Origin of the sequence: Ohtaekwangia kribbensis (genome assembly GCF_042676245.1) — a bacterium.
GTDB lineage: Bacteria > Bacteroidota > Bacteroidia > Cytophagales > Cyclobacteriaceae > Ohtaekwangia > Ohtaekwangia kribbensis.
Map to the genome: position 1 here is coordinate 230686 of NZ_JBHTKA010000015.1, position 57671 is coordinate 288356.

Here is a 57671-nt window from a genome sequence, read left to right on the forward strand (position 1 = left end):
CAAGATCGGTAGGAGCTGATGGCGCTATATTATCAGCCTGTGTTGTGATCAATCTTTCATTTGAAAAACGACCATCGTTGTTACCAATCGCTCTCACGCGATAGAAGTATTGTGCATTGGGTCTCAAACCAGCATCAACATAAGCCAATGTATTTTGTCCTACAATGCCTACCACTTTATAAGGTTCAGATGAGTATCCGTTGGCGGCACGTCTGTTTCTCCAGATTTCATAGTACTCTTCTGTAGGAGAATCTGTCCATGACAAACTTGTTTGTGTAGAAGACAATACTGTAGGAACAGCTTGCGTAGGAGGTGTAGGGCCTACGTGCGGTGAAGTATATACCATTGCTATTGCGTTAGACTGCAAGCTTGCGCAGCCTGAAGGTTCTTTCACTCGTACTGTATAGGAACCTGCCGTGCCAGATACACCAGCACCTGTAGAGATATTACGAACGTTGGAAGTTGACGTGGCAACCTGTGATCCGTTTTTAAACCAGTAGTATTCGCTATAGCCAGTAGGAGCAACCAGGTCAACTACGTTGTTCGAGCTGATATCGATCGGAAGTACTTTGGAGCCTGTGTTGGTTAAAGCAGGTGAGAAAGTTGAAGCTGGTTTTGATGTTACGTTAATCGCGAAGGATTCGTACCATTGATTATTGCTTCTCCTGAATTTCACAGTATAGGTACCAACCTGTCCGGCATCAAAATACCGAGTAGTGGCACCGGGTATATCAGCACCGTTTAGGGTCCACTGATATTGCAGGAAGCCTGCGGAAAATCCAAGTCTTACGGTTTCACCAAGACAGAATACGGGTTCGTCACCAAACACATATATCTTTCTTTTATCCTGCGCGAGCAACCAAGAGAAGAAGTCCGGTTCAGCATATGCAGCATACCAGGTTCCGTGGCCGGTATTAGGATATAGCGTATAGCGAGGCTTGCCTCCTTTAGAGATCAGCAGGTTTATAATACTTTGCGCAGATGTTGGGTTCGGGTTGGTGTCGTTACCTCCCTGGAACAACCACAGCGGTGTTGTTACCAAGGTTGTAGTCATTGCATCCGGGTTGCTACCAACACCTGACATAGGGGCCATGGCAGCAAAGAGGTCAGGACGCTTCGATACGAAGTCCCAGGTACCTTTTGCACCGTTGGAAAGACCGTGAACATAAATGCGGTTTATATCGGCATTGTATTGACTTACCATGTATTCGATCACGCGGATCGCCATGTTTTCATTCTGAGTGAGTGCCCCGCTGTTCCAGCCGTTTTCCCATGCACCACTGTGATGCACCTGCGGGAAAATTACGATACCTGGAAAAGCTCTCGGGTTTGAGGCTGTTCTGTTAACAGCATCGCGGTGTTCTTGTCCACCGTGAAGAAGGTTGTGACCATTGTTGTCGAAGCGTACGTCACTAACAGCGTAAGTGTAGTGTCCTTGCCATGATCTTCCGGATTCTCCTGCTCCGTGAAGCATCACAATCATCGGATATTTGGTAGGACCGTTCTTTTGATATCCAGGAGGAAATATAGCACGCCAGTTCATGAATTCAGTCACAGCGTTCGAACTATTCACAGCACGATAGTTGAATTCTTTGAACTGACTATCGTCCCAACTCACCATTTTATAGTAGTGAGACAGTTGATTGTTTCGCAGAGAGTAACCGCTATCATATAATAGGGTTTGGGCGAGGAGCGTGGTTACACAGCACATGCTGAGCACACCACAGAGAAGCCATTTAGACATAGACATTGGAGGATTTGTTTTTTGGTTTTAGAAATGTTTCAAATAATGGTATTTAAGGTTTGAAATAGTCTCGGGATTGTGTGATGTGCTTACTGATGCCACGAATGTGCGGCAAATGGATAACTCAATATTGAAATTAAAGAAGCCTGTGAGTACAGGTTCACGAATAGGCAGACATAATGGAAAATCCATAAATATGGATCCAGATAAAAGCCCAACCATAGATGTAATATTTTGTTACCTTTTATAGACAGTTGAAAACGCGGTGACGTTTTCGTATATAAATGTATACCGAAAAAAACTAATTAGTAAGTGTTTTTACCGGATTTTTTAATAAATCTTTTCGGATGTCCAAAAACATATCGTATGTGCCTTTTTATGACAAAATCGAATAATTATAAAAAAAATGGGTTCCGTGTGCCTTAACGAAACCCATTTTAGTGGTATGAAATGTGGAATTACTTACTCATTATTTACTTATGGCTGTGTAGATCCAGGCCCCGAAATACTGGTTTTGCTGCCGGATCCTTCTCCATTCGTCAATCACTTCCTGGCGGTTCAGCGAATAATAGATATATACATAGTAGTAATTTTTCTCGGCCTGGTAAAGTATAGATGGTGTCAGCCCTTTTGTACGAAGTGTACTTAACTGCTTGCGTGCATTTTCCGGATGTTGGTATACACCAAGCACAAGGTAGTGGCCGGGGGCGTGTTCTTCCGCGATCTTTTCTTCTTCCTGGTTAACGTGTTGTTCTGGTTGTTTCTCAACCGGGGTTACTTCGGTTCGCGCAGGCGTTGTCTTCTCTGTAGGAGTGGTAGTAGTATTCGTCTTCTCCGGAGTTGTATTTGTAGTATTGGCCGGAGGCGCGTTTTGCACCGCTGGTGGTGTCTGCTGCTCTTGCTTGGCTACTAGCGGCTCTTGTTTGTTTTCCTGAGCTTCGGTATATATCTTTTTATTGGTGGTAGTATCGGCCTTCAGTTTGTTTGCTTTTGCTACTGCTTTCAACGAGTCATCGTGTTCCTTCTGCGCGAATATCTCGTCTTCGCGGTTACGGTGGCCTAGTCGCGCACCCAGGTATATCTCATGCGTGTTGCCGGCTACGCTGGATATATCTCCTGTAGGTCTCTCATACGCATAGCCGATACGCAGCAGACTCTTTATGTTCAGTCCAATAAATCCGGTAACACCATAGCCATCGCGGTAGGAACCACCCACCCAGATAACATCTTTGATCGATATGTGCAGTAAACCTTCCCACTGATCCTGGGAGCGATCCAGTGATCTATAGATCACATACGGAGAAACTTTTACACTGCCGAGATCAAAAGTATAAGACACTGATCCGAAGCGGTTGTCAAATTTACTGAACTTCACATCTTCGAATTCTTTTGTGCTGTTGGGTCTGGAGTCGAAGAGTTTGGGTAAAGCAAAACCGATGTTGAAATTTTTGAATTGGTAGTTGAACCCGAACTGCCCGTTGATAAAGGTATTGTTCTGCGTTATACCCGCGAGGGCAGGATCACTTGTATCCTCAAGCGCAGAGAAGTCAAACGAGTTAAAGCCGGCACCTGCCGATATACCAAAATTAAGGTTGTGATTCTGCGTAAAGCGTATGCGATATCCAAAGGTAGCCAGCACCGATGTGGAGTTGAGTAATATAGTCTTGTCGGAATATGCTGTGAGCCCAAGTGAAACATTCTTTCCAACCGGAGCCTGTATATTCAGTGCGCCAACGGTAGGGGTATTGTTTATATCAAGCCATTGCCTGCGGTAAAATAAATTAGCTTCTGCATACCCGCGGTGCGCAGCATACGAAGGATTGAACTGATATGGGTTGGCAAAAAACTGACTGAACACCGGTGGGTTCTGTCCAAAAGCAGTTTGACTTATCAGCAGCAGTAGAAGGAACAGGGTAGTAAGTATAGGTAAAGGTCTTTTCATGCTAGAGAGGGGTCAACGGATTAATCGGATCGCTCCAGAGTACTTTTTGCTACTGCCGCATTGAATCACGTAGTAGTAATCACCTTCTTCCAAAGGTCTTCCATTCAACACTGCGTCCCAGTTATTTTCATAGGCATCAGCTTCAAAAACTTTCTTCCCGAGACGGTTGAATATTTTTATCGGGCAGCTTTCGATCATGGTTATATTCTTTACCACCCACGTGTCATTGGTCAGGTCTCCGTTAGGTGAAAAGAGTTTTGCTGCTCCGATCGGATCCGTAGGATCTTCAAGTACGGTGATGGTCACTTCATCCGAAGCGGCAGCACCGGCATTGTCGATTACGGTGAGCTTCAGGGTATATACTCCTTCAATCAGGTCTGTAATGGAAATGATCGGGTTGTTATCCAGGTATACATTGGCAGGCGGGCCGCTGAGCTGTTCCCAGGTAAATGACATAATGGTACCATCTGTATCGGTTCCTATTCCATCCAAGGCCAGGAAGTTATCGGGTAAGTATAGTGTGGTATCATTACCGGCAAATGCTGTGGGCGGCAAGTTCTCGGCACGTACATCAATTACAATCTCTGCAAATGCCGAAGCGTTTTCATTATCAATCGCAGTGAGGCGGAATGTATAGGAGCCTAATTCCAGACCGGCCACATTTAGTGTCGTACTACCGGCACCGGTTAGCGTTGCTGTTGAAGGACCATCTTGCTGTGTCCACGCGAGCGATGCTATAGCACCATCCAGATCAAATGCAGATCCATTTACGGTTGTGGTGGTCGAGGGTTGGAATACAATGATCGCGTTACCCGTAGTTACAACCGGTGGCTGGTTCACGCCTGCAGGAGCAATCACTACGGTTACTTCATCAGAAGCAGTAGCCCCTCCGTTGTCGGTTACTGTAATGCGAAATACATAGGTGCCTTCCGGAGGATTTGATACGGTAAGAACCGGAAGTGATACCGACCCCAATGAAACAGCAGGCCCACTGATCTTGGTCCAGTTGTAAGAGGCTATAGAACCGTCTGCATCAGAAGCAGTGGCTGTAATTACAACCGAGGTAACGGGAACACGTCTGAAGATATCATTGCCCGCACTCACGATCGGGTTCTTGTTAATAGAGCCTGGCAATACAGATACATTTACTTCGTCCGTATTGGTAAGTCCGCCATTGTCTTTAACGGTCAGCGTAAACTGGTATGATCCAACGGCCAATGCTGAAAGCGAAAGTTTGGAGGTAGCCTGACCACTGAGGGTAACAGTTCCTCCGGACTTCTTCTCCCATAAGTAAGTTTGAATTGTGCCGTCTGTATCGAGACCATTGCCTTGCAACTCGGTTGTTGACTGCGGTAGGTAAATCACTTGGTCGAAACCTGCATTTGCTATAGGCGGTACGTTGGTTCCTTCCGGAACTACGGTAATATCTACGAAGTCAGAGCCGCTGGCTCCGTCATCATCCTCTACCGTTAGTTGATAGCGATATACGCCTTCCAGCAAGTTATTCACAATAAGTGTAGGCGAGTTAATATTTTCAAGCACGGACGAAGCGCCTAAAACCTGTGTCCAGGTATAGGATACGATCGATCCATCGGGGTCAAAACCGGAACCGCTGATGGTAACAGTGGAGTTCGGCAATACGATGGATTGGTTGCTTCCGGCATTGGCGATCGGAGGTTGGTTGATCGTGCCCGGGAAGACTGTAACGTTCACTTCGTCAAATGCTGTTGCACCATCATCGTCCGTAGCCGTAAGTCTGAAAGTATATTGTCCGGCAATCAGGTTGGTTAATGTAATGGTAGCCGCAGTGGTGTTGCCCATCGTTACAGTCGGTCCCTGAATTTTGGTCCATTGATAGGAGGTTATGGATCCGTCATTATCGCTAGCTGTTCCGGTAAGGTTAATCGCGTTGTTGGGTAAGAACAAGGTTCGGTCTACGCCTGCATTCACCAGGGGAGGCTGGTTCGAACCGGCTGGCAGTACGATGATATTGACTTCATCAAAAGCAGTAGCCCCTGCGTTGTCTGCTACCGTAACGCGGAATGTATAGGTACCTTCCTCGAGACTTGTTACCAGCAGGCTGGCCGTTGTTTCTCCACTTACAGTAGCGGTAGGTCCTACCTGCTTGGCCCAGCTATAGGAGGCAATGCTTCCGTCTGCATCACTGGCAAAAGCGGTAATGGTTACGGAGTTGGTGGGCAGTGTAACGGTTATGTTATTACCTGCCGATACTGTTGGCGTTTGGTTCACGCTGGAAGGAAGCACAATCACCTGGCAGTTGTCGGTTGCAGTAGCGCCATCATCATCGGTTACGGTTAACCGGAATATATATACACCTTCTACCAGGTCGGTCAATGAAAGCACCGGAGAATTGGCATTGATCATAAAGGCTGAGGGGCCGCTTACTTTTATCCAGGCGTAGTTGGTGATGGTTCCATCCGGATCAGTACCCGCGCCAATCAGGTTGGTACTGTTTACCGGGAGCGAAAGGGTAATGTTCGGACCAGCATCGGCTATAGGCAACTGGTTGGTGGTTGCCGGATTTACCGTTACAGTAACATCATCTATACCGGTAGCACCGTCATCATCGGTCACGGTTAAGCGGAACACATAGGTTCCAGCAGCGAGACCGGACGCAGTAAGTATAGCTGTATTTTGATTGGTGAGTGTTGCTGCACCCCCGGATATTCTTGTCCAGGCATAAGATTGAATCGTTCCATCAGCGTCTGTTCCCGAACCCGGTAACACAACGGTGTTGGTAGGCAAGAATATAGTTACGTTACTTCCTGCATTCGCTACCGGGTTAACATTGGTAGCGGCTTGTACAATGACACGGGCTTCATCAAAAGATTGTCCGCCATCATTATCGGTAACGGTGATACGAAATATATAGGTACCAATGATCAGGCCCGATATATCTACAGTAGCAGAAGCTGTACCGGTCATGGTTGCTACCGATGGACCTGACTGCTGCGTCCAAGCATAGGTTGATATCGTACCATCGGTATCGGAGGCTGAAGCAGTGAATGACGTAAAGTTTGTCGGGAGTACGAGTGTTTTATCAGTACCGGCATTTACAATCGGGTTCTGATTTACAGATGTTACTGTTACACGCACCTCATCACTCGCAGTAGCTGATTTGTTATCCGTTACCGTAAGCCTGAATATGTATACACCTTCCAACAGGTTGCTGGCGGAAAGGGTAGCCGTTGATGTTCCGCTAAGCGTAGCAGTAGGTCCGCTGATGCGTTCCCATAAATACGAAGTTATACTGCCGTCAGGATCGGACGCTGTTCCGGTAAGGGTTGTTGAGTTCGTTGGCAATGTCAGGGTAACATCGGTTCCGGCATTTACCACAGGCGGTTGGTTAACCGTAGGTGGTAAAACAACAACAGCAACAAGATCTGTTGCTGAAGCTCCTTCATTGTCGGTAACACGAAGTCGAAAAGAATATGTACCCTGCACGAGGTTCGAAAGGTTTAGCGCTGCCTGCCCGGTCGGTCCCAGGGTGGCGGCCGGCCCGCTTACTTTTTCCCAGGCATAGCTCGCTATCGTTCCATCGGTATCTGTTCCGGAGCCTGTGAGCGTAGCACTATTGGCCGGAAGTGTTAGTGTTACATCCGTACCTGCATTTGCAACGGGAGGTATATTGGCCGCCTGCACAATGACAACGGCATCGTTACTGGCGCTGGCTCCATTATTATCAGTTGCTGTAAGCCGAAAGGTATACGTGCCCTGCACCATGCCTGTTACCGTAAGTGTAGCGGATGTAGCATTGGTAAGCGTTGGCGTGTTCGGGCCGGTTACAATGGTCCAGCTATAGCTCGCTATCGTACCGTCCGCATCAGAAGCAGAACCGGATAATGTAACAGTACTTGTAGGAAGCTTGATGGTTTTATCCGGACCAGCGTTTACTACCGGTAATTGATTGGCAGCACTCACTACAACGGTAGCCTGATCGAATGCACTCGCCCCAAGATTATCAGTAACTGTTAATCGGAATACATACGATCCAACCGTCAGGTTGGTTAATGATAATGTAGGTGTGGTTGCCCCGGTCATAATAGCCGCAGGGCCACTAACTTTCGTCCAGGTATAGGTTGCGATCGATCCATCCGGGTCACTGGCTGAACCGGCCAGGTTCACTGAATTGGTAGGCAGGGTAAGATTTCTATCAGGGCCTGCATTGGCTGTCGGCAATTGGTTGGTGGCAGCTGGTTGGACGGTTACAGTAACCTCATCGTAGCCGGTAGCACCATCATCATCGGTAGCAGTTAATCGAAATGTATAGGTGCCGGCAGTAGTCAGTCCGTTGACAGTTAATGTAGCAGTGTTGGCATTTACCAATGTTGCTGCAGCACCGCCTACTTGTGTCCAGGCATACGTTGTTACCGTTCCGTCTGCATCACTCGCAGAACCATTGATGGTAGTAGTTGTTACTGGAAGCGTTATGGTTTTATTGGTACCGGCATTGGCAACAGGTGGTTGATTGACAATGGCTGCCTGTACCGTAATGGTTACCTCGGCATAGCCTGTTTCACTCGCGTTGTCTGTAGCGGTAAGTCTGAACACATACGTTCCTTCTACCAAGTTCGTAAGTAAAAGTATAGGTGTATTCTCATTGGTAAGGGTAGCAGACGGACCACTGGTTTGTGTCCATTGATACGATGTTATGGTACCATCCGCATCGGTAGCAGAGCCGATAATGGTAGTCGTATTGATGGGAAGTATAATTGTTTGATTGGATCCCACGTTCACAACCGGTTTTTGATTTCCGGATAGCTCGAATGCACCGGCATCCCAGTTGGCACCGGTAGGACGAAGAAGTTTATCAAAGTCGAACGTTACACCAAAGAGCGCAACATTACGACCTGCGTTGATCGCGGGTGATCCTGACTGCAAACGGTAATCATCGTTAGTAGGGTTAACAAACTTGGCGTTGGCGAGTACCGGAATTACCACGTTGTTCCCCTGCGACCAATCGGTATAGGTCTTCAACTGATTCCAGTTGGTGGTGGAAGCAACAATCAGGTTGTTGTATAGAACGTTACCCGGAGCATTGTTAATGTTCTCCTTTACGGCAGCTGTCTGCGCATTTACAATGGTGTTGTTTATTATATATACTCCTCCGAGGAAACCGGTGGGCACTATATCGGTAGCGAGTGGAGTAGGGCGGGTGTTAACGTTAATCGCCTCAGCTCCCGGGTTGACAATTACGTTATTGAAAACATAGTTCAGTCCTATACCCTGCACAACCAGGCAAGGACCAAAGCCACCTTTGACAAAGTTGTTATAAAGTTTACCGGTGGTACCAACTCCCATTTGTATACCTCCGTTTTGCGAAGGGTTATTGGCTGATCCGTAATTATATACTTTGTTGTTATAGATCTCCACATCAGCAACGGCAGATCCTACCTGGATGGATTCCCAACCGGAGTTCATCACCAGGTTGTCGTGTATCCGTACACCACGCACTTCATGTGGATATTGCGTACTTCCGCAGTAGATCGTGGTACCGTTGTAAAAGCTGTTACCGATGTAAAATCCCTCACCACCAATATCATGTATATAGTTATGGTGCAGGTGAATGTTGCTCATTCTGAAATTAGGACGCTCCGGGGTTTTATCTGCGCAGTTGTTGCTGGGGTCCGTCTTGGCCATGATACCGGCAAAACCAGTCTTGGTGATTTCGATGTGATCGATCTCGATGTCTGAACTGAGTGATGTGGCAACGATACCCTGTGTTCCGCTCTTGGTCTCTACGATCTTGATACCATACTCCACACTCGCATCGCCTGTACCGGTAATGCGGAAATAGCGTGAGCTGTTAATCAATATACCGTTACCTGCATTGGGGCCACCGATCAGCGCCTGGCCATTACAGTTCTTGATAGTAACATAGTTGGTGGCAGAGCCAGTTATATTTTGAAAAATAATACGTTCGCGCGCACCGCCTTGTATACAGATAACATCACCGGGCTTAACACCCTGAGCAGTTCCGTTAAACGTAACACTGCCCGAACCCGCCGGTATCGTAAAGGTACACCCGCATTGAGCGATGGCATGAAAATTTAATGTCGTGATAAAGAGAAACAGGAAGAGCACTCTTGCATACATAAGGGGCTCTGAAGGAACGGGTATTCTCTTCATAGATTAGGAGGGTTTATAAAAAAAAGTAACTACTTGATAATATACCAGTTAATCGTCAATTACGCCAGATTATTCTTTTATTCCGCGACTTGTTCCACAAGTTGCGGTTTAAGTCTTTTGATTACTTTAGCCGGTACACCAGCGGCTACGCAATAAGGTGGAACATCTTTCGTAACTACCGATCCCGCTGCTATAACTGACCCTTCTCCAATCGTTACTCCTTTTAAAATGGTTGCCCTCGAAGCTATCCAGACGTTATCACCGATAACAATATTTCCCTTTTTACCTTCCGCAGTATGATCGTTAAGATCATGAAAGTCGCTGTCCAATATCAATGTATAGGGAGCGATGCGTACAAATTTACCGATTGTTACATTGCCGGCAACTGCTATATGCGTTCCGTTTACACGCGTGCCTTGTCCAATAGTTAAGGTGCCTGTTCCCTTTACCAGCAGTTTGGTACGTTCAAATATAGACCAGATGGCTACTTTATCTTCGATGATGATGGTGCCGCTCGCATTGATCAACGGTTTACCATGTACGGTTACATATTTGCCAACTTTTACACAGTTGCGCAGATAGATCTTTGCTGATAGCAAACGCAGGAAGATAGATAGTATTCTGCCAACGGTTAATATCCATACTCCGAAACCAGATGACCGCGGATTTTCATTTCTGATTTCTTGATATTTCTTTTTGATCTCGTCAATCATAACCGATTATGGTTCAAATGCCAGGAAATCCCCTGAAGATAGCTTTTAAGATTCGGAAAATCCAGTTGCAGTAAAAACTTTGCAATGTCTTTTGGAACAGACAGTATGAAAAAGAAAAGCATAGACGACAATTGTGTTACGCCTTTTGTATTTCGCTTCAGGTATAAAATACGGTTCCGCGTGAGGTAATAGGTCTTGAGCGGATTGTTTTTTCCTACAGATATAGATTCTTTGTGATATACTTTGGATGTACCCACATAATATACTTTGTAACCGGCACGCTTCACCTGCTCGGTCCAGTCGTGCTCTTCGTAGTAAAGGAAATATACTTCCGGAAGAAGTCCCACTTTCTCCAGTACATCGCGTGAGGTGAGCAGACATGCTCCATGGCCTAGTTCTGTCTCCTGTATTGTGTTATACTGGTTGGTGTCGGTCTCCAGGTATCCTAACTTTTTACCACGACCGGTATACGGATTTATTTTGATCGCACCGGCATACTGTATAAGCTCCTGCCGGTTATGATATACGATGCGCGGAGATGCAACACCGGCCTTGGGTTGTTGCTGTAAAGTTTCCACCAGCGGTTCAAGGAAGCCGGGTGTAACTTCCACATCGTTATTCACCAGAAGTATATATTCACCTTTGGAATCTTTTATACCCACGTTGTTACCACCGGCAAAGCCGAGGTTCTTGCCGGTAACGATGAGATTGATTTCAGGAAACTCCTGTTTTAAGGATTGAACCGATGTATCGCGTGAACCGTTGTCTACCACAATAACTTCAATAGCCGGATACGTGATGTTCCGGAGTGATACCAGTAGATCGCGGGTTACAGCCGTCTGATTGAAATTAATAGTAACTACGGAGACAAGCGGATAAGAAACTGTCTTCATAAAAATATTTACTCAGAAGTTACTCCGTGTGGTGTATGTATAAATTTCTTATTGGCATTTTTCAGTTTGAAGAGCAATAAGAACATGCGTACAAATATACCCGGAAGATCGAGTATAGCTTTGAGCATTTTTTTAGAGTAATATTCACCGGGTATAGATACCAGGATAGCGAGTGTATTGATGCTGAATAAAGCTACCCATATCGTAGCACCATACGCGAGGTAATTACGCAGCAACACCGCTACAACTGTAAGTACAGTTAGTAAACCGAGGTTGATAAGTCGTGGTAATTGTATGTTGCGTAGCACGGCACTGTTAAAGAAGGTAAAATTACCTTTGAAGAGTGCAGCCATACCCGGCTTGAAGTACTTGGCGAGGTATACATATTGACTGGAGATCCAGCGCTTCCGCTGATTCTGGAATGCACCGGCCTGCGAGATCTTTTCATCGAGCACACCGGCATCACGGAAATAATATACCTTGATACCTTCCTGCAACAACTGAAGTTCAAGCTCACGATCGAATCCACCGATGGATTCCATCTTGCTGAGTTTAGTCTTTAATAACGTGAAGTCAAATACAACACCGGAGCCGCTGATGGATGAAGACAAGCCCGCAGCTGTATGTCCCTGGCGGTATACATGGTTGTTGATGGCTTCGCTCACACCATCCAGAAACGCGAGGTTGTTATTCTGGTTCTTCGGCTTGCGTTGTCCCTGAACAGCTTTGAATTTATAGGCTGTGAGTAACGCATTCTGACGCTTGAGGAAGTCAGGTTCCATTACGTTATCAGCATCGAGTATCACAGCATAGTCATAGTCTTCAGCATTAAGTTGAGACAATGCCATGTTCAGTGATTTTACTTTTGTACTGCTTTCGAATTTTACTTCCACTACTTTCAACGGAAGTTTTCGCAGGAACTCGAGTGTAGCAGGTTGCAGCGAGTCAGCAATCACCACTACATCATAGTTATCTGCAGGGTATTTTTGTTTCAGTGCCTGCTGTGCTACATCCATAATTACAGCATCTTCTTTATAGGAAGGAATGAGCACACAGAAATTGAGTTTGCCACTGGGTTCGGGCGTTGGCAATGTTCTGTAGAATAAACCTGCAAAGGCAAAGAAAGCTGTATACGCAACTACGTAAACAAAATACAATAAGATAATGAGTTCAAGGATGAACATGTAGTACTCGCTATGATTATATAGTAAGGATTAAACTTGTTCTTTCTGTAACAAAGCCGGCACGGTGCTGAATAGTATTTTCATATCCAGCCAGAAAGAGTTCTTCATGGCATATTCCATATCCAGGGCGATGCGTTCTTCAGGAGACATCTCGCCTTTACCACGCTTGGTCACCTGCCACAGACCGGTGATACCTGCAGGAGCGAGGAAGCGCCATGCGATCTGGTCTTTTGTAAGTTTCTCAGCTTCGTATAGGGGAAGAGGTCTGTTACCTACCAGTGACATATCACCTTTCAACACGTTGAAGAGCTGGGGGATTTCGTCAAGACTGGTGTTGCGTATAAAGTTACCGACACGGGTTACGCGTGGATCGTTTTTGATTTTGAAGAATACGTTATCGCTTGTAGTAGAATTCTCTGCATATTGATTGAGGTGTTGAAGTTTTGCCAGATCTTTATCTGCACCGGTGCGCATAGATCTGAATTTATAGAAGTCGAAGATTTTATATCCTGCACCGGCACGCTTCGATATATAGAAGATCGGTCCTTTCGACTCGAGCTTGATCACAACAGCGATGATCAGCAGGAGGGGAGAGAGGCATAGCAGCGCCGTTAGTGAAACCATGATATCAAATGCACGCTTCAATGTCCACAATTTGATAGTAGGCACTTCTTCATGTGCACGTACGATCGTGTAGGGCTTATTGCCGCGCTCGATCTTATATAGTTTCAGTTTCTTGATAAACTCTACACGCTTGTAGAATGCAGGTGTGATCGCTCCGTAGTGATATTCATCCGCACCTGTGCGATGCGCCAGATCTTTGGCAGCCTGATCGAACTTGGGAGTATAGAATATATAGGGTATAGCTTTCTGAGCAGCGAGTGCTTTCAGTTGCTCTGCTTCAGCTGTAAGGCCGGTAGGGTTGAGCAGAAGAGCATCGTACTCGACAGAGCCCGTTTTTATTTCTGCAATTGTCTTTGTCAAGGTTGAATTGATAAAGTGCACGGTACCTTGCGCATAATCATTTTCAATCAGCGAATCCGAAAAGCCGATCTTTACAATGTTCTGTGTAAAGGTTGAAGTATGAGTGTTCGCCTCATATACTACAGACATAGGGGATTCATTTACGTTTAAATTCACTGCAACATCCATAATTAGTTAACTGTTACATTTTGTCTTTGAAATAATAATGCACGGTCTACTTCAGCCAGAAATGACTGAGGTTCAAAGGGCTTTACCATGTACGTAAAAGCTCCCAGATCAAGGCACTGTTTGCGTTTGCTTGCGTCTTCATATCCTGAAAGGATAATGACCGGAATGTTTTTAAAGAGACCGCTATTACTTAAGTTCTCCAATAACTCGATACCATCCAACGATGGCATCTTGAGATCTGAAATAATAAGGTCTGGCAAATTACCATCGGTGAGCCAAGACCAAGCCTCCATTCCATTGTTCATAATGACTACTTCGTGTTTCTTCTGAAGTATCTTTTCTAAAAGCCAGCATAGTGGGACATCGTCCTCAATAACTAATACCCGTTTCATGGTATATAAAATTTTAAACCAACAAAAAGCAGTGCTGCTCTAAAGATCTGATTGTAGTTAGGCGGGATCTTTAAAGACAACTATTAGACAAACCAAAGCTAAATAAAATAATTGATACAGATGTAACCTTTACTTCTAAAATAAATTAAAACTTTATATGAATACCGTATAAATAAGGTGCCAGCTTGAAAAAAACGATAATATTCTGATAATACGATTTAATGGGGTATATTATATGTGATGTAACGTTTAGGACCGTTTTGTAATCATTTCAATCGTTTTTCTTCGATCAATTTTGTCTGTATTTGTGTAGAGAAATTTGGGAAGTGTGATGATATCTTTGGGAGTTTCGTAGCTCGAAAACGTTTGCTTAATTTTTTGATGAATTATATATTTTTTTTCTTCATCAAGCGCTTCGCCCTCCAGTAACAAGGTAATTTTCTCTCCCAATTTTTTATCGGGAACTGATGCTATAAAAAATGGCCGTAAAATTCCACATTCATATAGTGTGTTCATCATGCGTGACTCAAGATGTTCCGGTATGATCTTTATTCCGCCGCTGTTAATAACATTGTCCCATCGGCCAAGCCATAGAAAGGCATGGTTATCTTTTAGCTCTACAAGATCATTGGTAACAATCTTCTCCGGCAGGTGATGCGCGTCAATGGTAAGGCAGCCGCGTTCATCTATAGCCAATGCTATACCCGGCAACGCACGAAACACAGATGACGCATTTATACCGTTAAGGGTCTGTAATGCTATATGTGATATTGTTTCCGTCATGCCGTAAGTAGCGTAAAAAATACACGAATACGCCTGCAACTCATGGATAATCTCCTGGTTCAGCGGCGCACCCCCGATGATAACACATCCTATACTATTCAGACGTGCGGCTTCGGGTGAAGACAGTATCGCATATAGTTGGTAGGGGACCCAGGCTGTGAAATCTATCGCGATGGAGTCGGGTATGTTCGCCAACGGATTAGCTGCTGGCTCTGTTACAACGATACGCATACCGGTCGCGAAGCATCGCACCAGCATCATTCTGCCCGCGATGTATTGTGTATGAAGACAAACCAGCGCGGTATAGCCAGGCTTCAATGCAAGCGCCTGTTCCGTCATGTGGGCACTGGCGAGCATTTGCTCACGTGTCAGTATGATCTTTTTGGGTGTGCCCGTAGAACCACTGGTCTGGATTTCAAATATAGTCTGGTCGCTCAGCCATTCGCGTATAAAAGTGAAAGTAGCCCGCTCGAAGTCACTGGCAGGCAAAGCTGTTTCATTTCGTATAGCTTCTATTGATATATCTCTGCCGTTTATCCAAATTGTGGAAAAAGGATAGGTCATGGTTTTTTCGTTCTTCGCCTGATCGCGAGTTCTTTATACCCATAGGTAGCATCGGTGTCGCGATCGAATATAACATCGGTTAACTCGGCCACTGCGACCTCTGCTGTGGTATAAATTAGATTGTCATCCAGTAGATGTCCTCCTATAGTCTGTCCCGTGCTGTCGGATACTGACAGGTGTATATGTACAGACTCATCCGAGATTGTTCCGGTAAGTGAGATAATCTCAAAGTGACCTTTCTTTACTGTGCCATGTTCCTGGTTGGCAAAGCGAAGGGAGTATTGTTCAAGACTACCCACGCACGTTACAATAACAGCTGCCTTGATCTTGTTTTGTTTAGCCCATAAAACGAGCGCCTTCTTCAGATCTTCGTGCGGCTTGAGCCGGAACACATGTATCGTAGAAGCAGATTCCATGGTGCTTTGCGCTGATACCAGACTATATATACCGGTGCAGATCAATCCGAACAGCAATGCTGTATATCGTTTCATGCACATTAAAGATGCTGAAGATCTTTCTTGAAGCGATCAATAATAAACGCCTCAATCTCGTGTGTACCACTGCATGCCTGGGCTACGCGTTCAACAACTCGTATGGCTGTTGAACGCAAGTTATCCGTAAGATGCTCTTTATACTTTCGCAGATCGTGAATGGCCTGGTTATAGGCTGTCTCAATAGAAGGCTGGATCACTTCATCCAGCAGGTCAAAACGACTTTGTGCTGCCCATGAATCATATTGCAGTTCTTCTCCAATAATCTTATTGAAAGCAATACGCTCTTCTGCGCTCAACCCTTTATCTGCTTTGGCAATAACATAGGCCATCTCGGCTATGCTCCGGAGTATTTCAAGCTTCTCTATCTGCATGCTGTACTATATTTACAGGTATATATTTTGATTAAGGGAATTTAGGATACTTGGACCAGTCTGGTTCGCGTTTCTCCAGGAAGGCATTCTTTCCTTCTTTCGCCTCTTCGCTAAGATAATACAGAAGCGTGGCATTTCCTGCGAGTTCCTGTATACCGGCCTGTCCGTCAAGTTCGGCATTGAATGAACTCTTCAGCATGCGTATCGCCAGCGGGCTCTTCGCTATAATTTTCCTGGCCCATGCTACATACGTCTCTTCAAGTAATTCGAGTGGAACAACTTTGTTTACCAATCCCATATCAAGTGCATCTTTCGCATCGTACTGATCACACAGGTACCAGATCTCGCGTGCTTTCTTTTGTCCTACAATGCGTGCGAGGTATGAAGCGCCAAAGCCGCCATCAAAGCTACCAACCTTAGGACCGGTCTGTCCGAAGCGGGCATTCTCTGCAGCAATCGTCAGGTCGCATACTACATGCAACACGTGTCCGCCACCAATGGCCCATCCGGCAACGGCCGCTATAACAGGCTTGGGTATAGATCGGATCATCTTTTGTAAATCCAGAACGTTTAGCCTGGGCGTTGTGTCTTCACCAACATAACCGCCATGGCCGCGTACGCTTTGATCGCCACCGCTGCAAAATGCTTTACCACCTTCGCCTGTCAGAATCACAGCACGAACATCAGCATCTTCGCGGCAGATGTGCATCGCATCAATCATCTCTTGCACCGTAAGCGGTGTAAAGGCATTGTGTACATGCGGACGATTTATACTGATGCGGGCAATGCCTTCAAACTTATGGAAAAGAATTTCCTTATACTCTTTAACCGGTTTCCAGGAATATTTAAAGCTCATAACTCTTTTTGGTTTTCTCTTTCAGAATATCAAATATGATTTTGTTGATCAGTGTATCCGTCTCAATCTCAAGTATCTTGGTTTTACCATCAAACTCGAAGAAGTCTTTTACCAGGTTCTTTACCTTGCGCTTGTTATCAAGCCTGAGATGATCGAAGCCAAACTCTTCACACAATTTCTTCGCAGTAAGTCGCTGTCGTGTAACAAAGTATTCATCCGCTTCCGGTAATGATCCCGGGCCATCGATCATTTTGAAAATAACACCACCGTGGTTGTTCAGCAACACGATGCGCAAGTTTGATAACGAGTAGTTGTGCCAGAAAGCATTACGATCGTAGAAGAAAGCAACATCACCGGTAATTAAAATGTTGGGTCTTTCATTCGAAAGGCTGTGTCCTATAGCTGTGCTCGTGCAACCATCTATACCGCTGGTGCCGCGGTTGGCATATACCTGTATATTTTTCTGCTTCGCTATCAATCCGATAACATTGCTGTAGCGCACGCTCATGCTGTTGGCCAGGTGCAGGTTGCAGTTATCTGGCAGACTTTGCATAATGGTATGCACCAGTTCAAGCTCTGCAAATTCATCCTGCGGAAAGAACTCTTCAAGCGTGCGTATCGCTCTGCGTTCTTCTACTTCCCACAGTTTATTGAAGTTGTTCTGCTTCTGATTTTCGAACGACTCGCTGTTGGGTATAGAGCCCAGGAAACGGAAAAAGTTAGCAGGTGTAGTATTGAATACATTAGTTATACTTTGAAATGTATCGGCTACTATACCTGCAGGTTGTATATGCCAGTGTACCTTCGGCGAATATTTACGAAGGAACTGTTTCAGATTTTTCGAGATGATGGACTTACCGAACGTAATCAGCAAATCAGGGCGCAGGGTCTTCTTTACATCGGCAGAAGCCTGTCCTAAAAATGTATCGGCATGGCGGACTACTTTCTCAATGCCATGCAGGTTGGAAATGATATCGCCTGCTACGGGAATGTTGTGTCGTAAAAAGAAATGAGACAGTGCTTCGGTCAGTTCCTGGTCAGCTTCGTGCTGGCCGGCTACGATGAGTATATTATGATACGAGCGCCACTCGGTGTTAAGTTTTTTCTTTTGTTCTTCCGACAAAGCGAATGGAGATGTATACTCATCCATAACACGCACGGAATCGCTATAGGATATCGCTTCTCCTTTCGGAGGATATAGCGGTTCGCGAAACGGAGCGTTGATATGTACCGGACCTTTCGGTTCCTGAAACGACAGGTTGATCGCTTCATTTACCATGCGATTGATCGCCCATTGGCTATCCGCATGTTCATACTCCTGTGGGAGCTGAAACGACTTCTTTACATGCTTGCCGAAGATCTCCGGTTGATGGATCGTCTGTCCGTCATGTTGCGCGATCCACTCAGCGGGCCTGTCGGCTGTAAAGATGATCAGCGGAGTTTCACTGAACCAGGCTTCGGCTACAGCAGGAGCAAGGTTATACGCGGCTGATCCCGAAGTACATACAACAATGGCAGGTGCTTTCTTTTGTTGTGCTATACCCAGCGCTACAAAGCCGGCACTGCGCTCGTCACTGAACGTGCGTGTTGTGATTTCAGGGTGTCGGGCAAACGCTAATGTTAAAGGAGCACATCGCGAACCCGGGCAAAGTATAGCCTGTGTCAAACCTTTTCGGGAACAGAGCTCAGCGATGTCGTAAATAGGTTGAAAACGGACCATTGAATTATTCGTGTGCGAATATGGGGACGGCACGGGAATAATCAAATATGACTGCGGCCATGCCTTACTTTCAGGACGCTTGATTTTTTGTAATCGCGTTACAGGCAATGGGTTATAGTGCTTAACGACCTGCCTTTTCGCGAAGAAGTTTTTTAAGTGCCGGCTCAATGGCCAGTGCGTGGGCGCCACCAAACGTAACAAAAACACGGTCGTACCGATCCAGCGCATCGCTGATTTTCCGGAGCAGCGCTTCATCGCGTACGACTTTCGAAGTACGACCTATTGCACAGAACTTGCAGTTGTCGTTCAGAAAATCGAATTGCTCGATGTCCACTTTCTCCAGGTCAAACGCTTGTCCTGTATGTTGCTGGTATAGCTGCCGGATGTAATCGAAAATCTTCTCCGATTCTGTTAGCGGAAAGCCATGTTTGGTAAGATAACCGTTGATGAAAGTTGCATAGGCTTCTTCGAGGGGCTTGTCGCTGTCCATGCCATATTTATAAGGGATGATGAATCGTTCAAATGTATAGTATAGCAGCAGCTCATCTTTCGGATATAGTTTGAGCATCGTGCTGAATTCTTCTTCCTCGGTGAAATCACCATTCATCATTTTGATACCCGCTATATCGCAGTGATATTTCAGCAGCCCTGTTTCGCCACGATCGTGTATGGCTTCGTTGCGCGATGTATAGCGTACATCTTCCCGCACAGTACCTCCTTCGTTAAAAGCAATTTGTGGTTTAAGATGTTTAAAGTATATATCCAGAAGATCGAACTCTTTGGCGGTTGTATCCCGCGAATGCGGACAGCCTATCAGCACCACTTGTTTGCCTTGGTTGTTCTTCAGATCTAAAACGGTTGGGCCTCCTATATCCTGTAACATCAAACCCACCTGTACATAGTCGACCATCGGATACGATGGAGTTGTTGAAACGTTGCTATCTTTTCTGCCATGACAGCACAGCATGCACAGCGAGATAAACAGAAGAGAAGGTTTCATGATGTTAGTTTACGGAAAGTAAACTATAGAAATCTCAACAAAATAAAAAGGAAATCAATAGCGGGCTTCAACACCAAACACATCTTCAAAGTATGTTTCGAGTGAGCGTGTTTTGGTTTTCGGAAAAGAAGGTTCTTCGGTAGCTACCCAGAAGTCGCCCGTATCGTTGGCTTTGGTGATGATGTAGGTAGTCTCTTCCGTATAGGCACGTACCGATCGGGCACCTTCATGAAAGTGACCAAGTGTTTCTTCGAGCAGGTTCAGTGGTATTGCCATAACGGTGGCAAAAGTAATAATAAACATCGAGCAAGTACAGTGTATTTTTTTACTCATTCTGTTCTTTTTGATATTCTGAAAAAGTAAATGGGGAATAAAAGCTTCGTTCTAAACGATTTCAGTCCGCTCAATTCCGTTTCTTCTTCACACGCACAACGGCATTTTTATTTTTACACGATATCATACTACTTAACAGTTTGGGTATGATACTTCTGCAACGCTCGTTTTTAGTCCTCACCGGAGGCGCACTGCTGGTAATAGCAGGTTGGAGTGGCACTCAGGTTTACCGCCTTTCGTCAGAGCGCGCGGATATCAAGAAAGATTACAGTGTTCTCAACAACATAACGTACGGCCTGCTATCGGTAAATGCGTGGCGCGACCACATGGTAAAAGTTATAACGCATCGCATTGACGACTTCGAATTTACGCCCGAACAGGAAGCTGCACTAAAAGAAGAAGTCGCACAGGTGCTTCATGCTGTGGTGGACAAGGCAGACAGTCTCATTGACAGAAAGCAAAAGACACTGGGAGGTAAACTGAAAAAGTTTGCTGTAAAAACGCTCGTGAATGAAGAGAAAGTTCATGCACGTGTGCCCGAGTTTGCATCGACCATTGTTAATGAGATCAAGAAACCCAGGAATAAAGAGCGACTCAAATTTCTCGCGCAAAGTAAACTGGAAGAATTCGGTTCTATCACATACGATAGTGTAAATGATGTGACGCGTGTGCAGGCATTGCTCGATAAATATAGCGTAGCCGATGTACCAGCCTTCAACGCCATGAGCAGCAATATGCTGGAGAGCCTTTACCAACGCGCGTATTTCTTTACCTATATATTGATGGCGATAACGGTTATATTCCTCGCAGTCTGGTGGCTGCTCCGGAAACAGACCGCACTGCATACACCGTTGTTTGTGTTGTCGGTAATGCTGGCGCTGATCATGCTTATCACCGGACTCACTTCACCGATGATCGAGATCGATGCGCGTATTAAAGAGATGAGCTTCCTGCTGATCGGAGAACGTATTTCTTTTAACGACCAGGTTATATTCTTTCAGAGTAAAAGTATTGTTGATGTGGTTAGCATCTTGCTTCAAACCGGTAAATATGATTCTGCTATAGTGGGTATACTCATCCTGATATTCAGTATTGCTTTCCCGATCGGGAAGTTGTTCGCTACGAAGTTTTATTTATTGGGCAATGAGCGCTGTCGTAACAACAAGGTGATTCGTTTCTTTGCATTCAAGTCGGGCAAGTGGAGCATGGCTGATGTAAATGTAGTAGCGATCTTTATGGCCTATATAGGTTTCAAAGGTATATTGGACAGCCAGCTGGCGCATCTTAATTTACAAACCGATTCGCTGGCGAGCATCTCTACCAATGAGACATCGCTTCAACCCGGATTTATTCTCTTCGTAACCTTTGTTCTGTTTGGTTTGATCTTGTCTGTTATCCTGCAGCACATCACATCCATCGCCTGCAAACACGAAAAGCAGGATGTGGTTACTAAACCGGTAAGTCATGCCATCGCGTGATTTTTTACCCATTAGGTGTCAACGGAAAGTATATTTCATATTCCTCTTCGTAAATCTGCCCCGATAACTATCGGGACGGGAAAGAAAACATTTAACCGTATATATAATTCCTGTCGTTGATTAAACTCCAACATTGTAAATTATTTCCGTTTTAAACCCAACCTATGAAACGGAAACCTGTCCTTACCTTATTGCTTGGTATACTGTTGTTCGCGTGTCAGCCCGCAAAAGATGAAAGCGCTTCTACAGATACACATGCGTACCTGGAAGAAATTACCATCCGACAATTACAACAGGGCTACCGCGAAGGTAAATATACCATTACTGCCGTGGTGAAAGACTACCTGGCACGCATCGATGCCCTTGACAAGAGCGGTCCGAAAATAAACTCCGTCATCTGTATAAATCCGGATGCTCTGCAGATCGCTGAGCAACTCGAAAAGGAGTGGAAGGACGGAAAGATACGCGGACCACTGCATGGTATACCTGTCATTCTGAAAGATAACATTGATACACACGACAAGATGCCGAACACTGCCGGAGCCGTTGTACTTCGTAATTCATTTCCGGCACGCGATAGTTGGGTTGCTCAAAAGCTGCGAGAAGCCGGAGCGGTAATCATCGCGAAAGCAAACCTGAGCGAGTGGGCTAACTTCCGTGGAGACATGTCGTCAAGCGGATGGAGTGGTGTAGGAGGGCAGACGCGTAATCCATACGTACTCGATCGTAATCCCTGCGGGTCAAGTTCAGGTTCAGGAGCTTCCGTGGCAGCTAGTCTTTGTGCGATTGCCATTGGTACAGAAACAAACGGATCTATAGTTTGTCCTGCAAACAACAACGGTATTGTGGGCCTGAAGCCTACCGTTGGACTGATCAGTCGCAGCGGAATTATACCCATCTCGTTTACACAGGATACACCTGGTCCTATGGCACGCACGGTAGAAGATGTAGCCATCGCATTGGGAGCGCTGGTGGGTAAAGATACATCGGATAGTAAAACACTTAACCCGGAAGCAGTCTTTCATTCTGACTATACCAAGTTTCTGAAAGCGGATGGCTTGAAAGGAAAACGCATCGGACTGTTGAAAGATATAGCAGGCTACCACGCACGCGTGGATACATTGATGAAAAAGACAGTAGCATATTTAAAAAGTCAGGGAGCAGAAGTTATTGAAATAGAAGAGCCCGTTGGTAAAGGAGCTGGTCAGCCTTCGTTCCAGGTGCTGTTATATGAATTTAAAGACGGACTTAATAAATACTTTGCTGGCCTCACCAATGCGCCCGTGAAAGATATTCAGCAGTTGATCGAGTTCAACAAAAAAGATTCTGTTGAACTTCGTTACTTCGATCAGAAATTACTCGAGATGGCACAGGCAAAAGGTGATCTGGAGACAGCTGAGTATAAAGAATCACTCGCAGCCATGCACAAGGCAACACGCGAAGAGGGCATTGATAAAGTCATGGCGAAATATAGTCTGGATGCATTGATGGCACCTACCGGTTCGCCCGCATGGAAGACCGATCTCATCGATGGTGATCACTTTATGGGAGGCAGTTCATCCGCAGCAGCTATAGCCGGCTATCCTTCCATCGCAGTGCCTATGGGTTTTATTGATGATCTTCCGGTAGATGTATCATTCTTTGGTAAAGCATGGAGTGAACCTGTGTTGCTCGAGATTGCATACGCCTACGAGCAAGGCACCAAACACAGAAAAGCACCGCGCTACATTCCGTCCAATTAAAAAGACTGAGCGTGTTTAGGTTGGTTTGCCGGAAGGTTTTAAAATGTTACCTTGCAACACCTAACCTAAACACGTTATTAGTTTATGATCGGCTTTTATACACCACTCCTGGCCTTGCAGGCGTTCTGCCTGTATCACGCATATCGCAATCATGTTGAACAGCGCTGGTATTGGTTCATCATATTTTTCCCGGGTATAGGTTGTGCCATGTACCTCTATCATAATTTCTATAGTCGCAGAAGTATAGAAACGATAGCAGAGGGAGTAAAGGGTGTTGTAAACAGCAACTATAAAATCGAGCAGCTCGAAAAAGCACTACGCTTCAGTGATAACATTACCAATAAGACAAACCTGGCCGATGCCTATGTAAGCTACAATCGTTATGATGAAGCGCTTGCCTTGTATAAAGAATGTCTCACAGGATTTATGGCCGATGATCCGGTAATCCGCATCAAAATATTATTCACATCATTCCTCAATAAAGATTACGAAGCTACCGTAGCCTATGGCGATGCGCTTGAATCCGAAAAGCGTTTTCAAAAATCAGAAGAGCGTGCGGCGTATGCATGGGCCTTACACTATACCGGCAAAACCGAACAGGCCGAGAAGTTATTCCAGCAAATGGATTCGACCTTTACAAACTACCGCCAACGGATTGAGTATTGCAAATTTCTGATGGCCATTGGCAAGCCCGAAGAATTGAAAAGTAAATTACAGGAAATGAGCGAAGAGCTCGAACACCTGAAAGGCCCCGAGCGAAAATTCTACCGCCACATAGCGCGCGAGATACGCGAAATGCAAACGCAGAAGTAGCTGCTGGCTGCAAGCTTCTGGCCATTGGACTTGTGTGGGTGAGGCGAAACTAGCGTCCTCTGAAATAGCTGCTAGCTGCGAGCTTTGAGTTCGCTTTAGTGTACGTTTACGTAACGTTACTTTGCTACGAAAGCGAAATGCTATATACCGATAATCGTCTGGCAGCTAGAAGCTCGCAGCTAATTCCTATCTTCCTGCATGAAATATATAGCTTCGATCGTGCTGCTGGTGGTCGTTACTGCGATCAGTCAGGCACAGCCGCGTAAACGTGCGCGTGAGTATGGTGTAAAGATTGGTGTGCTGGCACCGGGTACATTCAATGCGATTACAGACGTGAAAGGTGTAAAGGTTGGCCATGTTACTATCAATCGCGGTAACGATATACATACGGGTGTTACAGTTATACTTCCGCACGATGGAAATATCTTTCAACTGAAAGTGCCAGCTGCTATATATGTCGGCAATGGCTTTGGAAAACTGGCAGGCACTACACAAGTCATAGAGCTCGGTAATCTTGAAACTCCGGTTATACTTACCAATACGCTGAATGTACCTGTAGCGATGGATGCTGTGATTGAATATACTTTGCAGCAAACCGGCAATGAGAAAGCACAATCCGTAAATGCTGTTGTGGGTGAAACGAACGATGGCGGACTCAATGATATTCGTGGCAGACATGTTACGCGTGCTGATGTTATTCAGGCGATACGCCAGGCAACCACGGGTGCTGTCGCGGAGGGAAATGTAGGAGCCGGCACGGGTACAATATGTTTTGGATTTAAAGGAGGCATCGGTACGGCATCGCGCGTGTTGCCGACAGCATCAGGAGGCTATACGGTTGGTGTGCTGGTGCAAACTAATTTTGGTGGTGTGTTGCAGATTGATGGAGTGCCGGTAGGCGAGGAACTGAAACAATTTTACCTGCACGATCAGTTGAAGGATTCCGGTGATGGTTCGTGCATGATGGTGGTTGCAACGGATGCGCCACTGGACGCACGCAACCTTGAGCGACTGGCCAAGCGTGCTTTTATGGGACTCGCCCGCACCGGTGGCATTGCTTCCAACGGCAGCGGTGATTATGTGATCGCCTTCTCAACAGACGAAAGCTCGCGCATCAAACATGCAACGCCAGACAAAACAGAAACAAAAACGGTATTGCGAAATGATGAAATGTCACCGTTATTTATGGCCGCTATTGAAGCGACCGAAGAAGCCATCATCAATTCACTATTCAAGGCAGAAACGATGACGGGTAAAGATCAGCGTACCATACAGGCTCTGCCGATAGAGGAGGTGATCCGGATTTTTAAAAAGTATAATGCTATAAAATAATATGTTTGCTTATATACACCGTGAGATCGTTCCTGTTGAAAAAGCATTTCTACATGTAAGCGATCTTTCCATACAGCGTGGCTATGGTATATTTGATTTCTTCAAAGTGCAGGATGGACACCCGTACTTTCTGGATGATTACCTCGATCGTTTTTACAACTCTGCTGCCAGCATGCAACTTGAAGTGCCGCACCAGCGCGATGACCTGAAGAGTATTATCTTTAGTCTTATCACGAAGAACAACATAGCAGCATCAGGTGTAAAAATGATTCTTACCGGTGGTTATTCGGCTGACGGTTATCAACCCGCGGAACCGAACCTGATCATTACGCAACATCATCTTACCTTGCCGGGTGAAGACCAGATTAAAAACGGAGTGAAGATCATTACGCACGAGTTTGTGCGCGATTTCGCTTCGGCCAAAACGATCAATTACTCTACCGGTATATGGCTTATCAATAAAGTAAAAGAGAATCAGGCGGTGGATGTATTGTATCATCAAAAAGGTATAGTGTCTGAATTTCCACGCTGCAATTTCTTTATCGTGCGTAACGATAATACCGTGGTAACACCGGCACACCAGGTGTTGCGGGGCATCACGCGAAAGAATATACTCAAGCTGGCCGCGCGAAAGTATAGAGCGGAAGAAGGCGTTGTTACCCTCGAAGATATAGCCAATGCGAAGGAAGCTTTCCTCACCAGTACAACCAAGCGAATCGTACCGGTTGTGAAGGTGAACGAGACTGTGATCGGTGATGGTAAACCCGGAGCGGTAAGCCTGTCATTATTGAATGATCTTATCGCGTTGGAGAATGAAGACTTTCAATCAAAAGCGAACTGAGTATATGTTGATCCGCTATACATGGCCGGCCATGGTGTGGTCGCTCGTGATTTTAATTGCAACGCTTATTCCCGGCAAGGCTATTCCGAAAGTCGGATTTTTTCAGATCGATAAGGTTGTTCACTTTTTCATCTTTGGTGTGCTTATGTTTTTGTCGTGCCATGCATTGAAGAAGACCTGGCAATTTACCGGCAAGCCGTTACGGTTTATCCGCATCGCGTTGATATATAGTCTTGCGCTGGGTATTGTTATCGAATTGATCCAGCAATATGTACCCGGTCGCGGTCCTTCCGTTGCCGATGTAGTGGCCAACAGTATAGGGGTAGCGTTGGGTTACGGAGTGTTCCGTCTGTTGCAGAAGCGAACTGTTGTATAGGTTAATTCGCCACTGCTGTAAATGTGCTCCGGGCTATTGTAGGAAATGCCGTAGTATTGATAAACCAAAACGATCGCCCCATGAAAAATCTGTCGGTATCAATCTGTCTCATCGTGTTGCTAACAGCAAGCATTCCCTATAGCGTCTCCGCGCAAATTGGTGTAGGAGCAAAGCCTACAAAGAAAGCCGAAATACTTTTTGACGGTACACGTAAAATGCTTGATGAAAAGTGGACTTACTGGAAAGGTCCGCGACTCGCAGCAACGTTACCCATCAAGTGGACGATCGTAAATGATCCGGTAGATAAAGGTACGGTGCTGAATGGCAACGACCCGACTGCCGCGGGGGGTAAATATGGAACAGCAGACATCGTTACGAAAAAAGAGTTTCGCGACTTCCGTTTGCATATCGAGTTTCTTATTGTGAAACCCGGAGGCAACAGCGGAGTATATCTTCAGAACCGATACGAAATACAGGTGCTGGATGGAGACTCAACCAGTCATGGTATGGCCGCGGTAATTAATGAGTCGGAATCTCCTTACCATGCTTACAACGGACTGGCTAGATGGAATGCGTATGATATCGTTTTCCGGGCAGCACGTTTTGAAAATGGCAAGCTTACCGAGAAGGCCATGCTAACCATGTACTTTAATGGTATAAAGGTGCATACTGATAAATCGATTCAGCAGGTTTGGGGCGGACCCAACTCTGGTATAGATGGCGGCAATGACGGTGGTAAAGGTATAACCGATATACCCGGTGGATTGAAGCTGCAAGCCGAAGGTCACGATGTACTCTTCCGCAATATCTGGATCGAAACCCTCGATCTAAAAACAGCACATACCGATTTCTAAAAAAGGTTTCGCATAGTTCAGTGTGACTAAATCTTCGCTGCGGAATTACATAGCTGGAACACGAAGCAACATTTAAGTGTTACACCAGATACAGAATTTCCGCGACAAGCGTTTAAGGGAATATAGTACACAACCTGACTGCGTATGAAACCTACTATACTGATCCTCTTTTTGATAGCGGGGGTTGCCAGACAATCAACCGCATATCCTATTGATCCGAGACCACTGCGCAAACTCATCATGGAGAGCGAATACATTGTGATCGGGCATGTAAAGGAAGTATACGAACGGAGAAGTAAGAAAGACTTTTTCGGAGATGCCGTGGCGCGAATCGAAGTGCGTGAAGTATTAAAGGGCACCATTATAAAAGATCTTATCGAAGTTTCGTTTGCCCAGCACATGGTTTGTCCGGCACCGCCCCGGTATAAAGCGGGCACTGAAGTCGTGGTCTTTCTGGACAAAGGAGACAAGGGGATGTTCAGGACACACGCGCTGTCGTACGGTGCACGCCAGGTAACATTGAATGATATAGCCGTGTTCCGCGATCGCATTCGTGAGATGCAACGGATACTTACTCTTACCGACACCGATCAGCAATTTTTTGAAACCACCGAATGGCTTGTAAAGTGTGCCGAACATGAAGCCACCCGTTGGGATGGAGTATATGAGCTCTCTCCGGAAAGCGACTTCATGTCGTACTACGCCCGGTCCGAGCAACTTCCGTTCAAGTATATGCTTGCCTATGAGCAGAAGCAGCGACTCAAGAATGCACTACTGGCAACAACAGAAGTAGGTTACAGCGACTTTGGCCTGGTGGACCTGGTATACCTGGGCAACGAAGAAGCCGTGAGTCGTTTTCTGCTGGACGGATTGAAGAAGTTACCCGCACAGCACCTGTGGTATGCCGGCGAGTATATGAAGCGACTAAACTATACCCGTGACTCAGAGCAGCTGGACACACTCATCTCTTCTTTTGAAGAGAAGCAGTTTGAATCGGATAAAGAAGATGAACTGAAAACGATCGTACAGGAATTTATAGCGCTGGTCGATCCATAACGTTCACACATGACACGCACGGTAAAATGATGCATGTGTCCACATATATAGGGCTGGTATAAAATTTGAGTATATACCCTTTCTTCAAAAAATAATAAGCATTTCACTATATCGTATACATTGCTGGCAGGTTTTTACTAATTTAGCATCATCCTGTGTGTATGCTTATGAAAAAGACCCTGATCCGTTCGGCTATTATTTTTGTTTTTACCCTGCTCTCATCCTTTGCTTTTGCTCAACAGTATCATTATGCAGTTGTTGGTGTGTTTGCTGTAGAAAGTAATGCGCAAAAGTTTACCGGCTATGTACGAAGCCAGCGATTCAGTGCCGGCTACGGATTGTATAAAAAACAGAAACTGTATTACGTATATGTTATGAAGATTGCTGATCGCAATGCTGCCCAGGCAGAAGTGCGTAGTCTTCATAAAGAAACGGAGTTTAAAGATGCCTGGGTATTCTCGGGTATACTGGAAGGAGGCGAAGATCTGCCGCTTGATACCGTGGAACCTCCGGTTGTTGAAGAGAAAACTCCGGTTGTGGAAGAACCTCCGGTAACACCACCGGTTACGAACCCCGACACAGCAGCGGTCGTGGTGGATAACACCCCCGTTGTAACAGTAGAACCAAAAGACAGTGTAGGGGAAGAAGTACCGTCTGCACCGCCTTCGGTTATAAAAGGTAAATTATTCAAGTTCACCATTCAGAGTACGGATGGCAAACCGGTAAAGGGAGAGATCCACAATGTTGATTTCAGGAGAGGACGTGACCTCGGTGTTTATAAAACCAATCAATATGTAGATATACTTCGTCCGTCTGCACGAAACAATCCGATATCACTGGTGTGTGGTATTTTCGGATACAAAGAGATTGTGAAGATGCTCGATTACGATAACCCGGCATTCATGGAAAGCAAAGCCTTCCAGGATGGAAACGGTGCCTGGGTAATTCCGTATCAGCTGGAACGTATGAAGAAGGGAGATGTATCCGTCATGTACCACGTGGCATTCTATAAAGATGCTGTGGTAATGCTGCCTCCGTCAAAATCTGAAATGGATGAGTTGGTAAGTATGATGACGGACAACCCGGAATACAAGATCACCATACACGGCCATTGCAATGGTAGCAATTCACGTAAGATCATCGCGCTGGGTCCTACTAAAAATTACTTCTCCACTCAGGGCTCAGCTGAAATTACCGGCAACGCGAAAGAACTTTCCAAGTTACGGGCACAAGCCGTTCAGAATTACCTGATAGATCATGGCATCGATAAGTCGCGCATGCAAATATATGCGTGGGGTTCGCAAAATATGCTGGCACCTGAAAATGGTCCAAGCTCCAAGCTGAACGACCGCATCGAGATCGAGATCACAGCAGACTGATCTATACTTTTATAAGCACAACAAACGGGTTTGAGAACGGTAAGTATTCTGGGATGTGGATGGCTGGGAAAACCGTTCGCTGCAACGCTGGTAAAAGAAGGATATATAGTGTACGGATCAACCACGCAGGATTCGAAGGTACCTGAGCTTGCTGCACTGGGCATCAAACCGTTCGTGATCACGTTCAATCCGCAAGCTGCCGGAAACAAACTCGGTGATTTTTTTCAGACCGATATACTGGTGATCAGTATGCCACCCCGCATGCGAACTGTGCAGCCAGAGGTATATCTTTCACAACTGGAGCATGCCGTGCAGCGCGCCAGGCAAGGTAGCATTCAGCATATACTATATATCAGTTCCACCGGGGTTTACCCCGATGTAAATCGTATTGTGACGGAAGACGATGCCGATCGTGAATCATACCTGGTAAAGGCAGAGTCGATTATCCGCTCGTTTGGCAGCACTACCGTTATCCGGTTTGGTGGTCTGGTGGGGCCGGCCCGTCACCCCGGAAGATTTCTTGCCGGTAAAAAAGATCTGTCGGGTAGAAACACTCCGGTTAATATCATACATCAACGCGATTGTATTGGTATCATGAAGCACATTGTGGAGCAGCAGGTGTGGGGCGAAGTCTTTAGCGCTTGTGCCGATGAACATCCCACACGTGAAGCGTTCTATACCCGCGCGAGTATGGCACTGAACCTGGAGCCACCGCAGTTCCTACACGATGACAGCAATCCGTATAAAATTGTGAGCAGCGAAAAGGTGAAGCAGCGGCTCGGGTATACGTTTGTATATCCTGACCCGATCGCGATGATCAGTGAAGAACCGATGGAAGAACGTTAGTACGCTGCCGGTAAATTGAAACATCGGCTGTTAATACAGCCTGTTTATATATAGTTTACGTTCGCCATATTCATTTTACGATCACGTTTATGAAAAGAAGAAAATTTATTGGCATAACAAGTACTACATTTGTAGGAATGAACTTACCCCTGGCAGCAAGTAATATGAGTATATCAACAGAAACAAGCAAGCGAAAAATTCTGATCTTCGGTGGTGGTTATAATGCAACATTCATCCGGTATATGGCGGGTCTTACAGGCAAACCGATGCCGCGACTTTGCTTTCTGCCCACGGCATCGGCCGACAGTCCATTTGGAATTGCCAACTGGTTTGAAACGTGCGCACCGCTCGATGTAAAACCGTTTGTTCAACGCCTGTTCATCAGTAGCTATAACCAGAAACTTTCTTTCGAAGAAGTATTGCTCAGCATGGATGGTATTGTAGTAGGCGGAGGAAACACACTGAACATGATGGCCATCTGGAAAGCACAGGGTATAGATACTATACTTCGTCAGGCATGGGACAAAGGTATTGTGCTGGCCGGTGGCAGTGCAGGATCGTTGTGCTGGTTTGAACACGGCACGACCGACTCGCGTCCGAAAGATATTTCGAAAGTGGAATGCCTCGGGTTTATAAAGGGAAGTCACTGTCCGCATTATGATTCGGAGCCTACGCGCAGACCGTTGTATCATTCGTACATCCAGTCCAAACAATTCAAGCCGGGCTATGCGTGCGATGACCAGGCCGCGATATACTTTGAAGACAACGAAGTGAAAAAAGTAGTTGCCCTGCGCGAAGAAAGCAATGCTTACTATGTTTATGAAGAGAACGGAGAAGCGAAAGAACGCAAACTGGTAAAAGAAATAATCAAGTAACACCGGTATATATACCGGATCTATAGTTTAACAATAGCGCATGGATATTGCTGCTTTAAAACAGGAATTAGTGTTCAGTACATCCCGCAGCAGCGGTCCGGGCGGGCAGAACGTGAACAAGGTAAATACCAAAGTAACCTTGAAGTTTGATGTTGCCGGCTCGGCAGTGCTAACCGAAGAAGAGAAGCAAATTATAACAGCCAAACTGGCAACGCGTATCACAACGGAAGGTATACTGGTGCTGGTGTCGCAAGACAAGCGCTCGCAACTGGATAATAAAGAAGCTGTGCGTGAGAAGTTCACGAAGCTCATCGCGAAGGCTTTCGAAAAGAAGAAAGCCCGCAAGGCAACCAAGCCCTCCAAAGCTTCTGTGAAAGAACGCATCGAGACCAAGAAACGCCATGCCGAGAAAAAGAAATGGCGAAGGGGAACGGACGAATAATCAATACTTCGCTACTGAACCATGATTCTGAAAATGCCGTTCACTGTATACTTATCCTCTAATCCACAATCGGCATTTGTATGGTAGACTTTATGCGAAAATACCCGGCAACGCTTAGCCTTATCGTTGTAAACCTGCTGGTGTTTCTGTGGATGTACCTGCAGACCGGCACGCTTGATGGATCTCCCTGGATGCAGTATTCATTTGAGCATGGTGCTTTATTCAATCCCTATACTTTTAAAAACGAATGGTATCGCATATTCACATCCATGTTTATGCACGCGCACTTGTTACACCTGGCGGTAAATATGAGTGCATTGCTATTTACCGGTAGTGAGTTGGAAGAAGTGGTGGGCACCGGTAAATTTCTGTTGGTATATTTCTTAACGGGTATAGCAGCAGCATTCAGCACTTTATACTGGAATTTGTTTTTAGTAGGTGTGGGCGCTTCCGGAGCGTTGTTCGGTTTGTTTGGTTTCTCCATCGTAGTGCATATATACTATAGCCGCCAGCAGAAGCTGCCCATTATGCCGGTACTGGTAAGCTTCATGGTATTCCTGATTGTGAATACGATTTTCTCAGAGGCGTTGAATGGTGATCATGCTGCTCACTTTGGCGGTCTCTTTGCAGGCATTGTTTTGGCTTTTTCCTCGCTGATCTTTACAAAATCATTTCACAAGGTTGGTGTGGAGTATATATTTCTTGTATTGCTGATCGTGATATTTTTTGCCATGCCCCGCTACCAGGTTCGCTATTTCGACTTTTACCAGCAGGTGCTTGTAGCGGAAGATTCGGCCAACAGTATATTTGATAAGAAGAATATATCCGATGAGGCATTTGCCAACGCATTCAAGGAGAATACTCGTTTGTGGGACTCTGCTCTCACCAGCCTCAACACACAACCTTATATACCGGAAGCGTTGCAAAGCGATACGTTCAAGCTGAGACGATACCTGAACCTGCGCAGGCTTGAAAATATATTCCGGGTTGCCATGATCGAACGCGAATCCTATATATACCTTGACAGTATCGAGTTGGTGCAGGATTCCTTGAAGCACTATATTTCACTGGACTATCCGCTGTCGATGGCGCATGTGCGGGTAAAACCGGAGGAGCCGGAACCCGATGAAGCACCTCCGATGGAGATGACGAAAGTTTGGTACGATCATAACTGGGAAGAGATACCGGGGCCGCCCGCAAGTTATTACCGGATCGGCTTTCGCGATTCCCTCGGTCGCTGGCAAGGCGCTGTACGCGATTACTATATCAGTGGCGCTATACAAATGAAGGGCACCTATAAAGACGATAAACGCGATGGCGTGTTCTTGTATTACTCTGATCATAAAACCTATACATCCGCAGGCCGCTATCGGAATAATCGCAGTACCGGTAAATGGGAAACGTACCACACCAATGGTCGCCTGGCCAGCGAAGTATACTATACCGATCGTTACTTTTTGAAGAACCTTTGGGACTCAACCGGACATCAATGGGTTAAGGATGGTGAAGGCAAAGAGATTCAGCGATACGCTAACGGTGTGGTTGCAGCCGAAGGCGAGTATAGAGATGGGTATAAAGAAGGATACTGGTATGGTCGTCATGAAAATGGTGAGATGTACTACGAAGAGAACTACCATCAGGGCAGACTTATTCATGGAAGATCGCGAAGCCTGAGAGGCGAGAACTCAGTGTATGATGCGAGCAGTGAATACCCGTTGCCGGAAGGCGGCTATAAAAAGCTGAATGCGTATTTACGCGAAGAAGCTGGTAAAATTAACAGCACAATGAAAGGAACCGTTCGATTGTCGTTCCGCGTTACTACCGATAAAGTACTTGCCGATATAGAGGTTGAAAGCAGTTTATCGCCTGAGCTTGATGAAAAAGCAAAGGAGATTTTACGCGAAGGTCCTGCGTGGATTCCTGCCCGGGAACACGGACAGAAAGCTATAGAAGGCTATAGCGTTGTCTCCATTGATTTTTAATGGAATCGCCCGTCACGATATACTGAATCTGTGGGTATATTTGCACCCGAATAATAGAATAGTATCCTATGAGACTAGGACAATTAGCCCGGAAACTGGCAGTAATACCCGCCGACATCGTTGACTTCCTTGCCACCAACAATATCCGGATTGATGAAAGCACCAATACACGGCTTGAGCACGAACAGCTGATGCTGGTAGTAAATCATTTTGCACCCGCGCGTGCAGAAGAGTTCACCGCTCCGGCAGCCGATGAAAAACAAGATATACCGGAAGAAACAAACGCTGAGCCCATTGAAGTTGTAGCGCCTGAAGTTATAGAACCGGAGCAGGTTGTATTGGCACCGGATATACAGCAGGAGATGGTTGTTACGGACGGGAGCAATACTATACCGGATACAGAACAAGAGCAGAAGATAGAAGTGATCAAAGCGCCTAAAGTTGAATTGGCAGGGTTGAAGGTACTGGGCAAAATAGAATTACCCGAGCCGAAGAAGAAAGAGCAGAAGCCGGCAACCGAATCGGCAGAATCAACTACTACAACTTCAACACCGGAAGCCGATAGTAAATCGTTTAAAGAAGAACGCAGAGAGGGAAGAGAAGGACGAAGAAAGTCTCATCACAAATCCGATCAGAATGATGCGCGTAACAAAAGACCGCGTAAAAATCCGGTAGCACTTCAACGCGAACGCGAAGCATACGAAGCGCAGTTGAAGCGTGAAGCAGATGCTAAAAACGAAAAGGAGAGACGCACACTATATTATCAGAACCGCGTAAAAGCATCTGTACCAACCAAGCCTGCACGCCTGATCGATGAACAGGTTATTGAAATGACGGGCGACTTGACGAAAACTCCCACCACGTGGCTCGGTAAATTCTGGAAATGGTTCCGGTCATAGTGTTGGTATAGGATCATACAATATTTTTCGATTGTAAAGCACGTGCTGTGAATCATACACGTGCTTTTTCATTTTCCGGGCAGGCATGTTTTTTATGTTTCATATCCGCGAACTATAAATGCTCAGAGATATGAATATGCCAGCGAAGTCTTCAACGTACGATTACGCCATTGCCCCGGGAGTATGGGGAAAGCGAGATTTGTTTGTGAATTATTTCATCATCCAGGATAGCGAAACCAACGCGTGGTTCCTGGTAGATGCCGGGTTGAAATGGTCGGCTCCGCGTATCAAAGCAATGGCCCACGAGCTATTCGGTGAAGGAAGTAAACCGGCCGGTATCATTTTAACGCACGGTCACTTCGATCACGTAGGTGCCTTGCATACGCTTGTACAGGAATGGAATGTGCCGGTATATGCGCATCCGCTGGAGTTGCCATACCTTACCGGGAAATCATCGTATCCTCCGGCAGATCCAAGTGTGGGTGGTGGCTTGATGTCATCGATGTCGTGGATATACCCGACCGGTCCTATTGATATACAATCCAATCTTCAGCCCCTTGCTGATAACAGTGACAATGCTATACCGGGCCTTAACGGCTGGCGGTTCATTCACACCCCCGGGCATTCTCCCGGACACATCAGTTTATTCCGCGAAAGCGATAAAGTATTAATTGCCGGCGATGCTGTTGTAACGACAAGACCCGAGTCAGCACTGTATGCATTGTCCTATAAGAAACAAGTATCAGGTCCGCCTAAATATCTCACCTGTAACTGGGCTTCCGCCAAGATATCGGTTTTGAAACTGGCAGCACTTGATCCGCAGATCATCGCGACTGGTCATGGTGAACCGATGCAGGGTGAAGCGATGCAACTGGCGCTGCAGCGCCTGTCAACACGGTTCGATAAACTCGCGCAGCCTGCACACGGCCGCTATGTAAATGAGCCTGCTATTACCGATGAGACAGGCGTGCTATATTTACCACCCGCTGTTGAACCCGACTATTCAACTGCATTGAAAGTGGTGGGCATATCTATCGCTGTGTTATCGATCGGGTATCTTATTTACAGGCAGGTAAAGAAAAGATCAGAACCCCAGGATACTATACAGGATTGGCTCGCGGACTGGCGCAAAAAGCCTCGTCATAAACTTCACCACTTGCTGAATTAAGCAGGTGATGCCAGTTATATACTTATGATTTTACGGGCTGATCGATGGTGTGCGTGGATACGGCACCTTCGGTTGGCTCTATTTTCTTGCCGTAGCGCGTTGCATACACTTGTGTAAATTCAGCCCCAAACAACAAGATCATTCCGGCATACGTAACCCACAGCATGATGAGAATGATTGACCCTGCTGCACCATACGTGGATGCCGGATCTGCATTACCGAAATATATACCCAACGCATACTTGGCAATAACAAACAATACGGCCGTGAGCGTTGCACCAATCCATACATCTTTCCAGCGAATGCGTGCATCCGGAAGAAATTTATAGATGGCAGCAAAGAGCAGCGTTACAATACCAAACGACACCAGTAAATCAATAATACGAAAGATCACAAGCAGTGATTCGGATAGATAGCCCGCTACCCAGTCGCGTATGGCGATAAGGGCTGTCGAGATTACCAGCGATATCAACATCAGGAAACCAACCACGAGTATAAGTCCGAATGAAAAAACGCGATCGCGCACAAGCTTCAGAAATTTTTGCTTCGGCTGCGGCTTCACTTCCCACATCTGGTTGAGTATCTGTTGCAGTTTATAGAATACACCGGTGGCACCAAAGAGCAGCGTTACTATACCAATGATGGATGCCAGTGTCGAGCCTTTGTTTTCACTGGCACGCGCGACTATTGTTTCCACATCTTCGGCTGTGCCTGTACCAATCATGCCGCCCACCTGCGATGATATCTTGTTGGTAACGGCTTCCTCGCCAAAGAAATATCCGGCCAGGTTAATAATGATCACGAGCAGTCCGGGTAACGAGAAGATGGTATAATAAGCAATGGTAGCGCTGTTGCTGAACGGATCGCGATCATTCCATTGCTGAAATGTACTTTTCAACAGCATCCAGAATTTGCTGAATACATTCAATACGCGCATATAGCTTGAGCTTTGCGTATAGAGCAGCAAAAAACTATTCCATAGGTATATAAAAAAGAAAGCCATCCGGTCGGGATGGCTTTCGCTATAGACTATAAATTTCTTATTAGAACGTGATTGACTGGAACTTGCCGCTGCTTGTAGATACTTCGAAAGTGATCGTTGCAGCCGTAGTAGCTTTAACCTGGCTCAGGTTATATACCTGACCGAAAGAACCTGTTACCTGAACATCCTGTGAGTGCAGTAAAGAATTTCCGCTGAAGATTTTTACAGTAACAACTTCAGAACCGTTGTTCGCTACGTTCAGCATATACTTGTTATCAGCGTTTGCTACTGCTGTAACTTTTACAAAGCTAACGATCTTGTTCATCGCGTAGTTTACTTTCTCTACCTGCTTGCCGTTTTTGTCTTCCAGCACGATGGTATATTCACCTTCAGGAAGTTCGCTGAAGTTATACGGACGTACGAAGGATGCAACGTTGCTCATTACTTCAGAGAACACAAGCTGATTGCTGCTGTTGATGATCGATACTTTTACTTTACCGGCTTCTTTTGTTTTGTAATAAACTTTGTAAACCTGTGAAGTTGCAGGCACAACGGTTAATGATGTAGGAGCATCTGCAAAAGCTGAAGCTGTTGAAACAATAAAAGCGAAAACTAATACTGAAAATTTAGAGTTCATGTTTTATTAATTGTTAAAATTTGTTCGTGTTTGATGATGCAAAGGTGTAGAATCGTTTCGGTTGAACTTTTGCAAAGCGCATGCTCGCAAGCGAAACGTAAGGAAAGCGATTTGACCGCGTTGTCAGGATTTTCTTCTTCCAACATCACCGCCCACCGAATCGGCAGTAGTAACACATACACACTGCGTAATTGTATTACTGTTTAAAATGATAAACAGAATAATATTCTGATTTTGGTCGCTAAAAAATCCGTTTTTAACGAATGTTTGGATGATTTTAGGTGTTATTCAGAATATAATTCGATTTAATGGTATGTATGGTTTGATTCGGAAATCAATAATTCCGGGGAAATATGCGTGGCCAATGCACAATCCTACCTGCACGCTGAAGAAGACTGCCAGAGACTATATCTCGACCTGTGCAGACAGCATATTTACCTATAAATATCGGCAGCTGCGGCAGGTATAATATTTTAAATGGTAAAGTATAAACTAACATAATTTTCCATGGTATACGAGATCGGCAGCAATACAATGTTATTTGAGGTAGACCGCGCATCCATCGTTGATATTTCGGTGGGCGATATCATACATGCCCGCGGTTTTCATGACGCACCTTATTCCTGGAAGCAGCAGGACAGTCAGTTTATGGAGAGTAATCCGGATGCTAAAGTGTTCCTGAAGATCAAACGTGAAACCGATGGCACGTGTGAAGCTGCCGGTGTAACCATTATCACGGAAGGATCGTGATGTATAAATCTATACTATTGGTTTGTTGAATACCGGTAGTGGATTTCTTTTTCCGTTCATTACCTTTGTGCTAATTATTACGTATAGCATGAGCGGAACCATACGCGCGAATATAGCGAAGGGCACACACGTCAAGATCGTATTGAAGAAAGATCAGCGTACCGGTATATTAACAGAAGGTATTGTAAAAGATATACTTACCAGCGCACCGGTTCACCACCGCGGCATCAAAGTGCGCCTCGAGGATGGCCAGATCGGCAGAGTAAAAGAAATTATACACTAGACGATCTGCATATGGAAAGCCAACCGAATAATCCGTTGCACGGCAAGACCCTGGAGATGGTTATCAATTTCCTGGTAAGTCATTATGGATGGGAAGAACTTGGAGAACGCATCCGCATTCGTTGTTTCAATGAAAACCCGAGCGTAAAATCGAGTCTTACCTTTCTGCGCAAAACTCCGTGGGCTCGAACCAAAGTAGAAGAACTCTACATCAATACCATCGAGAAAGCAAAACCATAATATATAGTATACTAAGCCTGCTGATTACCGGCAACTTTAACTGTAACCAGTAACTGGCCCACATGGCGTTGTGTATGCTCGGCAGCATGAAAGAGTAGGCCGAGTACCGTTGAAGACAATTGTTGTCGGCCGACAGCGCGATGTTCCGTTAATCGTTTCTCATCAGTTTCCTGAAGTTGTTTGAGCGCACGCTGTACCTGTTCATGAAAAGCAGTCACAAGTTCAGTTGCTGTAGCGGAAGGAGTGGGAGCGGTGCCTTCCTGTTGAAGCGCCTTGAGTTGAAGCGTTGATAACGACTCACCTCGTGCATACGTAAAGAGCCGATCGAGCACGCCGGAGAGGTGCTGCAGGTGAAACCCCACCGAAGCCATACCATACGGTTTATCCCACAGATATATAGTGTTGAAAGAAGCTATAGCACTTTCTACTTCTTCCGCAGCCTGTAACAACGCATGGGCTACCGGCTGCAGTAACTGCGGAATTTCCGGGACTGGGCCCCGAAGCCATACTTCGCGTTTATCACTCATGGCGTGTTTGCTGCGCGTAAAGATACGTAAAAGTTGCTGGCTTCTGGCTGCAGGAAAGGAATAGTAAGGAGTAAGAAGGGATGCTACTGGTTTCTAAAATTTCGCCATATAGGACGGGATGGTGATTCCCTGTCAAGCCATTCTTATCTTCTAATCTCAAAGCTCGTTGCTTTTTATTCACAGCGCAAAGATACTTCTTAAAATCCTTCACCATGTGCATCTGATCGAAGTAATTGAACTCATACGCAAGTGATGGCGGGTAAAGATATTTTCCGGTATATATATTCTTCTACAACCGGGCGCAGGGCATCGGAAGGCGCCTCCTTTTCAACGAGCGAGGTAACGGAGGGAGTCATAACAGCGCGTTTTAAGTGAGAACAATATATTCTCTTTTACAATAACTTCCTTCCTCTCGCAGCTTTCTGCAACTTCACTCTCGCAGCTCGCAGCTAATTCTCATTCGTCATAAAAATCCTGCAGAGAACCAAAGTACATCGTATTCCAGCCTTCTACAATGTCGTTATAGTCTTCGTCTGGTATATTGGTGTGTCTCAATTCGACTGATGTTGCACCGTCTGCAGCAGGATGTAGTCTAATGGTGACAATTGATTTTTCTTCCTGGTCTCCGAAGTACCACTCCTGTACAATTTTTTTGCTCGTTTCGAATTCAAGGTTTTTACCAACGATGCTTCCATCCCAAAGTGAAAATTCAGAACCGGGTTCGGTAGACATCTCGGCCTCTTCACCCGACCATAACTGAATGGTTAGCGGATTTGTTAAGGCGAGGTATACATATTCGGGTGTGGCAGGAATGGTATAGTATTTCTTGAAGTCTTTCATAAATGAACAATGCCTCAAACGTACGGAAAAAATATTTATATAGTACTGTCACTTCGAGCGTGCGCTTTTTGATCGTGTTGCTGTGCTCACTGCGAGAAGTCCCGCAGCCGGGGCAACGTTCATGGTTTATATAGATGTATTTCGTTAACGCTCCGCAGGAATCGCATTGATGAAGTAAGCTTGTGTGTGGGCTCGCGGGTATGTGCATTAATCGGGAACTTAGCTCGCTCGAAATGACGGGACTATATGTTATTTTTGTAAAATGAAAACAAAGGAGTGTCCATCGTGCGCGATGCAGGTTGATGAGAAGAGCAAGATTTGTCCGATCTGTCAGTATGAGTTTACGCGAACGAATCGTACATGGCAGGTGGTGGCGTTATTACTGGTGTTGCTTTTTATATACCTGATTCTGTTCTAAAAAAAGGACATACCTGCGTATGTCCCCGTTTTGTGTAAAGTGTTTTTTAATCAGGTAGCGTTCTCGGTGTTCTCTACCTGCGGTGTAATCTTCATCGCGGCTGCATTGCTTTTATATACAGCAATTGCTTTTGACGATAACAGTACAACCAGTACAGCAAGCGTCAGCAATATACCTGCGCATATAAATACATTGGATGTGCTGGTGAAAAAGTTGCCAGACGCATAGATGGCAAGGATAAGGATAACGGAAAACGGCATCGAGCAGGCCAGTACGTTCATCGCGAAATCCAGGTCAAAGGTGCGCGAAGTTGGTTTACCTTCCACTTTACTTTCCAGTTGAGCAACGGAGGCCATATGCGCATACGGCCAGAAGCTGCACGCACTTTGCGGAAATACTACGATGAGCAACATGGTGGGTATATCCGTAACCGGGAAAAAGAATAGCAACAGTCCGCTGATCAGAAAGGCTATACCGGAGCGAAAGAAGAGGAATGAAAATATAGTGCGAACCTGGTCCCACGTAAGTCGCATGGAAAGTCCTATAAATAATAGCACAAGTGGTGTCATCATCAGGCTCAGGCGATCTATACTCAGACGAATAAACTCCGGGAATGCAGAGTAGGAGAGTCCCATCGAGAGCATAATAATGGCAGTGACGATAACGAGGTTTACCGGTTCGTTCAGCAACGAGAAAAGTAAATCTTTTACTTTGTTGCCCTCCTCCGGCATGCTGTCTTTATTCGCTTCGAAATACCATTTCATCGCAATGGTATAGGAGATAATGAGCACGAATATTTTATTTCCGACATCTGCCAACGCTGCCATCGCCAGCGGACCTTGCCCGCTATATTCCATGATGAAGGGAAAACACGAAAGCCCGGGTGCCAGCGAAGGGATGAGCATGATCAGCACGCGATATTGATTTACCGGTATACCAAACACCGGCCGGAGCGGAAGTTTATCAACCAGTATATGCATAACGATATTGAACCCGAGCGATAGTATAGGTATAATAATAAGATCGGATTTGAAATCGATCTGCAGCAAGGCGATAAATATAGTGGCGGGCAGCGCAAGACTCAGTATCAACGTTTTGATGCCTTCACGCTGATCTTTGTTCTTTATCTTTTTCCTAAAGAGGTAACCGATGATAATAAGTAAGAGGAGTGATATGGTTTTGGTGGTGGCAGAACTCATAATTTACTCAATTGGACATGATGGATAATTGATTACGCTTGCCCCTGGGTAAAAGGACAATCGCGGCCAGCATGACTATATATACTCACACTGGCGCGGTTGTTTCCCTTCTTTCGGGGCGGCTATACAAGCCTGGGAACGGATCGTGAGCGGTTAACTCACAATCTGGTTCAGCGTTTTTACAAAGAGCTTAAGCTCATCCATGGTGCCCATGCTTACGCGTGCATACGGTTTGCCATGTATATCATATCCTCGAATGCCAACACCTTTCTCCAACATTTTCGACATCATCTCCTGCACCGGCATTTGTATCGGGAAGAGAATGAAACTGGTGTAGGATGGTATCGGATTTAACCGTGCTTTGGTGAGTTCTTCAAAAACATACTCTCGGTTCTTCTTGTTGTTGGTGCGGGTATATAACTGGAACTCGGTGTCCTTCATACTGGCCAGCGCACCTTCCAGCGATGTTATACTAATGCCCATCTCGGTGCGCACCAGTTCCTGTATCATTTTTACACGCTCGGGCTTTGCAATCATATAGCCGATGCGCAGTCCGGCCATACCGTGTATTTTCGAAAAAGTTCTGCTGATGATCACATCGTATCCTTCCTTTACCAAGCCCACGGCTGTCTGTGAATCCGGGTTGTCCAATAACTCCAGGTATGCTTCATCAATAAACACCGGTGTATTGGTAGCTACTTTCCGGCAAAAGGTCCTGATCTCTTCAATCGGTGTGAGTGTACCGGTAGGATTATTCGGATTGCAGATATATACCAGTTTCGTATCGGCATCTACAGCCCCGGCCATGGCGGTCAGGTCGTGCGCATAGTCAGTCCGTAGGGGTATATTTTTCCAGGTGGCACCGATCGAAGTTGCTGTGTTGACAAGCGACATATAGGAGGGATCGGCTGAGATAACGTTGCCACCTTTCCGGCAGAGCGAGAATGCTACTTTCTCCAGTACATCCGTGGAGCCGGGAGCCAGGAGTATATTTTCAGGCGCTACGCCTTCTTTCTGCGCCACGATCTCAATCATTTTGAGACAGCTTTTATATACATACCGGTTGCCTTTACTGGCCGCTTCGGCAATAGCCGCCACAGCTTTCTTCGAAGGGCCCCATGGATTTTCATTGGCGAGCAAGCGCGCTTTCAGGTTTTCCATATCGGCCGGGGCAACGTGGTATCGCTCCAGTAAATGATACTGTCCTTTATAGGGCTGCATACCAAAGGCAGGTGTTGCTGTTGTGGTGCCGGGTAAGGCGAGTGCTGTTACAATGCCGCCTGCCGTTACTGCGCTTTGTTTTAACCAGGCGCGTCTGCTAATACCGGATGTTGTCATGTTCGTTGTTTTGTTTGGTGGTTAATAGTTATGGTTATTCGCTGGCAGCGACTGGTGTAGCGTTTTCTCCTATATCACCGGAGGCAATCACGGTGGACTGAAGTAATATCTTTACGTGGGCGTTGTACGTTTCGAGGTTTTCGAAAAATGTTTTATCAGTAATGACGTAGAATTTGGATGTGCTGAATTCTCCCGTGGCACCGCTAACCGAATATAGGGGCTGGAGTTCCGTGACCAGGTCGTCTTCAGCCTTGCCGGTGTAGATACCGGTGGGGTATATGTCCGCACTGGCTGTATTATACAGCGACACCTGTACGAGTGTTTTCTTTGTATTGTCGCGCCAGAATACCACGCGACCGTAGATATTACCCTGGCCGGGTATCGAGTCGAGGGTATAGGCTTTATAAACTGTAAGTGTACCACCACCGGGGGCAGCTTCCAGTTCAGGTTCAACGTTCTCCTGTTCGCAGGAAGTGAGCATGAGTATAGCCGGAATAAGCATCAGCGCGAAACGAAATATAGGAGCAAAATATGTTTTCATATCGGAGGCGGATTAGAAGTTAAACAGAATACGACCGTAGTAATAAGCGCCATTGGAACCTTGCTGGCTGTTGGAGTATAGGTAGAAACCTCTGTTCTCGGCTCGCATTATATCCGGGTATTTATCGAATATATTGTTGCCGCCCACCGACAGTTTCAGGTTCATGGTAAGGTCGTAGCTGATGCTCATATCAAATATAGTCTGAGCAGAGAAAGTTTGATCATAATATACTCCGTTGGTGTCGGAAACGGTTGAAAGTTCTGTAACGCTTCCATAGTAGGTACCGCGGAGCATCGCGGAGAATTTACCGAGGCGATAATTTACCGAGCCGATAAACTTCGATCGCGGTGTGCCGGTTTCGAATTGTCCTATTACCGAACGGTTCAGGTATTTTTCTACCAGTTGCTCATCGGTAAGATTCTCTACGTTGAGGTCTACTATCTTTGATTCCAGTAATTCATTGCGGCTGAATATAGCAGCCAGGTTTACGTTGATCTGCGATTTACCAGTAAGACTTGTAGTATAGTTGCCTACAATCTCGATACCTCTTGAGCGAACATCGCCACCATTTACAAAGAATTGTGCTTCGCCCTGCGCACCGATCACCTCGTCATAGTTATTGCCAACCTCGGCTGCGTTAAAGCTGTTGGTGCGGAAGATGCGGTCCTTCACATCGATCTGGTATGCATCTACTGTTACTTCAAAACCGGTAATGGGCTGATAGGTTAGTCCCATACCTATACTTTTAGAGCGCTCTTCCGAAAGTTCTTTTATACCCAGTACGCGGGCAGCCGTGCTGTTGGTCGGGTACGTAGTGTAGTCAACGGGTTGTGGCACGCCAAACTGGTCGGGTAAAAATACCGTGGCGGTGTGCGTATAGTTTAACTCTTGCAGCGAAGGTGCACGGAATCCGCTGGAGATTGATCCGCGCAGGGAAAGGTTTTTCAGGATGGAATAACGCGCGGCAAATTTACCGGTAACTACTTCTCCGAAGTCAGAGTAATTTTCAATGCGTGCTGCGCCTTCTACCAGCAACGCTTCGGTCAGTTCAAGTTCGGCATCTACATAGGCTGCAAGGTTTGTTCTATACTCATCGCGTTCGTTCTTCGGACCAAATCCGGCAAAGCATTGACAATTCGATGCAAATGATTTGACGATAACCTGGTCTCCGCGCTGAACGGTAATCGGGTTGCCGTTGGCATCTACGATAGGTGTGCTGCTGCCATCTTCCAGCGGTTTACCATCCGGACCGATCAACAATCCATCCTTTGTAACGGTAAGGGTACCCGCATCACCCGTAGTATAACTTTCTTCCTGGCCTTTCATGATCTTGTAGTTTTCCACGCGCATTTCTGCACCAAAGGCTATATTTAGTCCGTGCGCTATATCTTTGAAAGAGCGCGAGAAGTCCAGGTTCGTGGTGTTCTGCGAGAACTGGTGTGTGCCGAGATTCATCTCTACCGGTGAGTTCGATCCGATGGATGCGTTGAATGTATTTACCATGCCAATGCGCATCTTGTTTCGTCCGAAGGTATTGCTGAAGTCCATGTTGAAAAGACCTGCTTTGCTGCGTATACCAATCGTTGAAGAATAATCTGCTGTATTCGATGTCATCTGCGGACGGAAGCCGTTCGGGTATAGCAGGTAGTTGAAGCGGTCGGTCTGTGCCGGTCTGCGGAAGTAACAGGAATAGCCTTCCAGGAATTTATACGATATACCCCCGAAGGCATAGAGTGTTGTTGTAGGACTTAATGTATACTCTGCATTGTAAAATGTACTTCCTAACGTGATGGCAGGCATACCGGCATATACCGCGAAGTCTTCGGGTTCCAGGCCACGCGCAGTCATCAAACCTTCCTGCGTACGCAGGGACGATGCCTGCGCATCATCGCCACTGCCGAGTGCTGTCACCAGCTCCGGATTGGTTATGATGGGATTACCATACTTATCGGTGCGTTCGTTGTTCAGGTATGTAGCATCGTATACTTGCCAGTCATTTACAAAGGGCCGTAGTGTAGGCCTCCGTTGTGTGAGCTCCCCGGAAAAGTTGAGAAAGCCACGCGTGCCCAACGAAAATCCATAGTTCGCGGTAAGCTGGTAATTATAGCCATCCGGGTTTCCTTTGTCGGTGAGATTGCCGGCATCGCCACCGGAGTTGAGATAGCCGCCACCGGTAAAACTGCCGGTGAGTTTATCGGTACCTTTTTTCAGTACTATATTGATTACACCGGCTACTGCATCCGATCCATATTGTGCTGCAGCACCATCGCGAAGAATCTCCACGCGTTCGATGGCCGATGCCGGAATCGTCATCAGGTCTACCGAGGTGGATGGACTTCCTACAGCAGTGGTGATAATGAGCAACGATGATGTGTGTCTTCGTTTTCCATTTACCAATACCAGTGTTTGATTGGGAGCGAGGTTTCGCAGCTGCGCAGGATCTACATGCGAATCAAGATCGCCTCCCTGTGAGCGAACGGCATTAAAGCTCGGAGCAAGTATAGCAAGCATTTGTGCCAGGTCGATCTGCGGAAGTTCTCCCATGATATCCTGGATGGGTATAACATCCACCGGCACTGGTGTTTCCAATACGGTGCGCCCCACACTTCGCGTACCGGTTACAACAATCTCGCTGAGTTCATTGAGAGACTCATCCATCGGGGCATCGATGGTCGTCTCTGAACCTACTCGTACTTCTTTCGTCTTGAATCCGATAAAGGAAAAAACCAGTATATCATCCGGACTGGCTGATATAGTATATTTTCCCTGCGCATCGGTAAGTGTTCCCTTGCCGGCATCACCTTTCAGGATAACGCTTACACCGGGCAGCGGTGCGTTGTCTGACGTGGAGGAGACTTTACCGGTAATGGCTGTTTGTGCCCAGACTGGTGTTGCACAGAGTATAAAACATAGAGTTCGTAAAATCACTTTCATGGTGGTAAGGGGTTAATTGTTGTTATTCCTGGTGGGGTATATATACCGCGGCACCTTATGAAAAAGACAATACACGAGTGTACGGATCACGACAGCGATCTGTAACTGCGTTAACCGGAGTTATACCGGTACGACAAGGCGATTCAAAAAATAAGACAGTCATCTCCGGGATGAAGAGACTGGTGCCAACAATTAAGTTTTGTGTGGATATACCGTTCTTCTCATACGTATTTATAGGTTTAATTAGGTGCGTAATTCAAAATGTCAGCTCGGAGAACTCTCTGCTTTTCAACCTATACACATGCTTGCTATAAAACTGACATTTATACCACTTTCAAACGATAGCTTACTCACTCTTCAACATTGCATGGACTATAAAAGCGATACATGTAGTAAGTTAATATGATGTATACAGGCTATACATCAGCATTAATACCTAGAGAAAATCTGAAGAAATTACGGAGCGGTTTATACGTAATGCGCAGTGTTTGTGGAGTTGTGTTGCGTTGCAACGTTAGCGGGAATCACTATCCGTTAATCGTCAATCGTGAGTGTAGGTGTATATATATATAATAGATATATAGTTGACGGTGGACTTCGGGGTTAAAAATCCAATTGCACGGAGACTCGAAGAAACACAAAGGGAAATGTACTTTAAGCCGCTAACGTTCAATCTAGAAACGGATAACGATCCATGGATAACAATTATATCCTAATCTTCTGCTCAGCGATCTTCGTAATGAGTTCGTTGGTGTTCTTCAGGTTGAATTTACTGAGGATGTTGGCGCGGTGCGTGTCGATGGTGCGCGGACTTACAGCAAGCATGGCTGCGATCTCTTTGCTTGAATTCCCTTCCATGAGATATTTGATGATTTCCTTTTCCTTCGAAGTGAGGAAGGGGAGTCCTCGGAAGTTTCGTTTCTGAAGGTTGCTGATAAGGATGTTAGAGATTTCCAGCGAATAGAATTTTTCACCGTTCAGTACTTTGTTAATGCCGAGGATGACTTCTTCCGGTTCGGTGTCTTTGTGAATATAGCCGTCTATATCTGCTTCAACAGCGCTCATAATGTGCAGGTCTTCTTTGAGCAAAGTGAGAATAACTACTTTCAACCCGGGATTATACTCTTTTATATAGGCAGCTATATCAAAGCCCGTTTGTTTGTTCAAGGCTATATCAACAACAACGAGGTTGGCATCAAGGTCGGGGATAAGTGGTTTAATGGTGTTGAAACTTCTATATACTCCTGTAACTTCAAAGCGTGGGTCTTCCTTCAGAAGTGTTAGTAACCCGAATCTGAACAGAGTATGGTCATCAACAACCGCTATTTTTACCATGTTAAGTAAATATAAACTATTCGCTTTAGTTTGTAAACCGACAAGTGCCGGCTTCTCTCATAAAATATATTTTGATTTTTACACAATCGTTTGAAGTATATATATACCCTGCAATATTTTCGCTGAACGTTCGGAAAAGAAAAAGGCTTCAACATTTTTGAAGATGCTGAAGCCCTGGAAGCAAGGTTGCATGCAACTTGTTTATCCGTGTACCCGGGGCGCTTTTGTTACCCACGGACTTTTACGAACAACGGTTGCTTTGGCGCGATGTCTTGCTGCCGAGACGGGATAATCTTTTAACTTTTCATTGGCTGGTACGGTATGCGAGAAAAGCGTAACCAATATTTCGGTTGAGCCCAATACCAAGTGCGGCAGATATATATAGTCTGCAAAGCCGAAAAGCCAGGGCGATGTCGCCAGTAATAACCCTGAAAGGAAATCGATGATCAGGTGCAGAGGCATGGGCAGTAATTTGATCGCGCCCAGTTCATAGTTGGTAAACAAACTGTAGAACAACGTGCTGCCTCCGAGTATAACCGGGATCCAGGTTATCAATGTATTGTCTTCAAAATCGAGCAACCACGGTGTTGCCATTAACAGGCCACCCACCAGGTAATCGAGTATGCCATGTATTTTGGTTGGTATAAATTTCATCGTTGTAAAATTTAGCCGGGGTGATTGAACGCGGTGGCGTAAATTTTATGCCTGCAAAAGCAATCGATGCAGCAAGTATACTGAGTATGAGGCCCGTAAGGAGTGGTGATTTTCTTCAACGATTTTAGAATCAGACGCTTGTTGAAACAATGCTGTTAATGGCCTGGCTGACGATTTAAAAAATGAAATATATAGCTGTTTTTTATTGGTGATTTTTTCAACCGGTTCTTGCTGATTACGTTTGAACGGGTAACATTTATATTTCCACCAACACTTCAAACCCATTTTGAATTACCGTAGTTTCGCGCGCCTATGAACGCTACAACGCTTGCTGCTCCCTTAAGAACTGTTGGTTCGCTTAAATCATCCCGCATAGAATCCATCGACCTCCTTCGCGGAGTGGTGATGGTAATTATGGCACTCGATCACGTGCGTGATTATTTTCATGCCGATGCCTTTTTATATAATCCGGCTAATCTTGATAAGACAAATGTTGCCTTGTTTTTCACACGGTGGATTACGCACTTCTGCGCCCCGGTGTTTGTATTTCTGGCGGGCACGTCTGCATTTATGGTAGGAAGCCGTAAAGGTAAAGCGGAGTTGTCTGCGTTTTTGTTGAAGCGTGGTATATGGCTCATCGTGCTGGAGTTTACGGTTATCAACTTTGCGTGGTTTTTCAATTTCTATTTTTCATTGTTAGCCCTTACGGTGATCTGGGCATTGGCGATCGGTATGATTGCGCTTGCCGGGTTTATTCACCTTCCCTTTAAAATTATTCTCGCCCTCGGGATATTGTTTGTGGCCGGGCATAATATGCTGGATGGTATAGATGCTGTTATAGGCGGAAGCGGTGGTGATGCCATGCTGTGGTCACTCCTGCATGAACAGGGCGGCTTCCGTTTTCCATTTGCATTTGTGTTTGTAGGCTACCCGGTTATACCGTGGATCGGCGTGATGTTGCTGGGGTATTGCTTCGGCAAACTATATCTGCCATCGTACGATGCGACTCAACGCAAAAAGATGTTGCTGATGCTGGGGGGTGGTGCCATCGCGCTCTTCGTTGTATTGCGACTGATCAATGTATATGGCGATCCGCATGGCTGGAGTGTTCAGAAGGATGGTGTGTTTACGTTCCTGTCGTTCATTAATGTAACCAAGTATCCGCCATCGCTGCTGTATGTACTGATAACACTCGGGCCTTCACTCATTTTTCTGGCTGTGGCCGAGAAATATACGGGCAAACTCGCGCAGGCTTTTATATCACTCGGTCGTGTGCCGATGTTCTACTATATATTGCACCTCTACGTTATTCATATACTGGCGGTATTCGCTGCATTACTCACAGGCTATACGCTCAGCGACATGGTGTTCAATACGTGGGTTACCGACTCGCCTGCATTGAGAGGATATGGTTTCAGCCTGGGTGTTACATACTTGGTGTGGATCGCAGTGGTGCTGGTGCTATACCCGATTTGCAAATGGTACGATACCTATAAGATCAATCACCGCGAGCAATGGTGGCTTAGCTACCTGTGACGCGATCAGAATAAATTACTCTCGTTTTTGATCTCATCGATGAGGTATTGAACAAAGCTGAGTTCTGCCAGGAACTGCTCAATCGATTTGTCGGTGTCTTCGCGGGTGAGTTCATGGATCGCTGCGTTTAAATGAACCAGGTGCTCTTTCAAGACAGGTGTATAAACAACTTTTTCCATAGGGGCAGGTGGGTATGGTTGCCTACTGAATATCGCAAGCAGAATGTCATAATACAAATTTCAGCATGAAATTTATTGCCTGCTCCGATAGCGGCCGGAGGTATATAATCTTGAATTATATAAGAAGAGAAGTGACTTTGCAGAGAAATGTTATGCCTTGCTGATAACGTTTAGAAGCGTGTTGAACTTGATCTCGGTTTCATTCCATTCGTTCTCGGGTATCGAGTCGATGGTAACACCGGCACCGGCATATAGTATAGCTTTGCTGTCGAGCAGTTGCGTACACCGGAGGTTAACAAAGATGTTGATGTTGTTGTTTACATGTACCGGTCCGAGGAAGCCCGCATAGAACTGACGGTTATAGCCTTCGTTCTTCTGAAGAAATTCCAGTGCAGGTTCAAGCGGCATGCCGCATACTGCGGAAGTAGGATGGAGCAACTGGAGCATCACCGAACCCAACTGTGGAAAGTTGATCGCCTTCATATCCACCGTGAAGTCTGATTTAAGGTGCATCAGGTTGCCGGCTACTACAGTTTTAGGTCCGTGTTCATCATATTCACGCACGCGTATCTTTTTAAAGCAGCTGATCACATAGCGTTCTACCAATGCCTGCTCTTCAATTTCTTTTTGTGTCCAGGCTACTGATCTCAGATTAACACCAGTGTTATAGGGCTGCGTGCCGGCCAATGCTACGGTGCGAAATATAGCTTTGTCTTCTACGCTAACCAGTACTTCAGGTGTTGCACCAAGCCAGCTGCCGGTTTCCGGTGAGCTTACAAAAGAGATGAGTGCGTTGGGGTAAGCATCACACAAATTCTGAAACGACTGTACGATATCAAATCCCAAAGGAAGATCAATCATCTTGGTGCGTGAGGGCACTACTTTCTCGAATGTTCCTTTTTCAATTTGCTGTACACCGTGCATCACCAGCTCGGTATAGGAAGCAGCAGCTGCAGATGTTTCTGTTTTCTTTACGGTATAAAACTTCGCTGTCTTGAACGATGCCACGGTACGCAGTTGTTCCTCAAGCCAGGTATAGGACGTTGTCTCGATGGGTTCTTCCGGGGCACGCAATGCACCATCGGTAAATGTAAATTTATAGTCGGCTGGTAAATATACCGAGTCACTGTTGCGGTCGAAGGGAGCGAATATAAATCCTTGCGCGAGTTCTTCGAGAGCTGCGTTTCGTTTCAGCAACTGCGGGCTTCGCGAGATGATAAGATGTTTTCGTGAGTCGTTGGGGAGTCTCCACACTGCAACGGAAAATTGATTTTCCACGGCATGGTTAATCAGGTAAGCAATGTAGTCAGTTTCGTGAATCACAGAAGTGGAAACTGAAGCAACTTTATTCATTCGGCACTATATCTAAATCCTTGTCCTAATTTTTTCGGTCTAACACCGCCATCGTAATTCTGCTGATGCACACCAGGTCACCAGTCTCGCTGGTAATACGGATCTCCCATACCTGCGTCTTCTTACCGATGTGAATAGCCCGGGTTGTACCAATTACAAAACCATCGCGTACGCTTTTGATGTGATTGGCATTTATCTCCAGACCTACGCAGTATTGTTTGGTTACATCCACGCAACACATGGCCGCTACACTTCCCATGGTCTCCGCCAGCGCGACTGAAGCACCACCGTGTAACAATCCCATGGGTTGATGAGTTCGGTGATCTACCGGCATTTTTGCTTCAAGATAATCTTCACCTACAGCTGTAAACTCGATGCCTATATTTTCGGCCATCGTATTGGGCGACCACTTGTTAAGCGTTTCTACGGTTAGATCTTCCTTGAAAATTCTCATGCTCCTTCGTTGTCATTAACGGTCTGGTTATCCGCTCGTAATTAACCATTCGGGGGAATGGATTGTTATTTCATCCATGCAGTTTCTTCCCCGGTAATTTTTCATCATTAAACCGAGAACTTACCGGATGGAATAAACGGATAACTGCCTGCGATTAACTATACTTGCGCCCAAAATAATGCAAAATTGACCAGCAAAAAAATCTACCTCATCCGTCACGGACAAACCGACTACAATCTTCAGAACATTGTGCAGGGAAGTGGTGTGGACACTGATCTGAATGACCGGGGCAGAGAGCAGGCGCAGGCATTCTTTGACCGGTATAAAGATGTTCCGTTTCAGAAAGTATATACTTCGGCATTGAAGCGCACCCACCAATCAGTAAAAGGATTTCTGGAGATGGGGCTGCCGCACGTACAACTGCCGGGGCTAAATGAAATCAGCTGGGGAACAAAGGAAGGCTACAAGGTAACACCTTCGGAAGATGAGTATTACCACTATATGTTAAAGCAGTGGCAGTTGGGTAACACCGCTTTGAAGATTGAAGGAGGGGAGAGCCCTGAGGACGTAGTGAAGAGGATGCAGCCTGCAGTCGATCACTTCATGAGCCAAACCGATGAACAAACCATACTGATCTGCATGCACGGTAGGGCTATACGCATTCTGATGTGCATGTTATTGAACTACCCGTTAAAGAGCATGGATATGTTTGAGCACGAAAACCTGTGCTTGTACCTGTTGAATTATACCGGCTCCATGTTTTCGGTAGAGCGGTATAACGATCGCGATCACTTGTTGTCGTTGAGCTGAGCCAGCGCAGATTTAGCTTTGCTGTCGATGCTGTTCTTATACTCGTGTTTCTTATAGCTTAGAGCACGCATAAAGTATTCGCGGGCCAGCGGTATATTCTTTTCATCAAGCGAGATATAGCCCAGTTGCAGGCATGCGTTGGGAGCAAAGTACCACGGCTCATCTCCGGTTGCCTTTATAGACTGCTGGTAGAGATCATGCGCAGCCACGAGGTCATTGGTTTTGTGTGCAAGTCGGGCCTTGCGATAGGTAAATTCAATCTGGTCGCGTTTCGTGGGCAGCTCTTGCGGAGTAATGGAGGCGAGCATCTTGCGGGCATCCGTGTAATAGCCACCGTCTGTAAAGTAACGTGCTTTGGTAAGCTTGATGTGTGGCAATTCGTTTTCGGCCATGCTTCGTGCTGCATATTTATCTGCTTCCGATGATTCCTTGCCCAACGTCTTTGCCTGCTTGAACACTGCTTTGGCATCCGCAGCATTTCCGTTCAGCCAATAGCAAAGTCCTATCTTGTAATTCGCATCCTTGATATAGTTCACACCTTTATAGTTACCTATGAAGGAACGATAAGCCGCTATAGCATTCTGGTAGTCGGCTTTATGCAGGTATACTTCTCCCCGCAGGTAATCGGCATAGTATAGCGGCAATCCCCGCGGATGCTTGGTCAGTTCGCTTAGATAATAGAGTGCTTCTTCACTTTGTGAGTTCTTGATGGCCAGTGATGCCGCGAGAAACAACGCCAGCTTGTTGGAAGGGTAGGCCGCTATATCCTGCTTCACCTCGGCCAGGGCCCAGTGTGGCTGCTGCAATACAAAGCCGCGCGTTAAAGCATATAGTAAACTTGATTCGAAGGCGAGTGCGTGATCCGAGTTCTGAATGTTATCGAGTTCTTTCAGGCCGAGTTCAATCGAGCCTTCCATGCTGAGCAGGCCCAGTACCCAATCGTACTTCTCGGGTACAGAACCTATAATTACATCGAGTAACCCGGAAGGTTTCTGCACAGCGGTGAAGTTCGGGAAGCGCTTGCGTATTTCGTCTGTTACCTGGTAAGCTCCGCGCAGGTTTAGTGCAGCATCAAACTCATGACCGAACTTCAGGTATATAAATGTCCATTGTAGTTGCAGTTCGGCTTGCAGAAAAAGATCGGGAGCGGAGTTGAGTTTGGTTTTTAATTCCTGTCGTTTCTCGAACGCATCTTCATACTCCGAAAACTTCTCATTGTCTTCGGTGATAAGAAGTTCAAGCGCATCGGCTAGTGCCAATACATAATGTTGTTGTGGTGTTTTGGGATTGGGCAACAATGCACGCGCTTCATCCATCTGGAGGTTCAGAACATGGTCGTATGCTTGCTGCGAAGTAGCATCAAACGTCCACTCCTGTGCACGTGCGGTCAGCAGGCAGCATAAAAAAAGGCAAGCTAAAAGGCTTGCCTTTGGGTGTAAACAAAATATAATGTTATTCAACTTTCTTTCTGCGGCTAGGTGCAGGGGTAGCAGTTTTAGCAGTTTTTGGTTTGTCGCCTTCATCGAGGGAATCCATATCAACATCTGCTAAGATACGACCAGAATGTTCATCGATTACAATTTTCTTTTTCTCGCGGATCTCAGCGATCTTCTGCGGAGGGATTACAATGTTACAACCTTCAGCGGCACCACGTACTACGCGTACAACAGCCAGTCCGTTGGAGAGACTGCCTCTCAATCTTTCGTAGTACTTCAGAAGTTTGTCTTCGATTTTCTTGGTAGCCTTTTCGCGTTCTGAAAGAAGTCTCTTCTCTTCTTCATGACTCTCGGCCATGATATCATTCAGTTCTTTCTTCTTGTTGTCGAGGTGATCGCCACGTTCCTTGATGAGGTTACCGGTTTTCTCGATCTCATCTTTCTTAGAACCAATGCTGTCCTTACCTTCTTTTATCTTCTTTTCGCAGATCTGGATTTCCAGTTCCTGAAGTTCGATCTCTTTGGTGATAGCGTCAAACTCGCGGTTGTTTCTAACGTTCTTCTGTTGTTCGCTATATTTCTTGATAAGCTTTTCAGCTTCCTTGATGTTCTCCTTATGCTTCTTGTTTCCTTCTTCGATCTCCTTTAGCTCGGCTTCGTGGCGGGTGAGACGCGTTTTGTAGCCCTCGATTTCGTCTTCCAGGTCCTGGACTTCATCGGGTAGATCGCCCCGGAGTTTCTTAAGTTCGTCTAGTTCGGTGTCAATGGACTGGAGTTTTACGAGTGCTTCAAGCTTCTGTGCGATTGATTGATTTTCCATTCGTTATAGGTAGCTAATTGGATTCGTGGCAGTTTCTGAAAAAATGATCGCAAAAGTAGAAAATTTTTTCATTAAAACATCCTGTAAAAGTTCTTTGGTGAATACTTCGCTCTCATAATGGCCAATATCTGCAATAATTATGCGGCCATCAGCATCGAAAAATTCATGGTATTTAAAGTCAGCCGTAACAAAAATGTCGGCCCCCGCCTGAATTGCCTGAGGTAACAGGAAACTTCCGGCTCCTCCGCAGACGGCCACTTTTTGGATCGGACCGTGATTGATGTTGGTGTGACGGATCATCTGTAAATCCATACTTACCTTTAAACCTTGAAGAAAGGCCAAAGGTTCAGCAGGGGTAGCGAGCTCTCCAATCATCCCTGAACCAACTTCCTGATTTTCATTTAATAAGGTGCTTAAATAATATGCAACTTCTTCATACGGATGTGCCTTGCGAAGTGCCGCGAGTATCTTACCCTCCAGGTGCTGCGGGAAAATTACTTCGGCCCGTACTTCGTTTACATACTCCTGTTTATTGCTTTGCCCTATATGCGGGTTCGCGTCATCGGTCGGCATAAACGTGCCTGTGCCTTCAAGTCTGAAGCTGCAGTTTTTATAGTTACCGATTTGGCCGGCACCGGCTTCATGCAAAGCAGCCAAAACATTTTCGGCATTTTCTGTGGGTATAAAAGTTACGAGTTTACCCAGCGTTTCTTTTTTAGGGGCGAGTATCTTTACGTTGGTCAGGCCGATCTTGTCGCAGATCCTCCGGTTAACACCTGTATAAACATTGTCGAGGTTGGTGTGGATAGCATATATCGCAATGTCGTGCTTGATAGCTTTGATGACTGTGCGCTCAACATAGCCGTTGCCATTCAGTTTCTTTAAGCCTTTGAAAACAATCGGGTGGTGTGCTACAATCAGGTTGCAGCCTTGGGCGATAGCTTCATCCACGACAGCTTCAATGCAGTCTAATGTTACCAATATACCTTTCACATCCCAGGATGCATGGCCGGTAATGAGGCTGGCATTATCATAAGACTCCTGGTAGCTTCTGGGGGCAATAGATTCGAGGTAATCCGTTACATCCTTTATCTTTACGGCCATGTGTTATCGCGTTACGGAAATGAGTTAATGGTCAAAGTTAATTTCTCACCGCATAACACAAAGCACCTTTACCTCATTATTGCATGGCATTGATCCGTATTCTAGTATTTCCTTTTGCTGTACTGTACAACATCGTTACCACCCTGCGCAATGTTCTGTATAATCGTGGCCTGAAGCCTTCTGTTGAATTTGATATACCGGTTATCAATGTAGGCAACCTGGCGGTGGGAGGTACTGGCAAGACGCCAATGATCGAACACCTGGTAAGACTGCTGCAAAACAAGTATACGATAGCAACGCTGAGCCGCGGCTACGGACGCAAGACCAAAGGATTCCGAATCGCTACGGACCAGGATAATGCCGACACGCTGGGAGATGAGCCGCTGCAGTTCTATCGTAAGTTTAAAGGGAAGATTGTTGTGGCAGTGGGGGAAGATCGTGCGTTCGCGATTCCCAACATCTTGCAGGAGCGTGATGAAGTGAGTGTCGTGCTGCTCGATGACGCGTTTCAGCACAGGCGTGTTAAGCCTTCGCTCAATATTTTACTGTCAGACTATAATCGTCCGTTCTATACCGACTACCTGTTGCCTGCCGGGCGCCTTCGTGAGTCGCGCACCAATGCCGCACGTGCGGATGTAGTAGTGATAACGAAGTGTCCACCGGAGATCTCGATCGATGAACGTATGGAGATCGAGCAGGCGGTAAGAAGCTATACAACGAGACCGGTATTTTTTACAACCATCCACTATGGTGATACAATTGCTTTTGGTGCTCCAGCCCAACCGTTGAATAACCGTGTGGTGCTGATCACTGGTATAGCGAATGCCACGCCATTCCGTAAGTTCATTGAGACCACCAGCACCATTGTGCATCACTTTAACCTGGCGGATCATCATGAATATACCCATGAAGATTTCAGGCGCTTTCG

The 57671-nt window shown here is 45.9% G+C and carries 53 protein-coding genes (2 of these 53 only partly in view); 22 read left to right on the top strand and 31 right to left on the bottom strand.

Features of this window, described 5'->3' with window-relative positions:
- The 15 genes from ACFQ21_RS27785 to ACFQ21_RS27855 form a co-directional block, all read right to left on the bottom strand.
- Positions 1–1744, bottom strand: partial view of a PA14 domain-containing protein gene (locus ACFQ21_RS27785; RefSeq protein ID WP_377585431.1) — the 5' portion only. The gene continues 926 nt to the left of window position 1, outside the view; the window shows 1744 of its 2670 coding nt (coding positions 1–1744); the start codon lies at positions 1742–1744; its stop codon lies off the left edge, out of view.
- Positions 1745–2213: 469 nt separating this feature from the next.
- Positions 2214–3686: a PorP/SprF family type IX secretion system membrane protein gene (locus tag ACFQ21_RS27790; RefSeq protein WP_377585434.1), complete on the bottom strand. Its 1473-nt coding sequence runs from the start codon at positions 3684–3686 to the stop codon at positions 2214–2216.
- Between the two features lie 12 nt (positions 3687–3698).
- Entirely contained in the window at positions 3699–9836 is a 6138-nt protein-coding gene (locus ACFQ21_RS27795; RefSeq protein WP_377585436.1) for a PKD domain-containing protein, read from the bottom strand.
- A 77-nt stretch (positions 9837–9913) separates the two neighbouring features.
- The gene (locus tag ACFQ21_RS27800) at positions 9914–10549 is read right to left on the bottom strand and encodes an acyltransferase (protein WP_377585438.1); all 636 of its coding nucleotides are present in this window, start codon (positions 10547–10549) and stop codon (positions 9914–9916) included.
- Entirely contained in the window at positions 10546–11442 is an 897-nt protein-coding gene (locus ACFQ21_RS27805; protein ID WP_377585440.1) for a glycosyltransferase family 2 protein, read from the bottom strand. Before ACFQ21_RS27805 ends, ACFQ21_RS27800 begins: the two co-directional genes overlap by 4 nt.
- An 8-nt stretch (positions 11443–11450) precedes the next feature.
- Positions 11451–12626 (bottom strand): glycosyltransferase, encoded by a 1176-nt coding sequence (locus ACFQ21_RS27810; protein WP_377585442.1) that lies wholly within the window; start codon positions 12624–12626, stop codon positions 11451–11453.
- 30 nt (positions 12627–12656) lie between these two features.
- Positions 12657–13739 (bottom strand): sugar transferase, encoded by a 1083-nt coding sequence (locus ACFQ21_RS27815; protein ID WP_377585445.1) that lies wholly within the window; start codon positions 13737–13739, stop codon positions 12657–12659.
- Between the two features lie 41 nt (positions 13740–13780).
- A complete protein-coding gene (locus ACFQ21_RS27820; RefSeq protein ID WP_377585448.1) occupies positions 13781–14170 on the bottom strand; it encodes a response regulator in 390 nt (129 codons plus the stop codon).
- Positions 14171–14419: 249 nt separating this feature from the next.
- The gene (locus ACFQ21_RS27825; protein ID WP_377585451.1) at positions 14420–15517 is read right to left on the bottom strand and encodes an AMP-binding protein; all 1098 of its coding nucleotides are present in this window, start codon (positions 15515–15517) and stop codon (positions 14420–14422) included.
- Positions 15514–16008 carry a PPC domain-containing DNA-binding protein gene (locus ACFQ21_RS27830; RefSeq protein WP_377585454.1) on the bottom strand — a complete coding sequence of 165 codons (495 nt, stop codon included), beginning with the start codon at positions 16006–16008 and terminating at the stop codon, positions 15514–15516. Before ACFQ21_RS27830 ends, ACFQ21_RS27825 begins: the two co-directional genes overlap by 4 nt.
- A gap of 5 nt (positions 16009–16013) precedes the next feature.
- Complete coding sequence (locus ACFQ21_RS27835; RefSeq protein WP_377585457.1) at positions 16014–16382, bottom strand: hypothetical protein; 369 nt, start codon at positions 16380–16382, stop codon at positions 16014–16016.
- Positions 16383–16413: 31 nt separating this feature from the next.
- On the bottom strand, positions 16414–17238 hold the full coding sequence (menB, locus tag ACFQ21_RS27840) for a 1,4-dihydroxy-2-naphthoyl-CoA synthase (protein WP_377585460.1): 825 nt from the start codon (positions 17236–17238) through the stop codon (positions 16414–16416).
- Positions 17228–18958: a 2-succinyl-5-enolpyruvyl-6-hydroxy-3-cyclohexene-1-carboxylic-acid synthase gene (gene menD / locus ACFQ21_RS27845; protein ID WP_377585462.1), complete on the bottom strand. Its 1731-nt coding sequence runs from the start codon at positions 18956–18958 to the stop codon at positions 17228–17230. Before menD ends, menB begins: the two co-directional genes overlap by 11 nt.
- Positions 18959–19079: 121 nt before the next feature.
- Positions 19080–19958, bottom strand: coding sequence for a hypothetical protein (locus tag ACFQ21_RS27850; RefSeq protein WP_377585464.1), 879 nt, complete (start codon positions 19956–19958; stop codon positions 19080–19082).
- A gap of 54 nt (positions 19959–20012) precedes the next feature.
- Complete coding sequence (locus ACFQ21_RS27855; protein ID WP_377585466.1) at positions 20013–20234, bottom strand: hypothetical protein; 222 nt, start codon at positions 20232–20234, stop codon at positions 20013–20015.
- A 203-nt stretch (positions 20235–20437) separates the two neighbouring features.
- Between ACFQ21_RS27855 and ACFQ21_RS27860 the strand changes: the two genes are divergently transcribed.
- The 15 genes from ACFQ21_RS27860 to ACFQ21_RS27930 all read left to right on the top strand — a co-directional run bounded on the left by ACFQ21_RS27860 (position 20438) and on the right by ACFQ21_RS27930 (position 36374).
- Positions 20438–21769, top strand: coding sequence for a paraquat-inducible protein A (locus ACFQ21_RS27860; protein WP_377585469.1), 1332 nt, complete (start codon positions 20438–20440; stop codon positions 21767–21769).
- A 164-nt stretch (positions 21770–21933) separates the two neighbouring features.
- Positions 21934–23511 carry an amidase gene (locus tag ACFQ21_RS27865; RefSeq protein ID WP_377585472.1) on the top strand — a complete coding sequence of 526 codons (1578 nt, stop codon included), beginning with the start codon at positions 21934–21936 and terminating at the stop codon, positions 23509–23511.
- An 84-nt stretch (positions 23512–23595) separates the two neighbouring features.
- Entirely contained in the window at positions 23596–24324 is a 729-nt protein-coding gene (locus ACFQ21_RS27870) for a hypothetical protein (RefSeq protein WP_377585475.1), read from the top strand.
- Positions 24325–24522: 198 nt separating this feature from the next.
- Positions 24523–25656, top strand: coding sequence for a DmpA family aminopeptidase (locus ACFQ21_RS27875; protein WP_377585478.1), 1134 nt, complete (start codon positions 24523–24525; stop codon positions 25654–25656).
- A 1-nt stretch (position 25657) separates the two neighbouring features.
- Complete coding sequence (locus tag ACFQ21_RS27880; RefSeq protein ID WP_377585481.1) at positions 25658–26497, top strand: aminotransferase class IV; 840 nt, start codon at positions 25658–25660, stop codon at positions 26495–26497.
- Positions 26469–26873, top strand: a complete 405-nt coding sequence (locus ACFQ21_RS27885) for a VanZ family protein (protein ID WP_377585484.1) — start codon at positions 26469–26471, stop codon at positions 26871–26873. The genes ACFQ21_RS27880 and ACFQ21_RS27885 overlap by 29 nt, the downstream gene beginning before the upstream one ends.
- 80 nt (positions 26874–26953) lie before the next feature.
- Entirely contained in the window at positions 26954–27727 is a 774-nt protein-coding gene (locus ACFQ21_RS27890; protein WP_377585486.1) for a 3-keto-disaccharide hydrolase, read from the top strand.
- Between the two features lie 144 nt (positions 27728–27871).
- Positions 27872–28783, top strand: a complete 912-nt coding sequence (locus tag ACFQ21_RS27895; RefSeq protein ID WP_377585489.1) for a hypothetical protein — start codon at positions 27872–27874, stop codon at positions 28781–28783.
- Positions 28784–28950: 167 nt separating this feature from the next.
- Positions 28951–30162, top strand: coding sequence for an OmpA family protein (locus tag ACFQ21_RS27900; RefSeq protein ID WP_377585492.1), 1212 nt, complete (start codon positions 28951–28953; stop codon positions 30160–30162).
- A 30-nt stretch (positions 30163–30192) separates the two neighbouring features.
- The gene (locus tag ACFQ21_RS27905) at positions 30193–31008 is read left to right on the top strand and encodes an SDR family oxidoreductase (RefSeq protein WP_377585495.1); all 816 of its coding nucleotides are present in this window, start codon (positions 30193–30195) and stop codon (positions 31006–31008) included.
- An 89-nt stretch (positions 31009–31097) separates the two neighbouring features.
- On the top strand, positions 31098–31883 hold the full coding sequence (locus ACFQ21_RS27910) for a Type 1 glutamine amidotransferase-like domain-containing protein (protein WP_377585497.1): 786 nt from the start codon (positions 31098–31100) through the stop codon (positions 31881–31883).
- 40 nt (positions 31884–31923) lie between these two features.
- Positions 31924–32325: an alternative ribosome rescue aminoacyl-tRNA hydrolase ArfB gene (arfB, locus tag ACFQ21_RS27915; protein WP_377585499.1), complete on the top strand. Its 402-nt coding sequence runs from the start codon at positions 31924–31926 to the stop codon at positions 32323–32325.
- Between the two features lie 80 nt (positions 32326–32405).
- Positions 32406–34307 carry a rhomboid family intramembrane serine protease gene (locus ACFQ21_RS27920; protein WP_377585502.1) on the top strand — a complete coding sequence of 634 codons (1902 nt, stop codon included), beginning with the start codon at positions 32406–32408 and terminating at the stop codon, positions 34305–34307.
- 68 nt (positions 34308–34375) lie between these two features.
- A complete protein-coding gene (locus ACFQ21_RS27925; RefSeq protein ID WP_377585505.1) occupies positions 34376–35206 on the top strand; it encodes a hypothetical protein in 831 nt (276 codons plus the stop codon).
- A 130-nt stretch (positions 35207–35336) separates the two neighbouring features.
- A complete protein-coding gene (locus ACFQ21_RS27930) occupies positions 35337–36374 on the top strand; it encodes an MBL fold metallo-hydrolase (RefSeq protein WP_377585507.1) in 1038 nt (345 codons plus the stop codon).
- 22 nt (positions 36375–36396) lie between these two features.
- Here ACFQ21_RS27930 and ACFQ21_RS27935 read toward each other — a convergent pair whose 3' ends face one another.
- Together ACFQ21_RS27935 and ACFQ21_RS27940 are read right to left on the bottom strand one after the other, a co-directional pair.
- Complete coding sequence (locus ACFQ21_RS27935) at positions 36397–37311, bottom strand: YihY/virulence factor BrkB family protein (protein WP_377585510.1); 915 nt, start codon at positions 37309–37311, stop codon at positions 36397–36399.
- 106 nt (positions 37312–37417) lie between these two features.
- Entirely contained in the window at positions 37418–37993 is a 576-nt protein-coding gene (locus tag ACFQ21_RS27940) for a hypothetical protein (protein ID WP_377585513.1), read from the bottom strand.
- A gap of 507 nt (positions 37994–38500) precedes the next feature.
- On the opposite strand from ACFQ21_RS27940, the gene ACFQ21_RS27945 reads away from it, so the two are divergent.
- The 3 genes from ACFQ21_RS27945 (at position 38501) to ACFQ21_RS27955 (ending at position 39265) form a co-directional block, all read left to right on the top strand.
- Positions 38501–38743, top strand: coding sequence for a hypothetical protein (locus ACFQ21_RS27945; RefSeq protein WP_377585515.1), 243 nt, complete (start codon positions 38501–38503; stop codon positions 38741–38743).
- An 88-nt stretch (positions 38744–38831) separates the two neighbouring features.
- Positions 38832–39026, top strand: a complete 195-nt coding sequence (locus ACFQ21_RS27950; RefSeq protein ID WP_377585518.1) for a YwbE family protein — start codon at positions 38832–38834, stop codon at positions 39024–39026.
- Between the two features lie 11 nt (positions 39027–39037).
- The gene (locus ACFQ21_RS27955; RefSeq protein ID WP_377585521.1) at positions 39038–39265 is read left to right on the top strand and encodes a VF530 family protein; all 228 of its coding nucleotides are present in this window, start codon (positions 39038–39040) and stop codon (positions 39263–39265) included.
- An 11-nt stretch (positions 39266–39276) separates the two neighbouring features.
- On the opposite strand, the gene ACFQ21_RS27960 is transcribed toward ACFQ21_RS27955, so the two are convergent.
- Entirely contained in the window at positions 39277–39792 is a 516-nt protein-coding gene (locus tag ACFQ21_RS27960) for a DinB family protein (RefSeq protein ID WP_377585523.1), read from the bottom strand.
- Between the two features lie 456 nt (positions 39793–40248).
- Positions 40249–40632, bottom strand: coding sequence for an SRPBCC domain-containing protein (locus tag ACFQ21_RS27965; RefSeq protein WP_377585525.1), 384 nt, complete (start codon positions 40630–40632; stop codon positions 40249–40251).
- A 262-nt stretch (positions 40633–40894) separates the two neighbouring features.
- On the opposite strand from ACFQ21_RS27965, the gene ACFQ21_RS27970 reads away from it, so the two are divergent.
- On the top strand, positions 40895–41050 hold the full coding sequence (locus ACFQ21_RS27970; protein WP_377585527.1) for a zinc ribbon domain-containing protein: 156 nt from the start codon (positions 40895–40897) through the stop codon (positions 41048–41050).
- Positions 41051–41100: 50 nt separating this feature from the next.
- On the opposite strand, the gene ACFQ21_RS27975 is transcribed toward ACFQ21_RS27970, so the two are convergent.
- The 6 genes from ACFQ21_RS27975 to ACFQ21_RS28000 form a co-directional block, all read right to left on the bottom strand.
- Positions 41101–42249 carry an AEC family transporter gene (locus ACFQ21_RS27975; protein ID WP_377585530.1) on the bottom strand — a complete coding sequence of 383 codons (1149 nt, stop codon included), beginning with the start codon at positions 42247–42249 and terminating at the stop codon, positions 41101–41103.
- Between the two features lie 153 nt (positions 42250–42402).
- Positions 42403–43587 (bottom strand): pyridoxal phosphate-dependent aminotransferase, encoded by a 1185-nt coding sequence (locus ACFQ21_RS27980; RefSeq protein ID WP_377585532.1) that lies wholly within the window; start codon positions 43585–43587, stop codon positions 42403–42405.
- 34 nt (positions 43588–43621) lie between these two features.
- Positions 43622–44128 (bottom strand): hypothetical protein, encoded by a 507-nt coding sequence (locus ACFQ21_RS27985; RefSeq protein WP_377585535.1) that lies wholly within the window; start codon positions 44126–44128, stop codon positions 43622–43624.
- A gap of 12 nt (positions 44129–44140) precedes the next feature.
- A complete protein-coding gene (locus ACFQ21_RS27990; protein ID WP_377585538.1) occupies positions 44141–47062 on the bottom strand; it encodes a TonB-dependent receptor in 2922 nt (973 codons plus the stop codon).
- Between the two features lie 705 nt (positions 47063–47767).
- A complete protein-coding gene (locus ACFQ21_RS27995) occupies positions 47768–48397 on the bottom strand; it encodes a LuxR C-terminal-related transcriptional regulator (protein WP_377585540.1) in 630 nt (209 codons plus the stop codon).
- Positions 48398–48598: 201 nt separating this feature from the next.
- On the bottom strand, positions 48599–49051 hold the full coding sequence (locus ACFQ21_RS28000) for an SPW repeat domain-containing protein (protein WP_377585543.1): 453 nt from the start codon (positions 49049–49051) through the stop codon (positions 48599–48601).
- 312 nt (positions 49052–49363) lie between these two features.
- Here ACFQ21_RS28000 and ACFQ21_RS28005 point away from each other — a divergent pair, with 312 nt between their 5' ends.
- A complete protein-coding gene (locus tag ACFQ21_RS28005; protein ID WP_377585546.1) occupies positions 49364–50587 on the top strand; it encodes a DUF1624 domain-containing protein in 1224 nt (407 codons plus the stop codon).
- Between the two features lie 5 nt (positions 50588–50592).
- Here ACFQ21_RS28005 and ACFQ21_RS28010 read toward each other — a convergent pair whose 3' ends face one another.
- The 3 genes from ACFQ21_RS28010 to ACFQ21_RS28020 form a co-directional block, all read right to left on the bottom strand.
- Positions 50593–50766 carry a hypothetical protein gene (locus ACFQ21_RS28010; RefSeq protein ID WP_377585549.1) on the bottom strand — a complete coding sequence of 58 codons (174 nt, stop codon included), beginning with the start codon at positions 50764–50766 and terminating at the stop codon, positions 50593–50595.
- Between the two features lie 150 nt (positions 50767–50916).
- Positions 50917–52119: a chorismate-binding protein gene (locus tag ACFQ21_RS28015; protein WP_377585552.1), complete on the bottom strand. Its 1203-nt coding sequence runs from the start codon at positions 52117–52119 to the stop codon at positions 50917–50919.
- A gap of 25 nt (positions 52120–52144) precedes the next feature.
- Positions 52145–52573 (bottom strand): hotdog fold thioesterase, encoded by a 429-nt coding sequence (locus ACFQ21_RS28020; RefSeq protein WP_377585555.1) that lies wholly within the window; start codon positions 52571–52573, stop codon positions 52145–52147.
- 186 nt (positions 52574–52759) lie between these two features.
- Between ACFQ21_RS28020 and ACFQ21_RS28025 the strand changes: the two genes are divergently transcribed.
- The gene (locus tag ACFQ21_RS28025) at positions 52760–53383 is read left to right on the top strand and encodes a histidine phosphatase family protein (RefSeq protein WP_377585557.1); all 624 of its coding nucleotides are present in this window, start codon (positions 52760–52762) and stop codon (positions 53381–53383) included.
- On the opposite strand, the gene ACFQ21_RS28030 is transcribed toward ACFQ21_RS28025, so the two are convergent.
- From ACFQ21_RS28030 to ACFQ21_RS28040, 3 genes are all read right to left on the bottom strand, one after another.
- Entirely contained in the window at positions 53362–54699 is a 1338-nt protein-coding gene (locus ACFQ21_RS28030; RefSeq protein ID WP_377585560.1) for a tetratricopeptide repeat protein, read from the bottom strand. The two genes, ACFQ21_RS28025 and ACFQ21_RS28030, sit on opposite strands and share 22 nt — an antisense overlap.
- Positions 54700–54835: 136 nt before the next feature.
- A complete protein-coding gene (locus ACFQ21_RS28035; RefSeq protein ID WP_377585563.1) occupies positions 54836–55639 on the bottom strand; it encodes a zinc ribbon domain-containing protein in 804 nt (267 codons plus the stop codon).
- A gap of 3 nt (positions 55640–55642) precedes the next feature.
- The gene (locus ACFQ21_RS28040; RefSeq protein WP_377585566.1) at positions 55643–56743 is read right to left on the bottom strand and encodes a Nif3-like dinuclear metal center hexameric protein; all 1101 of its coding nucleotides are present in this window, start codon (positions 56741–56743) and stop codon (positions 55643–55645) included.
- Positions 56744–56826: 83 nt separating this feature from the next.
- Here ACFQ21_RS28040 and lpxK point away from each other — a divergent pair, with 83 nt between their 5' ends.
- A protein-coding gene (gene lpxK, locus ACFQ21_RS28045) for a tetraacyldisaccharide 4'-kinase (RefSeq protein WP_377585569.1) crosses the window boundary here: on the top strand, positions 56827–57671 show its 5' portion. Its footprint extends 187 nt past the window's final position; the window shows 845 of its 1032 coding nt (coding positions 1–845); the start codon lies at positions 56827–56829; its stop codon lies beyond the right edge, outside the window.

Excerpts from the sequence above, each read along its gene's own strand:
- ACFQ21_RS27790 (WP_377585434.1), bottom strand. The coding sequence starts at position 3,686 with ATGAAAAGACCTTTACCTATACTTACTACCCTGTTCCTTCTACTGCTG.
- ACFQ21_RS27795 (WP_377585436.1), bottom strand. The coding sequence starts at position 9,836 with ATGAAGAGAATACCCGTTCCTTCAGAGCCCCTTATGTATGCAAGAGTG.
- ACFQ21_RS27800 (WP_377585438.1), bottom strand. The coding sequence starts at position 10,549 with ATGATTGACGAGATCAAAAAGAAATATCAAGAAATCAGAAATGAAAAT.
- ACFQ21_RS27805 (WP_377585440.1), bottom strand. The coding sequence starts at position 11,442 with ATGAAGACAGTTTCTTATCCGCTTGTCTCCGTAGTTACTATTAATTTC.
- ACFQ21_RS27810 (WP_377585442.1), bottom strand. The coding sequence starts at position 12,626 with ATGTTCATCCTTGAACTCATTATCTTATTGTATTTTGTTTACGTAGTT.
- ACFQ21_RS27815 (WP_377585445.1), bottom strand. The coding sequence starts at position 13,739 with ATGTCTGTAGTATATGAGGCGAACACTCATACTTCAACCTTTACACAG.
- ACFQ21_RS27820 (WP_377585448.1), bottom strand. The coding sequence starts at position 14,170 with ATGAAACGGGTATTAGTTATTGAGGACGATGTCCCACTATGCTGGCTT.
- ACFQ21_RS27825 (WP_377585451.1), bottom strand. The coding sequence starts at position 15,517 with ATGACCTATCCTTTTTCCACAATTTGGATAAACGGCAGAGATATATCA.
- ACFQ21_RS27830 (WP_377585454.1), bottom strand. The coding sequence starts at position 16,008 with ATGAAACGATATACAGCATTGCTGTTCGGATTGATCTGCACCGGTATA.
- ACFQ21_RS27835 (WP_377585457.1), bottom strand. The coding sequence starts at position 16,382 with ATGCAGATAGAGAAGCTTGAAATACTCCGGAGCATAGCCGAGATGGCC.
- menB (WP_377585460.1), bottom strand. The coding sequence starts at position 17,238 with ATGAGCTTTAAATATTCCTGGAAACCGGTTAAAGAGTATAAGGAAATT.
- menD (WP_377585462.1), bottom strand. The coding sequence starts at position 18,958 with ATGGTCCGTTTTCAACCTATTTACGACATCGCTGAGCTCTGTTCCCGA.
- ACFQ21_RS27850 (WP_377585464.1), bottom strand. The coding sequence starts at position 19,958 with ATGAAACCTTCTCTTCTGTTTATCTCGCTGTGCATGCTGTGCTGTCAT.
- ACFQ21_RS27855 (WP_377585466.1), bottom strand. The coding sequence starts at position 20,234 with ATGGCAATACCACTGAACCTGCTCGAAGAAACACTTGGTCACTTTCAT.
- ACFQ21_RS27860 (WP_377585469.1), top strand. The coding sequence starts at position 20,438 with ATGATACTTCTGCAACGCTCGTTTTTAGTCCTCACCGGAGGCGCACTG.
- ACFQ21_RS27865 (WP_377585472.1), top strand. The coding sequence starts at position 21,934 with ATGAAACGGAAACCTGTCCTTACCTTATTGCTTGGTATACTGTTGTTC.
- ACFQ21_RS27870 (WP_377585475.1), top strand. The coding sequence starts at position 23,596 with ATGATCGGCTTTTATACACCACTCCTGGCCTTGCAGGCGTTCTGCCTG.
- ACFQ21_RS27875 (WP_377585478.1), top strand. The coding sequence starts at position 24,523 with ATGAAATATATAGCTTCGATCGTGCTGCTGGTGGTCGTTACTGCGATC.
- ACFQ21_RS27880 (WP_377585481.1), top strand. The coding sequence starts at position 25,658 with ATGTTTGCTTATATACACCGTGAGATCGTTCCTGTTGAAAAAGCATTT.
- ACFQ21_RS27885 (WP_377585484.1), top strand. The coding sequence starts at position 26,469 with ATGAAGACTTTCAATCAAAAGCGAACTGAGTATATGTTGATCCGCTAT.
- ACFQ21_RS27890 (WP_377585486.1), top strand. The coding sequence starts at position 26,954 with ATGAAAAATCTGTCGGTATCAATCTGTCTCATCGTGTTGCTAACAGCA.
- ACFQ21_RS27895 (WP_377585489.1), top strand. The coding sequence starts at position 27,872 with ATGAAACCTACTATACTGATCCTCTTTTTGATAGCGGGGGTTGCCAGA.
- ACFQ21_RS27900 (WP_377585492.1), top strand. The coding sequence starts at position 28,951 with ATGAAAAAGACCCTGATCCGTTCGGCTATTATTTTTGTTTTTACCCTG.
- ACFQ21_RS27910 (WP_377585497.1), top strand. The coding sequence starts at position 31,098 with ATGAAAAGAAGAAAATTTATTGGCATAACAAGTACTACATTTGTAGGA.
- arfB (WP_377585499.1), top strand. The coding sequence starts at position 31,924 with ATGGATATTGCTGCTTTAAAACAGGAATTAGTGTTCAGTACATCCCGC.
- ACFQ21_RS27920 (WP_377585502.1), top strand. The coding sequence starts at position 32,406 with ATGGTAGACTTTATGCGAAAATACCCGGCAACGCTTAGCCTTATCGTT.
- ACFQ21_RS27925 (WP_377585505.1), top strand. The coding sequence starts at position 34,376 with ATGAGACTAGGACAATTAGCCCGGAAACTGGCAGTAATACCCGCCGAC.
- ACFQ21_RS27930 (WP_377585507.1), top strand. The coding sequence starts at position 35,337 with ATGAATATGCCAGCGAAGTCTTCAACGTACGATTACGCCATTGCCCCG.
- ACFQ21_RS27935 (WP_377585510.1), bottom strand. The coding sequence starts at position 37,311 with ATGCGCGTATTGAATGTATTCAGCAAATTCTGGATGCTGTTGAAAAGT.
- ACFQ21_RS27940 (WP_377585513.1), bottom strand. The coding sequence starts at position 37,993 with ATGAACTCTAAATTTTCAGTATTAGTTTTCGCTTTTATTGTTTCAACA.
- ACFQ21_RS27945 (WP_377585515.1), top strand. The coding sequence starts at position 38,501 with ATGGTATACGAGATCGGCAGCAATACAATGTTATTTGAGGTAGACCGC.
- ACFQ21_RS27950 (WP_377585518.1), top strand. The coding sequence starts at position 38,832 with ATGAGCGGAACCATACGCGCGAATATAGCGAAGGGCACACACGTCAAG.
- ACFQ21_RS27955 (WP_377585521.1), top strand. The coding sequence starts at position 39,038 with ATGGAAAGCCAACCGAATAATCCGTTGCACGGCAAGACCCTGGAGATG.
- ACFQ21_RS27960 (WP_377585523.1), bottom strand. The coding sequence starts at position 39,792 with ATGAGTGATAAACGCGAAGTATGGCTTCGGGGCCCAGTCCCGGAAATT.
- ACFQ21_RS27965 (WP_377585525.1), bottom strand. The coding sequence starts at position 40,632 with ATGAAAGACTTCAAGAAATACTATACCATTCCTGCCACACCCGAATAT.
- ACFQ21_RS27970 (WP_377585527.1), top strand. The coding sequence starts at position 40,895 with ATGAAAACAAAGGAGTGTCCATCGTGCGCGATGCAGGTTGATGAGAAG.
- ACFQ21_RS27975 (WP_377585530.1), bottom strand. The coding sequence starts at position 42,249 with ATGAGTTCTGCCACCACCAAAACCATATCACTCCTCTTACTTATTATC.
- ACFQ21_RS27980 (WP_377585532.1), bottom strand. The coding sequence starts at position 43,587 with ATGACAACATCCGGTATTAGCAGACGCGCCTGGTTAAAACAAAGCGCA.
- ACFQ21_RS27985 (WP_377585535.1), bottom strand. The coding sequence starts at position 44,128 with ATGAAAACATATTTTGCTCCTATATTTCGTTTCGCGCTGATGCTTATT.
- ACFQ21_RS27990 (WP_377585538.1), bottom strand. The coding sequence starts at position 47,062 with ATGAAAGTGATTTTACGAACTCTATGTTTTATACTCTGTGCAACACCA.
- ACFQ21_RS27995 (WP_377585540.1), bottom strand. The coding sequence starts at position 48,397 with ATGGTAAAAATAGCGGTTGTTGATGACCATACTCTGTTCAGATTCGGG.
- ACFQ21_RS28000 (WP_377585543.1), bottom strand. The coding sequence starts at position 49,051 with ATGAAATTTATACCAACCAAAATACATGGCATACTCGATTACCTGGTG.
- ACFQ21_RS28005 (WP_377585546.1), top strand. The coding sequence starts at position 49,364 with ATGAACGCTACAACGCTTGCTGCTCCCTTAAGAACTGTTGGTTCGCTT.
- ACFQ21_RS28010 (WP_377585549.1), bottom strand. The coding sequence starts at position 50,766 with ATGGAAAAAGTTGTTTATACACCTGTCTTGAAAGAGCACCTGGTTCAT.
- ACFQ21_RS28015 (WP_377585552.1), bottom strand. The coding sequence starts at position 52,119 with ATGAATAAAGTTGCTTCAGTTTCCACTTCTGTGATTCACGAAACTGAC.
- ACFQ21_RS28020 (WP_377585555.1), bottom strand. The coding sequence starts at position 52,573 with ATGAGAATTTTCAAGGAAGATCTAACCGTAGAAACGCTTAACAAGTGG.
- ACFQ21_RS28030 (WP_377585560.1), bottom strand. The coding sequence starts at position 54,699 with ATGGATGAAGCGCGTGCATTGTTGCCCAATCCCAAAACACCACAACAA.
- ACFQ21_RS28035 (WP_377585563.1), bottom strand. The coding sequence starts at position 55,639 with ATGGAAAATCAATCAATCGCACAGAAGCTTGAAGCACTCGTAAAACTC.
- ACFQ21_RS28040 (WP_377585566.1), bottom strand. The coding sequence starts at position 56,743 with ATGGCCGTAAAGATAAAGGATGTAACGGATTACCTCGAATCTATTGCC.